The sequence below is a fragment of the Maribacter polysiphoniae genome, assembly GCF_003148665.1.
Lineage (GTDB): Bacteria > Bacteroidota > Bacteroidia > Flavobacteriales > Flavobacteriaceae > Maribacter_A > Maribacter_A polysiphoniae.
The window spans coordinates 975,475-1,033,145 of the sequence record NZ_QGGQ01000001.1; the positions used below are offsets into that span (position 1 = coordinate 975,475).

General features: G+C 39.2%; 47 protein-coding genes and 1 tRNA gene (2 of these 48 only partly in view). 30 read left to right on the forward strand and 18 right to left on the reverse strand.

What is annotated here, in order from left to right:
* The 7 genes from LX92_RS04045 to LX92_RS04075 form a co-directional block, all read right to left on the reverse strand.
* Positions 1–350: the 5' portion of an RnfABCDGE type electron transport complex subunit G gene (locus tag LX92_RS04045; RefSeq protein ID WP_109648966.1), read on the reverse strand. Its footprint begins 247 nt before the window's first position; the window shows 350 of its 597 coding nt (coding positions 1–350); it begins with the start codon at positions 348–350; its stop codon lies beyond the left edge, outside the window.
* A gap of 2 nt (positions 351–352) precedes the next feature.
* Positions 353–1,363 (reverse strand): RnfABCDGE type electron transport complex subunit D, encoded by a 1,011-nt coding sequence (locus LX92_RS04050; protein ID WP_109648967.1) that lies wholly within the window; start codon positions 1,361–1,363, stop codon positions 353–355.
* Between the two features lie 7 nt (positions 1,364–1,370).
* Complete coding sequence (gene rsxC / locus LX92_RS04055; protein ID WP_109648968.1) at positions 1,371–2,699, reverse strand: electron transport complex subunit RsxC; 1,329 nt, start codon at positions 2,697–2,699, stop codon at positions 1,371–1,373.
* Entirely contained in the window at positions 2,692–3,597 is a 906-nt protein-coding gene (locus tag LX92_RS04060; RefSeq protein ID WP_109648969.1) for a Fe-S cluster domain-containing protein, read from the reverse strand. The genes rsxC and LX92_RS04060 overlap by 8 nt, the downstream gene beginning before the upstream one ends.
* Positions 3,598–3,603: 6 nt before the next feature.
* On the reverse strand, positions 3,604–4,032 hold the full coding sequence (locus tag LX92_RS04065) for a SoxR reducing system RseC family protein (RefSeq protein ID WP_109648970.1): 429 nt from the start codon (positions 4,030–4,032) through the stop codon (positions 3,604–3,606).
* Between the two features lie 205 nt (positions 4,033–4,237).
* Positions 4,238–4,963 carry a ribonuclease activity regulator RraA gene (locus LX92_RS04070; protein ID WP_109648971.1) on the reverse strand — a complete coding sequence of 242 codons (726 nt, stop codon included), beginning with the start codon at positions 4,961–4,963 and terminating at the stop codon, positions 4,238–4,240.
* A gap of 24 nt (positions 4,964–4,987) precedes the next feature.
* A complete protein-coding gene (locus LX92_RS04075; protein WP_109648972.1) occupies positions 4,988–5,941 on the reverse strand; it encodes a sugar phosphate isomerase/epimerase family protein in 954 nt (317 codons plus the stop codon).
* A gap of 316 nt (positions 5,942–6,257) precedes the next feature.
* Here LX92_RS04075 and LX92_RS04080 point away from each other — a divergent pair, with 316 nt between their 5' ends.
* The 20 genes from LX92_RS04080 (at position 6,258) to LX92_RS04175 (ending at position 32,190) form a co-directional block, all read left to right on the forward strand.
* Positions 6,258–8,591, forward strand: coding sequence for a polysaccharide lyase 6 family protein (locus LX92_RS04080; RefSeq protein ID WP_109648973.1), 2,334 nt, complete (start codon positions 6,258–6,260; stop codon positions 8,589–8,591).
* Positions 8,592–8,595: 4 nt separating this feature from the next.
* A complete protein-coding gene (locus LX92_RS04085) occupies positions 8,596–10,848 on the forward strand; it encodes an alginate lyase family protein (RefSeq protein ID WP_109649072.1) in 2,253 nt (750 codons plus the stop codon).
* Positions 10,849–10,949: 101 nt separating this feature from the next.
* Complete coding sequence (locus LX92_RS04090; RefSeq protein WP_109648974.1) at positions 10,950–11,327, forward strand: cupin domain-containing protein; 378 nt, start codon at positions 10,950–10,952, stop codon at positions 11,325–11,327.
* 513 nt (positions 11,328–11,840) lie between these two features.
* Positions 11,841–14,960, forward strand: coding sequence for a SusC/RagA family TonB-linked outer membrane protein (locus LX92_RS04095; RefSeq protein WP_109648975.1), 3,120 nt, complete (start codon positions 11,841–11,843; stop codon positions 14,958–14,960).
* Positions 14,961–14,989: 29 nt separating this feature from the next.
* Complete coding sequence (locus LX92_RS04100) at positions 14,990–16,411, forward strand: RagB/SusD family nutrient uptake outer membrane protein (RefSeq protein ID WP_109649073.1); 1,422 nt, start codon at positions 14,990–14,992, stop codon at positions 16,409–16,411.
* Positions 16,412–16,440: 29 nt separating this feature from the next.
* A complete protein-coding gene (locus tag LX92_RS04105) occupies positions 16,441–17,394 on the forward strand; it encodes a PKD domain-containing protein (protein ID WP_170117786.1) in 954 nt (317 codons plus the stop codon).
* 29 nt (positions 17,395–17,423) lie between these two features.
* Positions 17,424–18,350, forward strand: coding sequence for a polysaccharide lyase family 7 protein (locus tag LX92_RS04110; RefSeq protein WP_394340340.1), 927 nt, complete (start codon positions 17,424–17,426; stop codon positions 18,348–18,350).
* Positions 18,351–18,580: 230 nt separating this feature from the next.
* Positions 18,581–19,285 carry a FadR/GntR family transcriptional regulator gene (locus tag LX92_RS04115; RefSeq protein ID WP_109648977.1) on the forward strand — a complete coding sequence of 235 codons (705 nt, stop codon included), beginning with the start codon at positions 18,581–18,583 and terminating at the stop codon, positions 19,283–19,285.
* Between the two features lie 252 nt (positions 19,286–19,537).
* Positions 19,538–20,824, forward strand: coding sequence for an MFS transporter (locus LX92_RS04120; RefSeq protein WP_109648978.1), 1,287 nt, complete (start codon positions 19,538–19,540; stop codon positions 20,822–20,824).
* A 31-nt stretch (positions 20,825–20,855) separates the two neighbouring features.
* Positions 20,856–21,620, forward strand: coding sequence for an SDR family NAD(P)-dependent oxidoreductase (locus LX92_RS04125; protein ID WP_109648979.1), 765 nt, complete (start codon positions 20,856–20,858; stop codon positions 21,618–21,620).
* 176 nt (positions 21,621–21,796) lie between these two features.
* Positions 21,797–22,549, forward strand: coding sequence for an SDR family NAD(P)-dependent oxidoreductase (locus LX92_RS04130; protein WP_109648980.1), 753 nt, complete (start codon positions 21,797–21,799; stop codon positions 22,547–22,549).
* 26 nt (positions 22,550–22,575) lie between these two features.
* Positions 22,576–23,616, forward strand: coding sequence for a sugar kinase (locus tag LX92_RS04135; protein ID WP_109648981.1), 1,041 nt, complete (start codon positions 22,576–22,578; stop codon positions 23,614–23,616).
* A gap of 40 nt (positions 23,617–23,656) precedes the next feature.
* Complete coding sequence (locus LX92_RS04140) at positions 23,657–24,880, forward strand: 6-phosphofructokinase (RefSeq protein ID WP_109648982.1); 1,224 nt, start codon at positions 23,657–23,659, stop codon at positions 24,878–24,880.
* Between the two features lie 9 nt (positions 24,881–24,889).
* Positions 24,890–25,558, forward strand: a complete 669-nt coding sequence (locus tag LX92_RS04145) for a bifunctional 4-hydroxy-2-oxoglutarate aldolase/2-dehydro-3-deoxy-phosphogluconate aldolase (RefSeq protein ID WP_109648983.1) — start codon at positions 24,890–24,892, stop codon at positions 25,556–25,558.
* Positions 25,559–25,565: 7 nt separating this feature from the next.
* On the forward strand, positions 25,566–26,840 hold the full coding sequence (locus tag LX92_RS04150; RefSeq protein WP_109648984.1) for an Nramp family divalent metal transporter: 1,275 nt from the start codon (positions 25,566–25,568) through the stop codon (positions 26,838–26,840).
* Between the two features lie 417 nt (positions 26,841–27,257).
* A complete protein-coding gene (locus LX92_RS04155; protein ID WP_244915919.1) occupies positions 27,258–28,088 on the forward strand; it encodes an SDR family oxidoreductase in 831 nt (276 codons plus the stop codon).
* A 21-nt stretch (positions 28,089–28,109) separates the two neighbouring features.
* Positions 28,110–29,300, forward strand: coding sequence for a mannonate dehydratase (gene uxuA / locus LX92_RS04160; RefSeq protein ID WP_109648986.1), 1,191 nt, complete (start codon positions 28,110–28,112; stop codon positions 29,298–29,300).
* A gap of 60 nt (positions 29,301–29,360) precedes the next feature.
* Positions 29,361–30,200 (forward strand): 5-dehydro-4-deoxy-D-glucuronate isomerase, encoded by an 840-nt coding sequence (gene kduI / locus LX92_RS04165; RefSeq protein ID WP_109648987.1) that lies wholly within the window; start codon positions 29,361–29,363, stop codon positions 30,198–30,200.
* 4 nt (positions 30,201–30,204) lie between these two features.
* Entirely contained in the window at positions 30,205–30,999 is a 795-nt protein-coding gene (locus LX92_RS04170; protein ID WP_109648988.1) for a gluconate 5-dehydrogenase, read from the forward strand.
* A gap of 12 nt (positions 31,000–31,011) precedes the next feature.
* The gene (locus LX92_RS04175) at positions 31,012–32,190 is read left to right on the forward strand and encodes a DUF4861 domain-containing protein (RefSeq protein WP_109648989.1); all 1,179 of its coding nucleotides are present in this window, start codon (positions 31,012–31,014) and stop codon (positions 32,188–32,190) included.
* A 59-nt stretch (positions 32,191–32,249) separates the two neighbouring features.
* Here the strand turns inward: LX92_RS04175 and LX92_RS04180 are convergent, their stop codons facing one another.
* Positions 32,250–33,071 (reverse strand): endo alpha-1,4 polygalactosaminidase, encoded by an 822-nt coding sequence (locus LX92_RS04180; RefSeq protein WP_109648990.1) that lies wholly within the window; start codon positions 33,069–33,071, stop codon positions 32,250–32,252.
* A gap of 556 nt (positions 33,072–33,627) precedes the next feature.
* On the opposite strand from LX92_RS04180, the gene LX92_RS04185 reads away from it, so the two are divergent.
* Positions 33,628–34,818, forward strand: coding sequence for a hypothetical protein (locus tag LX92_RS04185; protein ID WP_109648991.1), 1,191 nt, complete (start codon positions 33,628–33,630; stop codon positions 34,816–34,818).
* Between the two features lie 185 nt (positions 34,819–35,003).
* Here the strand turns inward: LX92_RS04185 and LX92_RS04190 are convergent.
* From LX92_RS04190 to LX92_RS04205, 4 genes are all read right to left on the reverse strand, one after another.
* Positions 35,004–35,080, reverse strand: a tRNA-Arg gene (locus LX92_RS04190).
* A 503-nt stretch (positions 35,081–35,583) separates the two neighbouring features.
* Complete coding sequence (locus LX92_RS04195) at positions 35,584–36,609, reverse strand: adenosine deaminase (protein WP_109649075.1); 1,026 nt, start codon at positions 36,607–36,609, stop codon at positions 35,584–35,586.
* Positions 36,610–36,820: 211 nt separating this feature from the next.
* Positions 36,821–37,240: a response regulator gene (locus LX92_RS04200; RefSeq protein ID WP_109648992.1), complete on the reverse strand. Its 420-nt coding sequence runs from the start codon at positions 37,238–37,240 to the stop codon at positions 36,821–36,823.
* A 3-nt stretch (positions 37,241–37,243) separates the two neighbouring features.
* Complete coding sequence (locus LX92_RS04205) at positions 37,244–39,109, reverse strand: PAS domain-containing sensor histidine kinase (RefSeq protein ID WP_109648993.1); 1,866 nt, start codon at positions 39,107–39,109, stop codon at positions 37,244–37,246.
* 669 nt (positions 39,110–39,778) lie between these two features.
* Between LX92_RS04205 and LX92_RS04210 the strand changes: the two genes are divergently transcribed.
* Complete coding sequence (locus tag LX92_RS04210; protein ID WP_109648994.1) at positions 39,779–41,575, forward strand: AMP-dependent synthetase/ligase; 1,797 nt, start codon at positions 39,779–39,781, stop codon at positions 41,573–41,575.
* Positions 41,576–41,889: 314 nt separating this feature from the next.
* Here LX92_RS04210 and LX92_RS04215 read toward each other — a convergent pair whose 3' ends face one another.
* Together LX92_RS04215 and LX92_RS04220 are read right to left on the reverse strand one after the other, a co-directional pair.
* Entirely contained in the window at positions 41,890–42,423 is a 534-nt protein-coding gene (locus tag LX92_RS04215) for an NADPH-dependent FMN reductase (RefSeq protein WP_109648995.1), read from the reverse strand.
* A 53-nt stretch (positions 42,424–42,476) separates the two neighbouring features.
* On the reverse strand, positions 42,477–44,552 hold the full coding sequence (locus LX92_RS04220) for a helix-turn-helix domain-containing protein (RefSeq protein WP_109648996.1): 2,076 nt from the start codon (positions 44,550–44,552) through the stop codon (positions 42,477–42,479).
* 235 nt (positions 44,553–44,787) lie between these two features.
* Between LX92_RS04220 and LX92_RS04225 the strand changes: the two genes are divergently transcribed.
* From LX92_RS04225 to LX92_RS04255, 7 genes are all read left to right on the forward strand, one after another.
* The gene (locus tag LX92_RS04225; protein ID WP_223308413.1) at positions 44,788–45,438 is read left to right on the forward strand and encodes an ankyrin repeat domain-containing protein; all 651 of its coding nucleotides are present in this window, start codon (positions 44,788–44,790) and stop codon (positions 45,436–45,438) included.
* Positions 45,439–45,460: 22 nt separating this feature from the next.
* Positions 45,461–46,564: an acyltransferase family protein gene (locus tag LX92_RS04230; protein WP_109648997.1), complete on the forward strand. Its 1,104-nt coding sequence runs from the start codon at positions 45,461–45,463 to the stop codon at positions 46,562–46,564.
* A gap of 26 nt (positions 46,565–46,590) precedes the next feature.
* On the forward strand, positions 46,591–47,637 hold the full coding sequence (locus LX92_RS04235) for a serine hydrolase domain-containing protein (protein ID WP_109648998.1): 1,047 nt from the start codon (positions 46,591–46,593) through the stop codon (positions 47,635–47,637).
* Positions 47,638–47,645: 8 nt separating this feature from the next.
* Positions 47,646–48,692 (forward strand): serine hydrolase domain-containing protein, encoded by a 1,047-nt coding sequence (locus tag LX92_RS04240; protein ID WP_109648999.1) that lies wholly within the window; start codon positions 47,646–47,648, stop codon positions 48,690–48,692.
* A gap of 429 nt (positions 48,693–49,121) precedes the next feature.
* The gene (locus LX92_RS04245; protein WP_109649000.1) at positions 49,122–50,555 is read left to right on the forward strand and encodes an amidohydrolase family protein; all 1,434 of its coding nucleotides are present in this window, start codon (positions 49,122–49,124) and stop codon (positions 50,553–50,555) included.
* A gap of 114 nt (positions 50,556–50,669) precedes the next feature.
* Positions 50,670–51,137, forward strand: a complete 468-nt coding sequence (locus tag LX92_RS04250; RefSeq protein ID WP_109649001.1) for a hypothetical protein — start codon at positions 50,670–50,672, stop codon at positions 51,135–51,137.
* A 201-nt stretch (positions 51,138–51,338) separates the two neighbouring features.
* The gene (locus tag LX92_RS04255; RefSeq protein WP_109649002.1) at positions 51,339–52,271 is read left to right on the forward strand and encodes an alpha/beta hydrolase family protein; all 933 of its coding nucleotides are present in this window, start codon (positions 51,339–51,341) and stop codon (positions 52,269–52,271) included.
* 83 nt (positions 52,272–52,354) lie between these two features.
* Here the strand turns inward: LX92_RS04255 and LX92_RS04260 are convergent, their stop codons facing one another.
* The 4 genes from LX92_RS04260 to LX92_RS04275 all read right to left on the reverse strand — a co-directional run bounded on the left by LX92_RS04260 (position 52,355) and on the right by LX92_RS04275 (position 57,269).
* A complete protein-coding gene (locus tag LX92_RS04260) occupies positions 52,355–52,807 on the reverse strand; it encodes a pyridoxamine 5'-phosphate oxidase family protein (protein WP_109649003.1) in 453 nt (150 codons plus the stop codon).
* 388 nt (positions 52,808–53,195) lie between these two features.
* Entirely contained in the window at positions 53,196–54,956 is a 1,761-nt protein-coding gene (locus tag LX92_RS04265) for a CocE/NonD family hydrolase (RefSeq protein WP_109649004.1), read from the reverse strand.
* 162 nt (positions 54,957–55,118) lie between these two features.
* Entirely contained in the window at positions 55,119–56,333 is a 1,215-nt protein-coding gene (locus LX92_RS04270) for a hypothetical protein (RefSeq protein WP_109649005.1), read from the reverse strand.
* Between the two features lie 102 nt (positions 56,334–56,435).
* Entirely contained in the window at positions 56,436–57,269 is an 834-nt protein-coding gene (locus LX92_RS04275; protein ID WP_109649006.1) for a LytTR family DNA-binding domain-containing protein, read from the reverse strand.
* 301 nt (positions 57,270–57,570) lie between these two features.
* On the opposite strand from LX92_RS04275, the gene LX92_RS04280 reads away from it, so the two are divergent.
* Positions 57,571–57,671, forward strand: part of the annotated coding region (locus tag LX92_RS04280; protein ID WP_211315828.1) for a transposase (this coding region is incomplete at its 3' end). Its footprint extends 152 nt past the window's final position; 101 of its 253 annotated nt are in view.

The window sequence follows — 57,671 nt, forward strand, 5'->3', positions numbered from 1 at the left end:
TGAATACTTCCGTCGGGTTTAAAACCGACCATGATTTTCACCAAGCCACTAAAGCCTTTTTCCGAAGCACCGATAACGGCGGCACCTACGAATTTCCCACTTTTAAAAGCGGGGTAAACTTCCACACTATCCTTTGCTACAGTGGTTTTTATCCGAACTACTTCGGATACGAGGTCGTTATCGAATTCCGGTAGTACAGCCTTAAGGGCATTGACTTTTTTGGCCAATTTGGCTTCGGCTTTAGGGGCCAAGGTTAGGTTATTGACAAAACCTAATGAGAATCCAGCCACTAGGGTGATCACGATAAGTGATAGGGCCATGTTCAAAAATGTTGATTCCTTCTTGCTCATAACTACATTATTTTGGCTTTGATCTTAGAACCGAACCTGCGTGGTTTAAAATAACTGTTGATTAGGGGTACAAAAGCATTCATAATCAATATGGCAAAAGAGATGCCTTCAGGATAGGCGCCGTATAATCGAATGATGACGGTTATTGCTCCAATACCTATGGCGAAAATCACCATGCCCTTTTTGGTCATGGGACTCGTAACCATATCCGTGGCCATAAAGAACGCCCCTAAAATGGCCCCGCCCGATAATAGATGTATTAATGGGTTGGCATAATGCTCGGGGTCTATAGACCAGAAAATACCGGTCATAATGGCCATTGTCAGTAATACCGTTACTGGAATATGCCATGAGATGACTTTGCGAATCATAAGATATAAACCTCCAAGTAGAAGGGCGATTGCCGACATCTCACCAAGGGAACCTCCTGTGATACCTAAAAGCATATCAACGCTCGATGGAAGCTTGGCACTTAACTCGGTCATGGTTCCTCCAAACTGTAAGCCTTCTTTAATAATGCCCAGTGTTGTAGCACCGGAAACGGCATCTGCGATGGTGGTATTATTTACTACCGCCATTGGCCAAAGCGTCATCTGTACGGGAAAGCATACCAAAAGGAAAACCCTACCGACCAAAGCTGGATTGAAAACGTTGAACCCAAGTCCACCGAATGAGAGTTTCGCTATACCGATAGCGACCAAACTACCTACGATTATCATCCAAATGGGTAGCCCGGCAGGTACGTTGAAAGCCAACAGTAATCCGGTTAATAAGGCTGAACCATCCGTTATGGTCACCTCGGTTTTCATGAGGTATTTTTGAATGAGATATTCAAACAACAAACATGAAATAATGGCAATGGAGGTGGTTATTAATGCGTTAAAGCCAAATACGTACAACGATACCAAAAATGCGGGTACCAATGCAATGACTACATCGTACATTATTTTTTTGGAAGTTCTTTCAGAATGAACGTGTGGGGAGGCCGAAATAACAATTGGGGGGCTATCCATTATGTATTTAATTTTTAGAAGATGCTAAATTTTTAGTGATATTTTTTCCAAACCTGATATAGTCTAACAAAGGACGGTTCGAAGGACATACATAACTACACGAACCACATTCGATACAGGTCATTATGTCTTCTTGGGCTGCTTTTTCATACATGCCTTTCTCTGATAGATTCATTAAGAGGTGGGGTTCCAATCCCATAGGGCAGACATTGACACATTCGCCACAACGAATACAATTTTTGACCTCGCCCCTACAGGCCTCATCCTCATCGACGATCAGGATACCCGAAGTACCTTTGGTAACAGGCACATCGGTATTTTTTATGGCTTTGCCCATCATGGGGCCGCCGTTTATTATTTTTCGGGTTCCTTCTGGCATACCACCTACTTCCTCGATCAGGTCCTTGATGGGGGTTCCTATCTTAACCCAGAAGTTAGAGGGGTTGTCCAGTTTTTTACCGGTTACGGTAACGACCCTTTCAATCAATGGTTTGTTATGCTGGATGGCTTCGTAAATGGCAAAAATCGTCCCAACGTTATTGACAACGACACCAACATCCATAGGTAGGCCATTTTTGGGAACCTCTCGACCCAAAATGGCACTTATCAATTGCTTTTCGCCACCTTGGGGATATTTCACCTGTAAGGCAGCTACTTGTATCTCTTTTTCGTCGGCGGTCAATCGTTTGAATAATTCAACGGCATCGTGTTTGTTGTCCTCTATGCCGATGACCGCTTTGTGCACGTGTAGTGCTTTCATTAGGATTTTTATACCCACAATGATTTCCTCCCCTTTCTCGAGCATCAATCTATGGTCTGCCGTTAAATAGGGCTCGCATTCGACACCATTGATGATAAGGCAATCCATCTTTTTATCTTCCTTGATGTTCAGCTTTACATGGGAAGGGAAAGTAGCACCACCCAAACCTACGATTCCGAAATCGGAAATGCGTTTTACGATTTCCGCGGGCTCAAGATCTATTTCTTTTTTTAGGGGGTAATCGACTTCCTGGAAATTGGTCTCGTTCTTAACGTCTGTACGAATAACGATACATTGTTTTTTATATCCGCTGGAGTCGATGACCATATCCAATTTGGTAACGGTACCGGCAACGGGGGAATGGATGTTCGAAGAAACGAATCCTCCGGATTTGGCGATGACCTGGCCGATTTCTACCTTATCCTTTCGATCAACAATGATTTCAGCAGGTATTCCAATATGCTGTGCTATAGGCACGTAAACCACCTTGGGTGGTGCCAGTCGCTTAATCTTCTTTGTTGATGTAAGTTTATTTTCTGGGGGATGTATACCTCCTTTTGAGAATGTTTTAAGCATCTTTTACAAGGTTTACCGATTTAACTTCGCCCGAGGGGTCAGCTTCTACCTTTTTTTCCACTACCTTTTTTACTTTTGGTGGTGGGAAGTTTGTTTCAATAATGGAGTGTGTAGGACATACAGGGACACATTTTCTACATAATGTGCAATATTCAGGGTCTATATAGGCCAAGTTGTTCACCATGGTAATAGCGTCTTTTGGACAAACATCCTCGCATTTGGAACATCCTATACAAGCCACGGAACAGGCTTTTTTGGCAATACCACCTTTTTCCTCGTTTAAGCAACCCACATAGACCTTTAAGTCCCTCTTGTTTTTGGGACGCATCTCGATAATGTCACGGGGGCATGCTTCAACACACATACCACACGATGTACATTTATCGGTTATAACAATGGGTAGTCCAGTGGTTTCATCCATGAACATGGCATCGAACTTACAGGCGGTAACGCAATCCCCATCGCCAAGACAACCGTATTGGCAATCGGTTTCACCACTATAGATCATGGCCGATATGGCGCAGGATTTTGGTCCTTGGTATTCAGTGGTCTTTGGTCGAACTTCACAGGAACCTTGACATCGGACCACGGCAACCGTTGGGTCTTTTTCGGCAACTTCCTTGCCTAAGGTTTCGGCAACCAATTTCATGACATCATTTCCCCCAACAGGACAAAACAAATCCGAAATATCCTCGGTGGCCACTAATTTTTCAGCGAATGATTTACATCCGGGAGAACCACAGCCGGCACAATTGGCCCCTGGCAATATATCTTCCACTTCAGCAATCAACGGGTCCTCATATACATAGAACTTTTTAGAGACCACAAACAGCACCAAGGCCGTTACAGCTCCTAAGGAAACGAGTAAAAGGACACTATTTAATATGGATTCATTCATCGTTAGCTAAATTTTTACAACGGAAATTTTAAATGTTTTTTTAAAGACATTCCTTAAAACATAGAGTAACAGGTAATAAGGTACCAAGATCAAAAGGGATAAAATACCCGCCATCCATTCTTTTAAGAATAAGGAAGAGACCATTAATGTCAATACCATAAGTAGAAAAGGGAAAATATATGCCCAGAAAACGGCTTTTAGTCCCAGTCCTTTCTTTAAAATCACATTAACCTGTTCATTCAAGGCAAAAGATTCATCTGTGCTGGAGATCTCCACTTCCTTGGAACCGGATTCGGAAATACCGCAAGTGCTTTTGGCACGGCACGATTCACAATGAACATTTTCATCTAAGGAAATAATCAGCGAACCATTGTCCTTTTTTGAAATAACACCAGAGTGTACGTATGCATCTTTTTCTGATAACCTTGATTCCATTTATAATGGGTGTTTGTCTCTTTTTTAGAGGCAATAAAGTTAAGTTGATTGGTTAGGTCAGAACATGACATATGTCAGGATTTGGCGCATGGGTAGGTGGTTTATAGCTCTTTAGAATCATTCTAAAGAGTGTTTCTTTAAAAAACAAGGGGCGAAATACATCATTTCGCCCCTTGTTAAATTGTAAATTATTGATGGTAATATGTTATCGATTAGTCGTTTTGTTTTTCTTCCACGACTCAAACGCTTTTTTAATATTTTCATCAACAAGGGGGTAGAGGCCTATGACCGCATGTCCATTTTCAACTTGTTGTATGACATAATCCTCATATAAGGTCATCTGAACACATTCATCCGCTACTTCATCGGCTATATGGGCCGGTATTACCATGACACCATCATCGTCACCCACTAAAATATCACCGGGAAATACGGCAACATCGCCACAACCTATAGGTTCATTGATTGCAATGGCTTGGTGAAGGGTTAAATTGGTAGGAGCGGATGGTCGATTATGATAGGAAGGAAATTCCAATTCGGCAATCTCGGCGGAATCACGGAATCCGCCATCGGTGACGATTCCGGCGACACCCCTCACCATTAACCGTGTCGCTAAGATGGAACCTGCCGATGCTGCCCGGGCATCTTTCCTGCTGTCGATAACCAAAACCGCACCCTTAGGACATTCTTCTACGGCAACCCTTTGAAGATGGTTTGGGTCTCGGAACACTTCTATTGGGTTGAGGTCTTCCCTTGCAGGAATGTATCTTAACGTATAAGCTTCGCCAACCATGTTTGGTTTGTTCGGCTTTAAGGGTTTTACATCTTGAATGAATTGATTCTTCAAGCCTCTTTTAAAAAGACAGGTGGCTATGGTCGCTGTACTGACTTTTCGTAACTTCTCCTTGGTGGTAGGTAAGGTTGTACCCATAGTATCGATATTTTGATCGTTGTTTTATTTAGCTTTTTGCCATGCCTCTTTTAGGAAGGTCAAGTCTTTTTTCATCTGTTGGAAAACCTCCTTCTGGGGAATGGATATTTCCGAAGCTCCCTTTTCGGCGCCACCAAGGTCATATTCTAAATGAAGGGAAATCGGAACATTGATTTTATATTTCTTAAGTAACGAAAAGTACAGGTCAAAATTGACCATTCCCTCTCCCAAAGGGGTGTTTATCGGTTTCCATTTTCCGTTCACATTGCCCCATTTAAAATCCTTGATCACGATTGTTTTTATATAAGGACGTATGTGTCTTAAGCCTAACTCCCAACAGGAACCTCCTTCGACCACTGCATGTCTAATATCGTATTGACAGCCCATATATTCATTTTGGGTATGTGAGAGAATCGGTGGTAAATCCCAAATTGGGGCACCGACATGGTTGCCGGCATGATTTTGATAGCATCCTATTAGTCCATACTTTTTATTAAGGATTTCCAATTCCTTGAATTGTTGACCGAAAATGGCCTGACTCTCCGTAATGGTACGGTCTTCTGGATAGGTAAGCCATCCTGTGCGGTAATGGGTCAACCCCAAGGAACCGGCTGTTTTCAAAACGGATAAGGTCTCCTTTTTTTCGGCATCGAGAATGTTGGTCGTCATCATTTGAGGAAGCAAATCGTTTTTTTGCATCGCCTCAACAGCTTTTGGCAATTCATCGACGACTTTCTCAGGGGATACATGGCCTTTGGGTCTCACCGTTAAGTCAAGTCCATTAAAACCCATTTCAGCAGTAGCTTCCGACATGGCATTATAGTCCAAGAATTGAAGATGCTTCGAAAACAAGAACACTTTGGGTAATTCGGAAGTGTTTTCTTTAAATAAATTACCTGCAATACCCGATAAAGGAAGGATCATGGCGGAACCGGCAAGGGTTGATTGTTTTAGGAAGTGTCTTCTAGTGTGTTTCATTCGTTCCGGTTTTAAGGTTGTTCTTTGTTTATACAATCGAATATACAAGCTCGGTATAATTTTTAGGATTACCTACTGAATAGGATGACTTCATGATTTTCGTTAAACTCCTAAATCCTCAAAGTTTCATTTTGCCAACCTATAGTCCATAATGGATAAAACAGGAGGCAACTAAAGGTGTTTCTAAATCACCTTTTTGCCGTTTACATATTAAGTGGCTTATAGGATTATCAGTTTAGGATTTTAATGTTAAAAATTTGTCAGCTCCACAAATATACATATATTTGGTAAACCAAACTGGTTAACCAATTATAGTATGAAACGTGTTATTCTATTTGCTTCCATAATATTTTTATCGATTTTAGCATCCTGTAACCCCAAAACCGAGGGAAATACGGTAAAGAGTGTCCAGGAATTCAATGATGCTGTTAAAAATGCAAATCCAGGGGATGTCATTACATTGGCCAATGGGGTTTGGAAAGATGCTGAACTGGTTTTTGAAGGCCATGGAACGGAAAAAGAACCGATTACCCTTACCGTGGAGGAAAAAGGGAAGGTTACGCTAGAGGGAGCCTCGAACCTTCAGATAGCAGGGGAATATTTAATTGTCGACGGACTCGTTTTCAAAAATGGATATACACCAACAAATGCAGTTATTTCATTTAGGAAAAACAAAAAGGAAATCGCAAATAATTGTCGTTTAACAGAATGTGTTATCGATAATTATAACAATCCAGAGCGTCATGTCCAGGATTATTGGATTACCATATATGGGAAAAACAATCGTATTGACCATAACCATATTGTTGGTAAAAAGAATTTGGGTGTTACCATGATTGTTGGTTTGGATACTGAGGACAGCTGGCAGAACAATCATAAAATAGATCATAATTATTTTGGTCCCCGACCTACCTTTGGGAATAATGGGGGAGAGACCCTACGCATCGGTACAAGTCATCATGCCATGGAAAATTCAAGTACCTTGGTTGAGTCCAATTATTTTGATAGATGTAATGGCGAGCATGAGATCATTTCGAACAAATCCTGTAATAACACCTTTAAGTATAATACATTTTACGAATGTACAGGTACATTGACCATGCGACATGGTAATGAGACATTGGTTGATGGTAATGTCTTTATAGGGAACAACAAACCAAGTACTGGGGGGGTTCGGGTAATCAACGAATCGCAAACGGTCATAAATAATTACCATATCGGATTAACAGGGTACCGTTTTAGGGGTGCATTCGTAATGATGAATGGTGTGCCTAATTCACCACCTAACCGTTATGTGCCGGTTATTGATTCCAAAGTAAGGAATAACACGTTTATCAATTGTGACAATATACAGTTATGTGCAGGAAGTGATGCCGAAAGAAGTCAGGCACCCAGCACTTCAGAGATTTCAGAAAACATTTTTTATCACGAAAACAAAAAGAATCTCTTCACGGTGTATGATGATATCAGTGGTATAACATTTAAGGATAATATTCTAGGTAAAAACCTGGAAGTTGATATCCCTAGTGGATTCACCCATGCGGATATGCAATTGGTAAAAAACGAACAGGGATTTCTGATACCTACTTCGGATAAGATAAAAAATGAGGTTACGATTAGTCCAAATATTGCAACCAAGGAGAATACGGGAATAGCATGGTATTCGAAAAAAGATAAGGGTGTAGCGTTAAATTCTGGGGAAACCATTCAAGTTGAGCCGGGAATCAATACCTTGTTTGAAGCAACAAGGAACTCCAATCCTGGGGATGTTATTGAGTTGGTTTCTGGTGAAACCTATTTATTGACCAAAGCGGTTAAGGTTAATCATCCCTTGACCTTCAAGTCTTCTGGAAAAGAAAAGGCGGTTATCTTATTTGAGCGTATGATGGCCTTTGAGATACAGAATGGTGGTAGTCTGTCATTGGAGAATGTGAAATTCGATGGTGCCAGTTCGCCCGATTATGCTGGAAATGCCGTGATTAGTACAAGTAAAAAGTCCATGATCGAAAACTATAGGTTGTTTATAGATAATTGTGATTTTGAAAATTTTACCGTGAATCATTCTTTTGATGTGTTGAGGGTCTCTAAGGGAACATTTGCGGATACCATTAGTATCCAAAATTCAAAATTCAGGAATATTACGGGCCATATCGCTGCATTGGATAAAGAGACTGATGATATCGGGGCATACAACGTTGAATATCTTATAATGAAAAACAACGTACTTAAGGATGTGCAAGGTGCTGCATTACGATTGTACAGGGGAGGAAAAGATGAAAGTACCTTTGGTCCTTTCTTGGAATTGGAACATAATACATTGGATAATGTAGGTTTTGGTTCCAAAAACAAATACAAAACAGCCTTGTCGTTATATGGTGTTCAGGTTATCGACATCAAGGATAACCTTTTCAACAAGACCAAAGGGATCGAAATGCATTTGGTGGTAGGGGAACCTGTTGTGAATGTAAAGAACAATGACTTTTATAAATCGGATCTGCTTAAGGTTACCGGGGACCAAAAATACAATGTGGAGAATCTTTGGACCTTACCTATTGAGTTTGCCAACGAATCCGATTATATCCTAAAGGGGAATTCCCCATTGGTAAATAAGGCAACAGATGGTTTAAGCCTGGGTGTTGTTAAAAATTAAAACTATGAGGTTCATTGCATATTTATTACGTCGAGTTCTTGTCTTATGCTGTTTGATAACTTTTTTGGTTGGAGCGGAAGGGTTTTCCCAAGAACATCCAAATTTGATTCTTACCAAAGCCGGGGTTGAAAAAATAAGGGCGGAATTAGGGGGTATTCCCATTTTTGACGCAACCTTAAAACAAGTGAAGGAAGAGGTTGATGCCGAAATAGCAATGGGCATCCATACCCCGATTCCGAAAGATTATTCAGGGGGGTATACCCACGAGCGTCACAAAAGGAATTTCATTATCCTTCAAAAGGCAGGGGTGTTGTTCCAGATTCTTGAAGATGAAAAATATGCTGTTTATGTGCGGGATATGCTGTTTCAATATGAGGCCATGTATAAAGATTTACCGGTGCACCCCAAAGAACGATCATATGCCCGTGGAAAATTGTTTTGGCAATGTCTCAATGATTCAAACTGGTTGGTGTATGTGAGTCAGGCCTATGATTGCGTATATGATTGGTTTTCTAAAAAAGAACGAAAAAAATTGGAGAAAAACCTGTTTAGGCCCTTTGCCGATTTTATTTCGGTAGGTAATCCACAGTTCTACAATAGGGTTCATAACCATAGTACCTGGGGCAATGCGGCCGTAGGAATGATTGGGTTGGTCATGAATGATGATGAACTTATAGAACGGGCATTATACGGTATAAAGGATGTGAAATTGGATGTGAATGCCAAGGATAATGACGGTGGATTTATACAGTCAAAAGATAAGAAGGCCGGATTTTTGGCCAATTTGGACGAGCCTTTCTCCCCGGATGGTTATTATACCGAAGGACCGTACTATCAGAGGTACGCCATGTACCCATTCTTGATTTTTGCGGAAGGGTTGCAGAATGTGAGGCCAGAACTCAATATTTTTGCCCATAAGGATAGCGTTCTTTTAAAGTCGGTCAATGCCTTATTGAATCTTTCCGATAAGGATGGGGAGTTTTTTCCATTGAACGATGGTCAAAAAGGAATGTCCTATTATTCCAGGGAATTGGTAACGGCGGTTGATATTGCTTATCATTTTGGAGGATATAATGCGGAATTATTGAGTGTAGCTGAAAAACAGGACCGTGTGGTTTTGGATGATTCAGGGCTGTCTGTTGCTTTGGGGCTAAAGGAAAACAAGGCAAAGCCATTTCCTAAAAAATCAATTTTGCTTAGTGATGGTCCAGAAGGAAACGAAGGTGGTGTGGGTATTATTCGATATGGCAATGAAGAGCTTTCATTGGTTTTTAAATATGCGGCCCAAGGACTAAGCCATGGCCATTATGACAAACTATCGTTTTCATTGTATGATGAAGGGGATGAGGTGCTTCAAGATTATGGTTTGGCCCGGTTTGTCAATATAGAACAAAAGGGTGGTGGTAATTATTTAAAGGAAAATAAAACATGGGCAAAACAGACCGTAGCCCATAACACAGTGGTCCAGAATATGACTTCCCATTTTAAGGGCAAATATGAAATAGGGAGTGAACATCATTCGGAGTTGTTCTTTTCGGATATCAGTGATCCCGACTTCCAGGTTATCAGCGCCAAGGAAGTAAACGCCTATCCGGGTACGTCGATGCACAGGACAATGGCGATGATAAAGGATACTGATTTTGAGCGACCCTTTGTTTTGGATGTCTTTAAAATAACATCCGATAGCGAAAACCAGTATGACCTTCCCTTTTATTTTATGGGCCAGGTGATGAAGACTAATTTTGAATACGATACGCCGACTAGCTTACAGGCAATGGGTGGCGATAATGGCTATCAACACCTTTGGTTGGAAGGGAAGGGGAAACCTTCTGGGGACAATACCAAGTTATCGTGGTTGAACCAAGGGCATTTTTACACTTTGACCACGACGGCGGATAGTTCCGATGAACTGCTTTTTACAAGATTAGGGGCCAGTGACCCCGAATTCAATCTACGAAGGGATGCCGCTTTTATGGTACGGAGAAAAGCACGGAACACAGTGTTTGTCTCAGTGGTTGAACCCCATGGCCATTATAGTGCCGTATCTGAGTTTGCCGTAAATTCAAATAGCAGTATTGCGCATTTGGGGCTGATATATGATGATGAAAATTATACAGGTGTGGCTATCGAGGATAAGGAAGGCAATACTCTGATTTTTATTCAGTCAAATACAAACGGATCCTCGAAAGCGCAGCATAGGTTAAAAATCAAGGATAAGGAATATCAATGGACAGGTCCTTATTATTTTAAACAATAAATAAATTAAAATTATGAACCTTCCGTAAGGAGAACCTGATACTACGGGAATTAATTAATGGAAGCAACATATGACCTTTAAAAAACAATAAATATAAACATATGAAACGATTTAGTGAAAAGTACATTATCTCAAAAGAAATACAATGGGAAGAACTTGGAGGAGGGGTATCAAGAAAGTTCTTGGGTTACGATAACCAAATCATGATGGTAAAAGTGAAGTTTGAGAAAGGGGCATTGGGTGCGCCACATCAACATTTTCACACACAAGCTACCTATTGTGTCTCAGGTAAATTTGAGTTTGATATTGATGGGGAAAAGAAAATCATAGAAGGAGGGGATGGAGTGTATATTGAGCCAAATTTATTGCACAGTGCAGTTTGTTTGGAAGAAGGGATGCTAATAGACACATTCAGTCCTGTAAGGGAAGATTTCTTGAGTGGTGGTGAGGTATCTTATTTTGGGGATAAAGAGGCCTAATATAAAAACCACTAGTCCTATTCATGAGGATTTTATGGAATAGCCCCTCACTATGAGGTGTTTTGCGTATTTCATAAAAATAAGGGTGTTAAAATCCAAAACAAATTAAAATTTAACATTTAATTCTGTTTTGGATTTTTTTTTAACACATATATAACATATATTTGGTTATCCAAATTGGTCAACCAGTTTGGGTAACCAAAAAAAACTAGATAAATGAATGCTAACTCAAACAAAATAAATATTCAATGAAACTAGATGGATAGTACAAAAAAAAGGATAGGTGCCAGCCTATCCCTTTCAAAATGATCACTTCTTCTTAGACGGAAGTAATACTCTAAAACATGTAATGCTTTACAAAACATGCTTTCTGCAAAAGTAACAATAAATTCATTGACTTCTTCAGAAACATTGTGCTTAGGTAAAGTAGGGGGTTGGGATTTTGACATCTCATTTATCAATACTTCTCAATGGTATTGAATTGTAAAAATTATGAACATAATAAGATCACAAATGAATTTAAAATCGAGATTAATATTAATGGTAATATTGTTATTCAATATTTCATTATTCGCACAAGACGGATATGTACTCTCTGGTACGGTAACTGACGGGGACAATGTTCCCATTCCAGGGGTTAACGTTGTTATTTTAAAGACAACCAGGGGTACGGCCACAGACTTTGATGGGTTGTATCAGTTAGAGGTAAGTAGTGGGGATGTATTACAGTTTTCATATTTAGGATATGTTACCCAGACTTTCATTATTTCCAATCAAAAGGAATTGAACGTAACCATGAAAGAAGATGCCAGTCAACTTGAAGAGGTTGTTGTCATTGGTTATGGTACACAAAAGAAGAGTCATACCACAGGGTCTATATCCAAAGTGGTTAACGATGATTTGGATCAGATTGCCTTGGCCAGGGTCGATGATGCCCTTGTAGGTCAGGTATCAGGTGTTAATATCCAGGCTACAGACGGTGAAGCTGGTTCTGCTCCAACGATCAGTATTAGGGGTGTTGGTTCCATGGCCGGTGATTCTACGCCATTGGTAGTAGTCGATGGGGTTATTGTGGATGCCGATTTCTTAGGTTCATTGAATATGAACGACGTTCAGTCTTTTGAGATTCTTAAAGATGCTGCTTCTTCTGCAATATATGGTTCTAAAGGTGCCAATGGTATTATTATGATTTCTACAAAATCAGGTTTGGAAGGTAAGACCAAAATCAACTATAGTACTTTTACAGGTTACAAAGAAGCAAGACATAGTGAACCTTATACGTTCTCAATTGCCGAAACCGCTGCCGCTGAGTTGGCTGCTACAGGAACCCTTTCCGATAGGACTAGGTATAAGCAATTGATCGGGATAGACCGTTCTTGGCAAGATGTTATTTTCGATGGTGGTACCATTACAAGTCATTCATTGACCGCTAGGGGAGGTAACGACAAAACAAAATTCAGTACCGGTCTTAACTATAGCCACGATGAGGGTGTTTTGTTGACCGATGATTTTAAAAAGTACGGACTTCGACTTAAAGTGGATACCAAAATAAGTGATAAGGTTTCCATAGGGGCCAATTTCTCGCCTTCCTATACCAACAGAAGACGTTTTGATGGTTCAACCCATGATATTTTGAGACAGACCAACTGGTTGCCTGTGTATCATGATGCCAATTCGATTCAATTTTTGAACAGAGTTAGGGATGGGGGCGTATATGCGGATGTCCAGATTGGGGATTATGCTTTGCAACGTCATTTTGATGATTATGATTTGGAAACAGGTACACCTGTGGTAAGTGGAACCGATATCAGTAACACTTCAAACACAAACCCTGCGGCTAAAGTCCTTGAACGGGATAGAAGGGATAAGAAATTCAAACTTTTCGGAAGTGTTTATGGCGATATTGAAATAGCTGATGGATTGAACTTCAGGACTACACTTTCAGGTTCGTACCAAGATACCAAAAGAACAAGATGGCAAGGTGTGGAGTCAAATAGGAATGGTGCTTCTGCGGCTTCAATGAATGAAATTGGACAAAGGGAGATTTATCTGATTTCCGATAATTTCTTTTCCTATAACAGGTCTTTCGGTAAGCATGACTTTAGTGCTATCTTAGGGGTATCTGCTGAATCCCGAAAATGGTCTTTCTCAACGATTACGGGAACGGGCTACACTTCTGATGATGTAAAGCAAATCGTAAATGCGACGACTATTTCAGATGCAGATGCTTTTGAATGGGAGAAAAAAACAATAGGATATGTTTCTAGGTTCAATTATGCCTATGACAATAAATATTTAGCGTCATTGAGTATAAGGCGTGATGGTAGTTCGATCTTCGGATCTGATTTCAAATATGGTAATTTCCCAGCTGCATCTATTGGTTGGAACGTAGGCAATGAGGAATTTCTTGCGGATAGTGATGTTGTAAGTGCACTTAAATTCAGGGCTAGTTACGGTGTCACAGGTAACGATAGGTTGAATACAGGTAGTGTTGATCCAGACAGTAGCAGTAGTAGTAGTAACTTGAGTACAGGTAATGTACTTGTGGATTATTATCCTTCCCTTGCTTTGTTAGGTGCTACGACAGCTGTCGTGGACGGGAATTTAACAGGTGGTTTCAATGCTTTGAACATTGCCAATCCAGAATTGCAATGGGAACGCTTGGTAGAATTTAACCCTGGTGTTGATTTCGGTTTGTTTAAAAATGCAATTTCAGGTTCTCTTGATTATTATCGAAGAACCAGTGATCAATTGTTGTTGGACAACCCAGTTTCGGTAACAACAGGTTTTGATAGTGCTTTGGTAAACCTTGGAGAGGTTCGAAATGAAGGTGTTGAATTTGAATTACGTACACGAAATATTTCACAGGACAACTTTAGATGGTCGTCAACCTTAATCGCAACGACCAATAAGAATACATTGGTTGATTTCGCGGATTCAAATGGTCAAATTACAAATGTGGATAGTAAAAGGGCTGCTGAATGGATCAATTTGGAAGGCCAACCTATTTCGACCTTCTACGGTTGGGTAGTTGATAGGGATATCCCCTTGGAATATCTCAATGATCCGTATCACCCTATCGGTGGTGAGGCCCAAGACGTATACGTTAAGGATTTAAACGGTGATGGTATTATCGATGATGAGGATAAGGCTGCATTAGGTGATCCTTACCCAGAGTTGGTTTGGAGTTTTACCAATGATTTTAAAATTGGGGATTTCGATTTGAGCTTTATGTTCCAAGGATCTCACGGAGCGGAAGTTCGAAATATGGGAGATCAATATATCTTCAACCATTTCAATAGCTCACAAGATTTTAATCCAGATATAACTCCAGATCAGGAATTTATCAAACAAAAGATCTTTACCGATGACATTATTCAAGATGCTTCATATATCGCACTTCGTAATGTTAATGTCGGGTATACTTTCCCAAGCGATTTTGTTTCGAAGTACGGAATTTCCAAACTTAGGATATACGCTGCAGGTCAGAACCTTATGTATAAGACTGCTGATAATTATACCGGTTTTAATCCAGAATCAATTGATAAGACAAGTCCTACGACCTATGGTTACCAAAGGGCTGGTTCGCCAATTTACCGAACTATTTCGATAGGTCTAAACCTTGATTTCTAATTAAAACAATAATGAATAATACAAATATTATGAAACAAATAAAGATTATAGTATTGCTTTTGTTAGGAGTGGTTGTTTCATCCTGTGAAAGTGATTATTTAGAGCCAGTACCATCTTCGGGCACCACTGCCGATAGTTATTTTTCCGATGCGGATGAGGTATATACCGCAGTAATTAATATGTATGATGGTATTCAAGGGACAAATTCAACGGACACAGATGATAATCACAGTGTAATGTATGAGTTTTATCTTACTGAAATGCGAAGTGATAACACACGTACAAAAAGTAGCGAAGGGGAATCAGCCCAATTTGAGAGCTATAATGTGGAAGCTACCAATGGTATTGTAAAAGATTATTATTCAAGTTTTTATAATATCATCTATAGGGCCAATGTGGTTTTAGACAATTTGGATGCCATTGATGAGGCTAGTGTTTCTGCTGCTTATGAAGGGGAGGCTAAATTTGTTAGGGCCTATGCTTATTTTAATTTGGTTAGGTTGTATGGGGATATTCCATTGGTCGATAGAGTGATTTCCCCCTTAGAGACTGACATCCAGTTTGCAAGGGTTGCATCGGCCACCGTCTACGAATTAATCGTTAGCGACTTGTTAACGGCCATTGAGACATTGGATAATTCATATAGAACACGGGCATCAAGAGCCGCTGCCCAAGGTTTGTTGGCAAAAGTTTACCTAACATTGGGTAAGTATCCTGAAGCACGTTCACTTTGTGAGGATGTAATAGGAAGCGGATATGAATTGGAAGATAACTTTAAGGATGTTTTCTATAATGAAACGAATTCAGAGGTCATATTTTCCGTTGGTTATGTGTCTGATTTAGATAGCGATAGCCAAAATTTTTCCGCAGAATGGTTGAATGCCGTGGGTAGAACCAGTGGTGTGAATTATGTTACTGATGAGGCTGTAGCTGCCTTGGATTTATTGGGGGGCAACAGAACGGCATATTCTTATAGGCCGGATCCCAGTCAGGCCGGACAATACCAAGTGGTGAAATATTTACCCAATGGAGACGCAGACTTAGGTATTGATCCAGTGTCTTCAGATCCTACATTGGCAGGTAACGACTGGATTGTTCTTCGTCTTGCAGACGTATTGTTAATGCATGTAGAAGCGATTATGGCCGGTGCACAGGAAACTAATGATCCAGATGCTTTGGCTTCCTTCCAGAAAGTTAGGAACCGTGCGGGATTAACCGATGTTGTGGGTCTTATCACAAAGCAAGATTTGTTGGATGAAAGAAGGGTTGAACTTGCTTTTGAAAATCAGAGACTTTTCGATTTAATGCGCTTTGGACAAGCTGAATCTGTATTGTCTGCTTTCTCGACAGCAAATAATTATGGGTATTCTTCTTCTGATTTATTATTGCCATTACCTCAGAACGAGATTAACTTGAGCAATGGTATGCTTACTCAAAATCCTGGATACTAAAAGCATTCAATTAACATAAAACAATGATTATGAAATATAATAAACTTATAAAAAGACCATTCAATACTTCGGTATTGATGGTCTTCACAGCCATAGTTTCACTTTCTGTGATATCGTGCGACCCTACTATTTCCTCTTTGGAATATGATTTGGCGGAAGCGAACTCCAAAACAGATGAAACACCGCCAAGTGCTAGTTTTTCAGCTACTGTAACCGATGATTATTTGACGTATACTTTTGCAAATTCATCTTCCAGTGCAACGGACTATTTTTGGGATTTTGGTGATGGTAATACTTCAACTGATGTTGACGGTTTGAATACATATCCTGCCGAGGGTACATATACCGTCACTTTAACCGCAACGGATAAACTGAATGCAACCAGTACGTATTCCCAAACTATCGAGGTCGTAGAACCTGAAGAGCCTGCTGCCATAGATCCTGAAATTCTAAACGGTGATTTCACCGCGGGTCAGGATGATTGGAAAATAGCGGCATTTACCGGAGGAACTACAAGTCCTTTCAATAGTAGTAGTGATGGGGATCCCCTGAATTATGATGGCTCTGAATCCGGGGCTACCAAAACACCTGGGGCAAAATGGACGAGTTCTACATCTGCAGGTCCTTTAGTAAGTGAAGCGACAAGATATGCATACCAAGCTATTACGGTTACACCCAATACCAATTATGTGGTAGAATTCAGCCATGCGATTAAAACGGATAAAGATGATATAGATGGTGGTGATCGGGTAATTGTTGAGATTTTGGATGGACAGTTTAGTGATGGTGTCGATGCCGTAGCTAGTTCTGAGGCAGGTCCTTTGGTACAAGTTGTTGGTGATGTTGCCAATGGTAAAGGTAATTTTAAGATTCTAACCGGCCAATTCACATCAAATGCCACTGGGCAAATTTCAATTTGGATTTATGCGATAACAAACGATGAGCTATATATTGATAACGTCAAAGTATATCCATCCGAATAATTTAAGTTTCGAATAGCAAAAGAAAAATGATTTCATTGTCAGTCAAATACATATCGGCCATTTTGTTTGTTGGTCTACTTTCATTGAACGCCAATTGTCAAAATACTATGGCACACGGTCCTTCAGTGGGGGAAGAGGGCAATGGGAAAACAGCTGTTGGTCATGGTGATGTTTTGGAAGGTGAAGATGGTCAGGTAGCTAAACTGCCTAATATAGACCTGAGTCATTGGAAGGTGACATTGCCTGTGGGTAATCCTACGGAAGTGGAACCACCAGAGATTTTGGATTATGCAAATAATGAGGTCTTGAAAGATTTCATGTATAATGACCCTAAAGATGCTTCTTTGGTGTTTATGACATATCCGAATTCATCGACAGCCAATTCCTCTTACTCCAGAACAGAGTTGCGGGAACAAATGGTTCCAGGTAGGAATGATGTTAATTGGACTTTTGTCCAAGGAGGAAGAATGAAAGGCACATTATCCGTTCCTGTTATATCGAGGGCAAAGGATGGCAAATACCATAGGACCATTATTATGCAGATTCATGGTAGGTTGTCCAATGCCCAGAAAGAATTGATAGGGCAAGATGATAATAATGCCCCGCCGATTCTTAAGATTTACTGGCATAATGGCAAGATCAGGGTTAAGACGAAAGTCTTAAAAAAACTTAAAGCCTCTGAAGAGGAGATTTTACATACCAGTGCTTGGGGCGATGATGAAGGATATACATTTCCTGAGGCCGTTGGGGCAAAAAAGTTTACCCTAGAGGTAATAGCATCCGAGGGTAGGTTGGAGGTAATTTTAAATGAAAAGGATTCCGTGGTGTATGAAAATATCCATATGGAAAAATGGGGTGTTTTTGAAAATTATTTCAAGGCTGGAAACTATTTTCAGAGCAAGGACAAGGGATCATATGCAATGGTGAAATACTATGCATTGACCGTTGATCATTGATAATCGAGAACAAAGAACAGAAATGGTATTTGTTTTAAAATATAAGTTTTGATTAGTAAGTTGAGTTAGTTTGAGTTTTGGTGGTACTGGTCCTATTTGGACCAGTACTCCAAATTTTAAGGAGCAATGTGGATAATTGTTTTTTGAACATTTTGAACTCATTTTATGTTGAATTAATTGTTTAATTTTAACAGACCAATCTGGTTAACCAATTTTGTTAAAATGTTAATATGAAGTTAGAAGTCCTTACAAAATCTGAGAATAAAGAAGTTCAAAAAGAAATTATCTCAAAAATCCGAGACCTGATCGATTTTAAAAATTTAGAACCAGGGGATAAACTGCCGTCAGAGCGTATGTTGTCAGAAAAGTTCGGGGTTAGTAGAAGCAGTTTAAGGGAAGCCATTCAAAGATTGGAATTCTATGGTTTATTGAAATCAAGACCACAGAGCGGTACTTTCATTGCCGATATTGGTCCTATTGCCATGAAGGGAATGCTTAAGGATATATTGGAGCTGGAGTCCCCGGATTTTAAATCCCTCGTAGAGACACGGATTTTACTGGAGTTAAAAACATGTAGATTGGCGGCTTTACGACGAACCGAAGAGGATTTGGAGCATATGAAAGAGGCCTTGGATGCTTTTAGTGCTAAGGTTAATAACGGGGAAGATGCCGTTCAGGAAGATTTGTTGTTTCATTTGTCTATAGCGAAAGCCAGTGGAAATAGTAGTATGAATACATTCATGTTGATCATTACCCCTGAGATCATAACGAATTTTGAAAAGTATCATGTATGTAATGTGAATAGGGCGGCTTTAGGTATACAAGAACATAATGACATCTATGAAGCGATAAAAAATCAAGATCCCACTTTGGCCAAGGAAAAAATGAAAGTTCATTTCAAGATGCTTTATGAGTATTGTTATAATATAGAATAGAATCATATATAAGAACGGAAAAGATAGAACTACGCACATTTTTAATTACAAACAACCGAGAGAGGATTATTTACTTGTACAGGTATTAGTTGCGGATTCTGGTTCGCGAGACATCGAATGGCTGTCTTCAAGGACGGTTAGGTGTTCTTTGGTTTAATCGAAACAATTTGAGGTTTCATCACAGCCAATTTTCGTGGGTAGTATTAAAGTGGTTTCAGTTAAGTTAATTCTCAATAAATAAAATAATTGAATATGAAAGTTAAGGGATTAAGATGGGTGATTATTGGCCTGATATTTTTAGCCACAGTAATAAATTATATCGATAGAAGTGCACTTTCAATAATGTGGGGGAATGAAAATGTGGAAGGGTCTATCGCCCAATCACTAGGGCTTACGAAAAATGATTATAGTTTAATATTGAATATTTTCATGGTAGCCTATGCATTAGGTCAGCTTTTTTCTGGAAAATTATTCGATAAGGTAGGAACTCGAATAGGTTATGTAATCAGTATTGGTATTTGGGGACTTTCTTCCTTCTTGCATTCCACGGTTCGGGGATTGTTCTCCATAGCGTTTTTTAGAAGTACCTTAGGTTTGTCAGAAGCCGGTAACTGGCCTGGAGCGGTTAAAAGTAATGCCGAATGGTTTCCTATCAAGGAAAGGGCAATCGCCCAAGGTTTGTTCAATGCCGGTGCATCCATTGGGTCGGTAATCGCACCTCCCTTTATAGCCATGCTATTTGTAGCCTATGGCTGGAGGATTACGTTTATGGTCGTTGGTTCCTTTGGTATTTTATGGATCATACCATGGTTGTTGGTCAATAAGGCGGGTCCGAAAAAACACCCTTGGATTACCAAAGAAGAGCAAAAGTTTATTTTGGAAGGACAAAGTGAAGCTGATCAAAATGCAACGGAGGGCACCAAAGGATTGAGTCTAAAGGAAATACTTTCCCATAAGGAATCATGGGCAATCGTTGTCAGTAGATTTTTCCTTGAACCCATATGGTGGCTTTTTGTGGGTTGGATGCCAATCTACCTATTCGATGTATACGGTTTTAATGTTAAAGAGGTCGGTATGTTCGCATGGGTGCCTTACGTAGGGGCGGCCATTGGTAGTATTGCTGGTGGGTATGTGTCTGGTAAAATCATTGCAAGAACAAATTCAATCGATAAAGGTAGAAAAACCACCATTCTGATCGGTGGGGTAATAATGTTGATCGGATTGGTCTCAACGGTATTGTTCGGGACTACGCCAGAACGATTTGTTTCCATTGTATTCGTGGTCCTATTTGGATTTCAGTTTGCCATTGGTAACGTACAAACACTACCGAGTGATTTATTCAGTGGAAAATCCGTTGGGTCTTTGGCAGGTTTGGGAGGTATGATCGGTGTCTTCTCCGTTATTATTATGAACTTTTTGGTGCCCATTGTGGCAGAAGTTTCATATACCCCAATATTTATAGTTATAGCAGTGTTTGTGCCACTAGGTGTCGGCGCCATTTATTACTTCGCAAGGGATATTAAATCAGTAGAAAAATAACAGAATTATAAAATAATAAAATTTTTAAAAAATGAGCAATTTAAAAGGAAAAGTAGCTGTAATAACAGGAGCTACCGGAGGTATTGGTTTTCAAGTGGCCAAAAGATTGGGAAAAGATGGGTATACCGTGGTTTTGAACGGTATCGAAGATGAGGAAGGAGCGAAAAGGGTTGAAGAGCTTAAGGCCGAGGGAATTACCGCAGAGTATTACGGGTTTGACGTTACCAAAGAAGAAGAGGTAACTTCCAATATCAATAAAATTGGGGAAAAATATGGTAAAATCGACGTATTGGTTAACAATGCCGGTGGTTTAGGGGGAAGATCCCGGTTTGAGGAAATGACCACCGAATTTTACAGATTCGTTATGGCTCTAAACCTTGATTCCACATTTTTTGCTTCAAGGGCTGCCATTCCTTTCCTTAAGAAAGGGGAGAATGCATCCATAATCAATTACACTTCGATTGCGGGGTGGAATGCCGGAGGCCCAGGGGCAGGTATATACGGGACATCCAAAGCGGGTGTTCATGCAATAACCAGAGCCTTGGCAAAAGATCTTGCAGAATATGGAATTAGGGTAAATGCCGTATCTCCGGGTACAATTGACACACCTTTCCACGCCCAGATTAAATCGACCAAACCGGAAGTATTCGCTTCATGGAAAAACAATATTTTGTTGGGAAGATTAGGGCAACCTGAGGAAGTAGCGTCTGTAATTTCATTTTTGGTAAGCGATGATGCTTCCTTTATTACAGCGGAAACTATCCAAATTGGTGGAGGACAAGGTTTAGGTATCTAAATTCATCATGTTTTTTATGGCGTGAGGGATTTTTTCATGCCATAAAGGATTAAAATATAGTAAACTGGTTTTGTTTGATTTGTATAAAATCATTACTAAGGTTGATCTTTTACTGATGTGGTTTTTATAAAAGGTTGCATCAGTAAAAGCAATCAACTTGAAAAAGGATAAAACAAATGGATTTAAAAGGAAAAGTTGCCGTTGTAACTGGCGGTGGTAGGGATATTGGCCGTGCAGTATGTGTAAAATTGGCTAAGGAAGGAGCTAAGGTTGTAGTCAATTATTTTGATAGTGAAGCTGATGGGGATAAAACCAAGGCAGCCATTGAGGCTGTTGGAGGAGAAGCTATAACTGTTTATGGTGATGTGACCAAACAAAAAGACATAGACAACATGGTGGCCAAGACCAAGGAAGCTTTTGGGGATAAGGTTGACATTCTGGTCAATGTTGCCGGTGGTTTATTTGCTCGAAAGACTGTTGAGGAAATAGACGAAAAGTTCTACGATTTGGTTATGAACGTAAACTTTAAAGGAACCGTTTTTGTGACACAGGCCTTTAAACCATTAATGGGTAAAGGGTCATCAATCGTAAACTTTGCTTCCCAAGCGGGTCGTGATGGTGGTGGTGCGGGGTCATCCCTTTATGCGTCCTCCAAAGGGGCGATTATGACTTTGACAAGATCTTGGGCAAAAGAACTGGGTCCACAAGGAATTAGGATCAATTCGGTTTGTCCTGGAATGATCGCCACTAAATTCCATGATGATTTTACCAAAGATGAAATACGGGTCAAAGTGGCTGCCGGAACCCCATTAAGAAGGGAAGGTAAAGCAGGCGAGGTTGCTGACCTAGTGGCCTATCTGGCTTCTGATGAGGCTTCTTTCATCACGGGAAACAATGTTGATATCAATGGAGGTTTGGCCTTCAGTTAATTTAGGAATACTTCAAAAAGAATAGAATGAAAAAAGTAGTTACTTTCGGAGAGATAATGCTGAGATTGGCACCTCCTGGATTTTTAAGATTTTCTCAAACAAATAGTTTTGATGTTGTCTATGGGGGCGGTGAATCCAATGTTGCCGTTTCTCTGGCGAACTATGGGGTTCCCGTGGATTTCGTTACAAGACTTCCAAAGAATGACATCGGCGAATGCGCCCTTATGGAAATGCGTAAGCGTGGCGTTGGGGTCGATAAGATTGTTTATGGAGGTGACCGTTTGGGGATTTATTTCTTGGAAACGGGAGCTGTAAGTAGAGGGAGTAAGGTCGTTTATGACCGTGCCCATTCCGCTATTAGCGAAATAGAATCGGGTATGATCGATTGGGATTCCGTATTCGATGGGGTTGAATGGTTTCATTGGACCGGGATTACACCTGCAATTTCACAAGGGGCTGCGGATGTATGTCTTGAAGCGGTCAAAGCCGCAAGTGAAAAAGGTATTACCATTTCCACCGATTTAAATTATCGTGCGAAGTTATGGAATTATGGGGGAGATCGTGAGGCCATCATGACCGAACTAACCTCCTATTGCGATATCATCCTCGGTAATGAGGAGGATGCAGAGATGCATTTTGGGATTAAACCAGAGGGTATTTCGGTACAAACCCAAGGGCATGATGTAAAAGCAGAAGCCTTTTTGTCGGTATGTAAGCAAATGATGGAGAAATTCCCACGTGCCAAAAAAGTGATTACCACGCTTCGTGGATCCATTTCCGCTTCCCACAATACATGGGCAGGTGTCTTGTACGATGGTAAAAAGATGTATGAGACCCGTCAATACCAGATTACCGATATCGTAGACCGTGTTGGTGGTGGCGATTCATTCATGGGTGGTTTGATCTATGGATTGTTGAAATATCCTGAGGATGATCAGAATGCCTTGGATTTTGCCGTGGCGGCATCCTGTTTAAAACATACTATAAAAGGTGATGCGAATTTGGTCACCGTTGCCGAAGTTGAAAAACTTATGGGTGGTGATGCATCAGGTAGGGTTGCGAGATAACCCAAGTAGAATAACTATGGTCTAAATAATGATTTTTTAAATGGATAAGGGCAAATCTATATTGATTATTTGTGGAGGGGGACCTGCACCTGGAATTAATTCAGTTATCAGTACGGTTGCCAAGGTTTTTTTAAAGGATGGTTACAGGGTCTTAGGTTTACATGAAGGTTTTAAAGGTATTTTCAGTGAAAACCCGGAAATTAAGGAGTTTGATTTTGATCATGCCGATAGAATCTTTAGCCGAGGTGGCTCCACCTTGGTTATGAGTAGGTTCAAACCAGGAAATGAAAAGCTAAACACTAACCTTTTTTTGGAGAACAATGTAAAACTATTGGTCAGTATTGGTGGTGATGACACTGCCTCTACTGCCAATAGGATTACCTCCTACCTAGAAAGGGAAAATATATTGATTTCCAATATCCATGTTCCCAAAACCATTGATAATGATTTGCCTTTGCCCGATCGGAATCCCACTTTTGGGTTTCATTCCGCAAAGGATGAGGGTGTGCGAATAGGCAACACGACCTATGAGGATGCCCGTACCAGTCAAAATTGGTTTGTAATGTGCGCCATGGGACGATCGGCAGGTCATCTGGCATTTGGTATTGCCACAAGCTGCCACTTTCCGATGATGGTCATCCCGGAAATGTTCAATAATACAGACCTTACCCTCGATAAGGTAATCCGATTGATTATTTCATCAATAGTCAAAAGAAAAGTAAAGGGTATCAAGTATGGTGTGGCAATGGTGAGCGAAGGTGTTTTTCATTCCATGCCAAAATCAGAGCTGGATAAAATTGGTATAAATTTCACCTATGATGACCATGGCCATCCCGAACTAGGGAATGTGAGTAAATCCCATATTCTCAATGTGCTTCTCCAAAAAGAATTGGAAAAACTTGGGTTGAATGTTAAAAGTAGACCGGTAGAATTGGGGTATGAACTACGATGTTGCCGCCCAATTGGGTTTGATCTTACGTTGTGTACCCTGCTGGGAATCGGGGTAAAGAAACTATATGACCAAGGGCTTAGTGGCTGTATGGTAAGCGCGAACTCCCGGGGGGAAATAACACCACTCTTTTTATCGGATATGCAGGATGCGAATGGTAAAATACCGCCGCGTTTGGTAGATATCGAATCTGAATTTGCAAATCTGTGTTTTCAAAACTTGGATTATTTAAAGCCAAGTGATTATGAGGCTGCAAGGAAGTTTGTAGAGAATCCTTCAGCCTATGATTTTAAAAAAATATTAAACGAAAAATAAAATAAAAATATGGCACAATATTCAAGAATTGAAGTGGCATCGGTGATGAAGGAAACAGGCATGGTCCCTTTGTTTTATCATCCGGATATTGAACTTGGTAAAAAAGTACTTAAGGCGTGTTATGACGGTGGCGCGCGATTGATGGAGTTCACCAGTAGGGGCGATTTTGCCTTTGAGATATTTGGTGAACTGAACAAATATGCCATCGCAGAGCTTCCTGGAATGATTATGGGGGTCGGTTCCATTACCGATGCAGGGGCGGCTTCCCTATACATGCAATTAGGTGCGAATTTTATTGTTACACCATCACTACGTGAAGATATAGCGATAGCCTGTAACCGTAGAAAAGTACTTTGGTCACCTGGTTGCGGTTCTTTGACCGAAATCAACAGGGCAGAGGAATTAGGATGTGAGATTGTTAAGTTGTTCCCAGGTTCAACCTATGGACCAGGGTTCGTAAAGGCCATTAAAGGTCCGCAACCATGGACTAGTGTGATGCCTACAGGGGGTGTTTCGACCGAAACCGCAAATCTTAAAGGTTGGTTCGATGCGGGTGTTACCTGTGTTGGTATGGGATCCCAATTGATCAGTAAGGATGTGTTGGCCAATCGGGATTATAAAGGTTTGGAAAATTCAGTAAAGGAAGCCTTGAAAACCATTAACGAAGTTAGAAAATAATAATAGTATGGAGAAGTCAAATGCCAGTAGTTCGTGGATTAAACAATTGCTTGCTTTGGTATTGGCTTTCGGTCCAGGTATTTTTGCCATAGGGTATACCATAGGTACAGGTAGTGTTACTTCGATGATCGTAGCGGGGAGTACCTATGGTATGCAACTATTGTGGGTGTTGCTGATCAGTTGTGTTTTCTCTGGACTCCTAATGTACGTTTATGGGAATTATGCCTTGCTGACCGGTGAGACGGCGCTCTATGCTTTTAAAAAGCATATTAAAGGGGGTAAACTATTGGCTATTTTGATCATTATCGGCATTTCTTTTGGTCAATGGAATTCGTTAATGGGGATTCTTGGCATTTCCGCCAATATCATCTACGAGATTTTCTTGATCTATTTTCCTCAACTGGCCGGTTTTAAATACGAGACGGTGTTGATTGTGGCTATTGCTGTCATTGCAATCATGTATGCCCTTCTTTTGGTAGGTAAATACACGTTTTTCGAAAAGATTCTAGTGATTTTTGTTACCATAATGGGGTTGTCCTTCATCGTATCCCTTTTCTTGGTGTATCCGCTCCCAATTGAGGTAGTACAAGGATTGGTTCCTTCGGTGCCAGAGGTGGAAGGGGGCAAAATGATGGTGGCGGCATTTGTGGGTACGACCATGGCAGCGGCAACCTTTTTGTCAAGACCACTTTTCGTTAAAGGTAAAGGTTGGACAATCAAGAATCTCAAGCAGCAAAAAAGGGATGCCATAACCGCTGCTATTCTGGTGTTTATCATTAGCGGGTCGGTCATGGCGGTCGCAAGTGGGGCACTTTTTCATCAAGGGCAACCCGTGACCGAAGTTTTGGATATGGTGAATACACTGGAGCCCGTTGCCGGTAAATTTGCATTGACCTTGTTCTTTTTTGGTACATTGAGTGCAGGACTTTCTTCCATCTTCCCATGTTTATTGATTGCACCTATCTTAGTGGCGGATTATCAGTCAGGGGAATTGGATACGAATTCCCGTCAATTTAGGGTCATTACAGGAATAGCATGTCTCTTCGCGTTGATTGTTCCCGTATTTGGGGCGAATCCTATCGAAATGCAGATATTGTCGCAGGTTTTTAATGTCTTTGTACTGCCCATAGTGATATTGGGAATACTATTGCTTATCAATAATAAAAAAATCATGAAGGGATACCGGACGAACATAATGATCAATCTAGGTTTGTTCGCGGCCTTCTTTTTTTCATGTGTTATTTCCTATAATGGTGTCTTGGCATTGTTGTCTTATTTTTAAGAAAAACCCGCTACTTAACTGTTGTCATCATTATCTTATCCTAAGATATCTTCAATTCGTTGAAGACAATCCCTGTTCATTGAAATCATTGCTATTCTAGAAGGTAGTCTCGAGTGGGTGCTTTAGTCTACAAAACAGCAAATACTGCATTTGCTAATGTATGGTTCTTAGCAAAATGAAACATATTACATAAATTATGACCATTCTATTCTTTTCTAACAATAAACAAGATATTACAGGATGGATAGAATAAATGCATTCCGTAATTTTATAGGCGTAAAAATGGACTCAATTATCCCTTTTGTGTACAATTATCGAGGCAAATGATTAGTATGTTTGGTTTAAAACCAAGAAATTTGGGGGAAGCTTACGTTTTTATAGTTGATCTTTATAAGAATAAAATTAATGAATTTGAAAATGGAGAAAAAAGTAATTGTGTTAACGGGCGCCGGTGGGGTTCTAATAAGTGCATTGGCCAAGGCCTTTGCTAAAGAAGGTCATAAAATTGCGGTTTTGGACCTAAAAAAAGAGGCCGCTGATAAAGTAGCTGATGAGATCAATGGTCAAGGAGGTACCGCTATAAGTTTGGTTGCCAATGTATTGGAGAAAGAATCCCTCGAATTGGCAAAAAAAGAAGTCAATAGTCAATTGGGACCGTGTGATATTTTAGTCAATGGTGCCGGGGGCAACCATCCTTCGGGAACCACAAGCGAACCTTATTTGGAAGAAAAGGATTTACTCAAAACAACGGAAGGCTTTAAAACTTTTTTTGATTTGGATGTTAACGGTATCCAGTTCACTTTCAATTTAAATTTTATAGGAACGCTATTGCCCACTCAGGTATTTGCCAAGGACATGGTTGGAAGAAAGGATTGTAGTATCCTGAATATTTCCTCCATGAATGCCTTTACACCTTTAACGAAAATTCCAGCCTATAGTGGGGCAAAAGCTGCGGTCTCTAACTTCACCCAATGGTTGGCAGTGCATTTTTCCAAAGTTGGGATACGTGTAAATGCCTTGGCTCCAGGTTTTTTCCTAACGGATCAAAACAGGGCCTTATTGTTAGGGGCAGACGGGGCTTTGACCCCAAGGGGGAATACGATTATAGGCCAAACACCCATGGGACGTTTTGGAGAGCCCGAGGATTTGATAAGCACTGCTTTATGGCTGAGTGATAAAGGCGCCTCCTTTGTTACAGGTGTTGTTGTGCCCATAGATGGAGGTTTTAGTGCTTTTAGTGGTGTTTAATAATATAGAATAATAATACGAATGACTTTAGAACAGACTTGGAGATGGTATGGGCCAAACGACCCAGTATCCCTATCAGATATTAGACAGGCGGGTGCAACGGGAGTGGTTACTGCCTTGCATCATGTTCCGAACGGACAGGTATGGACGGTTTCGGAAATCACAAAAAGGAAAAAGGAAATAGAAGCTGCTGGACTCACATGGTCGGTCGTTGAGAGTGTGCCCATCCACGAGGCCATAAAGACCCAAACCGAAGGGTATATGCAATATGTCGATAATTATAAGCAAACCCTTTTGAATTTAGGGGAATGTGGGATAGACATTGTATGCTATAACTTTATGCCCGTGTTGGATTGGACAAGGACCGATCTTGACTATGAGGTAAAGGATGGTTCCAGGGCCTTGCGATTTGAAGCTGTCGCTTTTGCGGCTTTTGAATTGTTTTTGTTGAAACGGCCTGGTGCAAAGGAAACCTATACGGAACAGGAAGTAGTTGCCGCAAAGGATTATTTTGAAAATTTGACCGAAGAAGGAAAACAGCAACTTACGAATAATATTATTGCAGGACTTCCGGGTGCCGAAGAAGGATATTCCTTGGAAGAATTCAACACCATTTTAGCAACGTATGATGCTATTGATGAGGTAAGGTTGAAAAAGCATTTATTCGAATTTTTGGAACATATCATCCCAGCCGCCGAAAAAGCAGGGGTTTTAATGTGTATACATCCCGATGACCCTCCTCATCCTATTTTAGGCTTGCCACGTGTGGTGAGTACCGAACAGGATATTGTAGAGCTATATAAGGCTGTTGATAGTCCGAATAACGGACTCACATTCTGCACAGGGTCTTTTGGTGTCCGTAAGGATAATGACCTTCCCGGTATGGTGGAACGTTTAGGCAGTCGCATACATTTTATCCACCTTCGCAGTACCCAAAGGGATAGCAATGGTAATTTTCATGAAGCAAACCATTTGGAAGGCGATGTAGATATGTTCAATGTTATGAAAGCCTTGATTACCGAACACGAAAAACGTAAATCGGAAGGAAGAAAAGATCTTCGTATGCCAATGCGTCCCGATCATGGTCACAAAATGCTGGACGATTTACGTAAAAAGACCAATCCAGGGTATTCAGGTATTGGTCGTTTAAGGGGATTGGCAGAGCTTCGTGGTCTTGAATGGGGTATAAGAAAAGCTCTTTTCAACCAATAATGGTAATTGTTTATTCCTGTATAAAATTTGTAAAAGAAAACACTGAAAAAATAGTTTGAAATGTCAACAGTAGTCGAAACCAGATATGCTTCAAGTCCCGAAGCCGTAAAAAAGTATGACACAACCGAGTTGCGTAATGAATTCCTTATTTCCAATTTGATGCAAAAGGGAAAGGTCAATCTGACCTACTCGCATTATGATCGGTATATTGCGGGATCAGCGGTTCCTGAAGAGCCATTGAAATTGGAAACCATCGATCCATTGAAAGCGGAGTATTTTTTAGAACGGCGCGAACTAGGTATTATTAATGTGGGAGCTCAAGGATCTGTTGAGGTTGATGGTACTATCTATGTTTTGCAGCATAAGGATGCGCTTTATATAGGAAAGGGGACCAAGGAAGTGATTTTCAAAAGTGATGAGGCCAAAAAACCTGCCCAATATTATTTAAATTCCGCTCCCGCCCATACGCATTATCCCACCAAGAAAGTTAGTCTGGCCGAAGCCAATAAGTTGGAATTGGGCTCTTTGGAGACAGCAAACCATAGAACCGTCAACCAAATGATTATCGGAGGTGTGGTGACCACGTGTCAATTACAAATGGGGATGACCGAGCTGAAAACCGGAAGTGTATGGAACACCATGCCTGCACATGTTCACGATCGTAGAATGGAAGTATATTTTTATTTGGATATACCTGAAGGGCAATCAGTCTGTCATTTTATGGGCCAGCCACAAGAGACACGTCACATTTGGATGCAAAATCATGAGGCCGTTATCTCCCCACCATGGTCTATCCATTGTGGTTCAGGAACTTCAAATTATACGTTCATTTGGGGAATGGCAGGGGAAAACTTGGATTATGGCGACATGGATGTGGCTAAAATAACAGATTTAAAATAAAAGAATGGCTCTGGATTTATTTGATATTAAGGGGAAAGTTGCTTTGGTTACCGGGAGCACGCACGGATTGGGAATGGCCATAGCCAAAGGACTGGGAAAAGCAGGGGCGACTTTGGTCGTCAATGGCAATTCATCACAACAAAAAATTGATGCCGCGGTAAAAGCGTATAAAAGCGAAGGTATGAAAGCCTTTGGTTATCGATTCAATGTGGCTGATGAAACAGAAGTGATGGAGGCTGTTGCCAAGATTCAACGGGAAGTGGGGCCCATAGACATCTTGGTGAATAATGCGGGAATCATAAAGCGAACTTCTTTGGAGGAAATGGAGGTGGCCGATTTCAGGCAGGTCATCGATATTGACTTAGTGAGTCCGTTTATAGTATCGAAACATGTGGTAAAATCGATGATTGCCCGTAAGCAAGGTAAGATCATCAATATCTGTTCCATGATGAGTGAACTAGGTAGGGATTCGGTGGGTGCTTATGCTGCGGCTAAAGGTGGACTCAAAATGCTGACAAAGAATATGGCGACGGAATGGGCCAAGCACAACATTCAGACCAATGGGATTGGACCTGGTTATTTCGCCACTTCACAAACAGCCCCTATTCGTGTAGAAGGCCATCCTTTCAATGATTTTATCATTAACCGCACCCCAGCGGCAAAATGGGGAGACCCCGATGATTTATCGGGCGCGGCAATCTTTTTGTCATCGAAAGCCAGCGATTTTGTCAACGGACACATTTTATATGTTGATGGGGGAATATTGGCGACTATCGGAAAACCATCAAATGAAAACTAAATAATAAAGGTTATGAATAAATTATATGCACTGTTTTGTGTGGCAACATTGCTTTTGTCCTGTGGTGAAGGGGCACAGTCCAATAAAAAAATCGTAGTGAAAAATACCATGGATTTTGACCGTGCCTTTGAAACGGTCAGTATTCCTATTTCAGCACTCGAACTGGATAGTTCGGAAAACAATATTGTAATAAAGGACGTTTCAACAGGCAAAAATCTAGTTTCCCAGAAGGTCGATTCCAATGGTGATGGTGTTCTGGATGAAGTATTGTTTCAGCCCGAAATCAAAGCCAATGCGGAAAAAACCTTCGAAGTGGTTGTCTCTGATGAATTGGATACGGTTAAAACCGATGCTGATCCTGCCTGCTATTCGAGATTTGTGCCAGAAAGAACCGATGATTATGCTTGGGAGAACAATAGGGTCGCTTTTCGAACTTATGGTCCAACAGCACAACAATTGGCAGAGGAAGGAGACAATGGGGGAACCTTATCCAGCGGAATAGATGCTTGGCTAAAACGCGTGGATTATCCCATCATCAATAAATGGTATGAGAAAGATCTTTCCGGCAGTGGTAGTTATCATAAAGATACCGGTGAAGGTTTGGATAATTTTCATGTTGGTGTTAGTCGGGGAGTAGGGGGAATAGCCAAAAAGGTAGATTCCACATATTATATTTCAAAGAATTTCACCACCTGGAAAACGCTTAGTACCGGGCCCATTAGAACAAGTTTTGTTTTAGCCTATGCCGATTGGGACGCAGCAGGGAATAAAATATCCGAAGAGAAGAGGATTTCATTGGATTATGGCAGTAATCTATCCAGGTTTGAGGTCACCTTGAAAGGAACGGATACCATCTCTGCCGGACTTACCTTGCATGAAAAAACAGGGGAAACTGAAGTGAATACCAACAATGGATGGATCAGTTATTGGGAACCCCTTCAAGATTCTGAATTGGGAATGGGGATTGTGGTTCCGGAAGGTAAAATGGTGGGTTATGAGAAATACCTGACCGAAAGGAATGATGAAAGTAACCTTTTTGTCCATATAAAAACAGAAAACAATAAAGCTGTCTATTACACAGGTTTTGGATGGAAAAAGAGTGGTCAGTTCAATACCAAGGCTGATTGGGATGCCTATTTAAACCGATTTTCCCAATGCTTAAAGAATCCTTTGGTTTTTGAAGTTCAATAAATCCTAAAGGATGTTTTTTTATTTGGATCTACGATTTAGAACCCTAGGGATACGCTACGCTATTCATTAAAATGTACATATTCCTTACGGTTGGCATCCTCGCAGATAAAAGAGAGGTCGTCGTTGTATAGCCCTTTATAATCCGAATAGACCTGCCCACAATTGGTTTCGTTATAATGGTTGATTATAACTAATTTTCCGGCATCCAAAAAGCTTTGGGCGCCGGATTGATCCCACCAGTTTTTATCGTCACTATACGATTCGTACAATACCCCATCAAATTCGGAGGCACGCTCTACGAGATTTTTTGCCATGCATTTCATTCCTTTGGAATGCACATAGTCACAGAGCTTTTGATAATAGTCGACTCCTTCACTCAGAGTGACCTGAAATCCATAGGTAGCCCTTAATTCATCATCGTATATCCAGTCCATATTATCAAACTCCACCCAATCAAAACCCCAGTCGGCGATCTTGTCAATCCTGCTTTTCATGATTTCAAGGATACCGGTAGTGGTCGAGTTTACAAAATACTCGTCTGGCCATTGTCCCCAAGAAGTAGAGACAAGGTAGGGTTGTAATTGTTCAAAATCATCCCGGTAGGTTTCTCCGGTGCCGATACTGATATACGCTCCCACTTGATTGTTGTTTGCTTTTATCCCACTAACATGTTCTACTACATTATCTTGGAAGGGGTCTAATAATACATAGGCATTCTTCGCTTTGATTTTGATATCGCTGATTTTGTCTTTATCAAAATTTTCTTGGTATGCTTGGTTATAGACGGGAATGGCCTTGCTTGTATCGGTGTCGGTTGATTTGTCGTTATTGGAGCATGAGGACAAGGAGAATACATACAATAGGAGTAAATAGAATTTCATTGTTCATTTATTTAAGATGATCGGAAATGAATTTAAAAATACGTATTCCCATTCGGTTAACCCATTGAAATCGGACGCTATATTATTTTGGGATAAAACCAATTATACAATGTTGTGAAATAAGTATGGAGGCCTAACATTACGTTCGTATGGGATATGGTTCCGGTTGTTGCAAACTGATGTTGGTCATCTACAGAAAATATTCCTTTACTTGATTGATTAATTTCGTGCCATCGGGGTCGGTCTGGGTTTTGAATTTAGACATGTTATCAGCCTATTGCGAAGTTCTGATTCTAAAGGAAGGGTTTTCTGATTGGAATGAATATTCCAAATAGGTGACGGATTTTTATTTATTCCAGGGAGAATACGACGGGGAACATCGGTTGATTAAGTACTCTGCTAACATTGAGAATAGGATTTGAAACTATTGACCTCGATGTGATTATTCGATATATTTGGTTGTGATGACTGTGATTCAGGGTATTTGGCTATAGATAACCTTTCTTTTAATTGTCTCCCAAGTTTAAAAGATTATTTTCGTTTACAAATTTATAACATGAAGAAACTAAAAGGCACTTTGCTTCTTTTTTCGCCCCTTTTCTGTCTATTGCTTGGCGGATATGAAGCGTTTTCACAAGATACCAATACACCCGAACTTTATTTAGAGCCTATCTTTAAAGTGAATTATGGAGACGCGACGGCCGATAAACCCCAATCAAAATCGTGGACAAACGAGCATGGACAATGGCTTGTGGTAGGTGATGAAGACGGACCTAAGCTATTGAAAAAGGATGCCCTTGGCTGGACGGGTCAATCTGCGGTCAATCGTGCCTGGCAAACCTTACCGAGTAGGGCCGATGTATGGAGCAAGGGCGATGAGGTGCAAATTGTCTTTGTTGGGGAATGTGCCTTGAATGTCGTTCAAATGAGGTATTCCAAACATCGCAAAGGTTACAAACAACGGAGAAGCGGGTATCTTCCTATACCTAAGGACTGTAACGATATTGAGACTGCTACCATTACCCAAGATTCAAAAAATCAATTTTGGGTTTGTGCGGACATGAATGGAAAAATCATGGTTTGGCATTCTTCCAATGGCAAGGATTGGTCTGAACCATTTACGCTTGCAGATGACATCAATAATGACGATATATCCCTAATAGTAACACTAAAAGGCCAAGTATCGGTTATCTGGTCCAATCAAAACACACAATCCATCAATGAACGAATTCATATTGATGGGGATGATCCCGATCAATGGTCAGAACCTATAGTTGTTCAAGAAGGGGATAACAATGCGGACGATCACTTGAATGCTACGGTTTTTGAAAATGGCGAAATGGCTATGGCCACCAAGAACAGTGTCGATGTCATCAATCAACCTCAGTTTGTATTGCGGTTTAGGGATACGAAGGGACAATGGACCAACATTCCGTACGAGAATCTCAGAACAGCAAGGAGTCCTAGCCGTCCTATAATCAATCATATTCGACAAGGAAGGATATTTGAGGTTCATACCGTAAGGAACCGGGTAAATAATCGATATTTTATTTCTGTCAATGAAATAATAAGAAAGGGAGATGGCTGGGAGTTTAAAGAACTCATCCAACTAAAAACCGAGATAAATGGAAAAAACGGTGATGTTACTTCGAGTAAGGCTGGTTTTTTACCGGATGAACCTAAGCTTATATTCTTCTCCGATGATTTAGGCCATATTTATTCGTTTGATCTCGATACGATATTATAGGTCTGTTTTGGATGTCTTTTATTCGGCGCCCTTCGATTAAATAAGATTCTGATGCTTCTCGGGTTCTATACGGTTCGTTAAGCCACAAGCTTTACAATTTGCCCAGTTCCTCTTCAAGGCTTCAAACTTCGTTCGGCCATTCCGTAAAACAAAGAACCACGCCGATGGGCGTGGTTTTGAGTGAGTGGTGATCGCGGAAGGATTCGAACCTTCGACCGTCTGCTTAGAAGGCAGATGCTCTATCCAGCTGAGCTACGCGACCATTATTTTAATTACGGCTTCCGACGGTCAATTTCGAAAGCTATTGCTCTATTTCTGACGATTGCCTTTAGCAATGTCAGAATCCTGACAGGTTATCCTCGTCAGGACCAGCTGAGCTACGCGACCATTATTTACTATAATAAAATATTTAAAACCATGTACGGTAAAGCGTACTCCGTTTTGTCAATATTTCGGCAAATTTAAATCTTTTAAACTAACTGGAAAGAAAAATTCAAAGAATTAATGGATATGTCCGAATTATAACCTTTGTAATCCGTTGTGTTGTGGCGGTCCAAGGGGGTATTAGGCCAAAGATGCAAACCTTATGATGTGTCTGGGCGTTCTATAACGGTACAATGGACATTTAATGTATTGTCTTCAAAAAAACAGTAGCCCTATTATCGGTTCTATGGTAACCATTGCGATGGGCTAGGCTACATTTATTTTAATACCCTAGGTTAAATCAATCGTATCCAAACGTCTAAAATTCAATTTGGGTTTTGTTTATGGATTGAGCGTATTGAAATAATGTCTTACCTGTGAGATGTGTTTTTCCTTGGTTTCATGACTTAACCAACTCGCCTTGAAAGCATTGATGGCCAATTGCATCAATTGATTCTTATTCAGGTTCAAGGCTTTGGCCGTTTCATAATAATTCTCATTCATATACCCACCAAAATAGGCTGGATCGTCGGAGTGGATGGTTGCTAAGATTCCTTTGTCGAGCATTTTTGCAACGGGATGATCTTCCATTTTCTGAATGACCTTAAGTTCTACATTACTCAATGGGCATAAGGTTAGGGGGATGTTCTCCTCTCGTAATCTTTGAACTAAAGCATCGTCGCCCAAACAACGATTTCCATGGTCTATTCGTACAACTTTCAGAAGATCGAGTGCTTCCCAAATATAATCTTCAGGACCTTCCTCACCGGCATGGGCCACTAATTTGTACCCGTGGTTCGCTGATGCCTCAAACACATTGACAAACTTGCTGGGAGGATTACCCATCTCGGATGAGTCCAACCCCACGCCATCGATCCAATGTTTGTATGGTAGGGATGATTGCAGTGTTTTGAATGCTTCTTCTTCGCTTAAATGCCGCAAATAGGACATGATGAGTTTAAACGAAATGTTCAACTCCTGTTTGGCCTTTTCCAGCGCTTTGTAGATGCCGTTAATAACAACATCAAATCCGACACCTCGGTCCGTATGGGTTTGTGGGTCGAAGAATACCTCTACGTGGACTACATTCTGACTGTGTACTTTACGGAGGTAGGCCCATGTCAGGTCGAAAAAATCCCGCTCATGGATCAGTACCTGTGCACCTATATAGTATAGGTCCAAAAATTCTTGGAGGTTATTGAAATTGTATGCTTTCCTTAATGATGTTATGGAATCATGATCCAGGGCAATATTGTTTCTTCTGGCTATTTCGAACATAAGTTCGGGTTCAAAACTACCTTCAATGTGTAAGTGAAGTTCTGCTTTGGGGATGCCATGGATAATATTTTTTAGATGTGATGGTTCCATAGAATGAATAACAGTTGAATTTTGGTTGGGAAGTATAATGGTTTGGAAATTGATTATAGGTTCTGTCGGCTTACAAATTTTTCTATTCCCGGAATATCGGTTTGTCATCCGATATGCGATATTGGTAATCAGAAGGTAATGGTCTCGTATTTGTCTAGGGTATAAAGCGAAGGTTAAAAGTGCCACAGATAATGGTTGTGGTGTTTTTGCCTTATTCCATGTTTTCTACATTATGCAATTTTTCGATAATTGATTTTAATTGGGTCTCTTGAATAGGTTTGACGATATACTCGGAAATTTCACTGATCCTTTTTGTTTTTTCAATATCGGCGTCATCGATAGAGGACGAAACCATATATATTGTTATGTTCTTTCCCAATTTAGGTTTGATCTTTGTGTATTCTTCCATAAACTGAAAGCCATCCATTATGGGCATATTGATATCCAGTAAAATAACATCGGGGAGCTCTTTGTCTTCGTTGAGGTTCTCGAGTATAAAATTCAAAGCCTCTTCACCATCATTGAAAGAAACTATATTCTCTGCAAGATCAAAATGTTTTATGGTCTTCTTTATGGTAAATTGATAGATGTCATCATCATCAACAATGCAAAAATTATATTTTTTATTCATTTTTCACGCATTAAAATTAATGTTGAAAGTAGAACCTACATTGACTTCACTTTCAACGGATATTTCCCCTCCCATGGATTCAATTTGTACTTTTGTTATAAATAAACCTACTCCCTTGGCATCAGGGTGCCTGTGAAAGACCTTGTTTAAGCCGAATATTTTATGACCATGTCTTTCTAAATTAATACCTAGGCCATTGTCTTTAAACCAAATCTTTTGGACCCCATCCTCTATTGCGGATTGAATAAGAATTTCCGGAGTCCTATCTTCGGATTTATATTTCATGGCATTGCTTAATAAGTTAAGGAAAATACTTTCCAAATAAACCCGATTATAATTAATTTTCGGATTTTTTGAGAAATCACTGGTTATAATCGTATCGGTTTTTAAGATTTGACCAGAAAGGATCTCTTTTGTTTTGTTTAGGATTTCATCAAATGGAATGGTTTCCAATTCTTTAGAGCCTTCATTTTTAGTCTTTAAAGCTTCGATCAACGTGTTCAGTGTTTCTGTAAGATGGTTGATGACAATTTCAAATTTTTCAAAAAGAAGTGTTTTTTCCTCTTCCGTTTCCGCAGTTTTATAAAATTCCAATAAAGAGTTTAAATTGCTTACCGGAGCACGTAAATTATGGGAAGTGATATGGGCAAAATCCGCCAGTTGGGTGTTTTTCGCCTTAAGCCTATTGGCCAATATCTCTAGGTTTTCTTTGGTCTTTATTAGTTTTTTTTCTGCTTTTTTCTGAATGGTTATGTCTCTAATTGCTGCGGAAACCAATAGGCCTTCCTCTGTTTTAAATGGACTTAGACTTATTTGTATCGGTATTTCCTTCCCTTGTTTGTTAATACCGTAAAGTTCTTTTCCTTCACCCATTTTCCTTGCTTTGGGCGTGTTGAAAAACTTTTCACGATGTGTGGTGTGCTTCGTATTATATCTTTTGGGGATTAAAAATTCTACGGGTTTACCCAGTAGTTCTTTGGATGGGTAACCAAATAAAATTTCTGTTTGCTTATTTGTTAACTGAATTTTACCATGTTCATTTACAATTACCATTGCATCTGGGGCAGATTCTAGTAGTCCTCTAAATTTGTTTTCTGCCATTCTTTGTTCCGTTACATCTTGGCAGGTTCCAATGATCTCAATGACATTGCCTTCATTGTCCGTAATTACTTCACCAAGTAATTGTATCGTTTTTGTTTTACCACTGGTCGATATAATGCGATGTAACAAGTCATAAAAATTCTTGTCTTTTATGGATTCCGCAATGGATAAGGTAACGACTTCCTTATCGTCGGGATGTACAAAACTGAAATAGGTATCAAAATACAACTCTTGGTTAGGGTCTACCTCAAAAATATTGTATAGGTTACTAGACCATGTAACAGCATTGGTAATGGTGTCCCACTGCCAGTTTCCCATCATGGTTATTTTTTCAGCATAATGTAAAACCTGGTTTTTTCGTAAAAGTTCGGTTTCTATTGTTTTTTGATTCGTTATGTCCCTTATTATTCTGATATAACCCATACTTTCCCCACTTTCACTTTTTAAGGGGCTTAGTGTTGAATGGGCAATAAAAGTTGTACGATCTTTTTTAACGATAGTCCATTCACGGGCATCATAACCGTCGTTTAAGGTTAACAATCGATAAGGGTCAACATTTGGGTTTTTATCTTGATATCGAGATAGAATATCACTCTTGAAGTTTTTAAACTCTTCTTTCTTAAGAAAAGAAGCAACTTTTTTTAGACCGATCATTTCAGCGGCGGAATACCCTAATAAGGTTTCGGCCCCTTGGTTAAATCGGCATATAACACCGTCATTATCCGTAGCTATAATAGCTATGATCTCAGGATTTGTAATTGATTCCATTAATGTCGGGTTAGTGAAGCAAGTTTGCTTTTAGTTTGGTCAATAATAACTTTTTTTATTGAGAAATAGTTGTTTTTTGTTCAATTCCGTTATTGAATATCCTTGATTACATGGGGTATTCACGATAGCAATGAATCTTAGTAACGTCTTTTGGTCTATCGGATTTTGGATTCTGTGAAATACAAAGTCCCTTTTTTTATGGTGTTGGATTGGGTGAATATATTTAGAAATCTTAATCCGGGATTTTTTTTGGAATGCCGAGTAAGTGCTGTTTGGATTATTTTTAGGGAAATTTTGTATGGATTGATTTAGAGGTCAGTTCTTATGCTGAATGGTTATTTCCTTACCATATACGTTCGCGAGGTCAATTTTGGACGTTTGGGTTTGGAAACCGGATAAATATTTGGCAAAACCAGGACGGGAGGTGGTGAATAAGGTATCAAAAAGGACGAGTCCCCTTTCACTTTTTCCAAGCCATATTCACCCTCGATAGGATTCAGGATATCCTTTTTTTAATACAGCCCGAAATGAAGGATCGCTAATTTGAAAAAAAAGTTAATTAGGAAAATGCTAAGACTTTCAAAGTGGGCAATACCGTATAATTATTTGTAACTTTATAGGCTTGAATCATCGTAAGGTTTTATGCTAATTTAGAACCAACAATAGTGTATGGATTATAAACACTTAGTAGAGGATATAAAACGTAATGCCGAACGTTTTAAAACAAAAAATGCCATTTATTATAAGAATAATGAGCTGGATAAATGGGAGGGCGTTTCTTGGACCGAATTTGAAAACCGAATAGAAAGACTGTCAAAAGCCCTCTTGAATTTTGGGGTACCGGTGCAACAGAATGTTGCTATTTTCGCCGAGAATATGCCTAATTGGATAATTGCAGATCTGGCAATTATGGGCATTAAGGCAGTAACAATACCGATTTATGCAACAAGTTCCAAAAAAGAAGTAGCATATATTATTAATGATGCCGAAGTGAGTGTGCTTTTTGTTGGCAATCAGAATGAGTATGATAAGGCTTACGAACTTTTGGAAACTTCCAGTTATTTAAAATTAATTGTAGCATTAACAAAAACAATTAAGCTTCAGCCTTCAAAACAGAGTGTGTTTTTAGAGGATTTTGTAGCCTTTGAACCCACTGGGCAAATCGAGACAGAGCTTCAGAAAAGATATTACGAGCGCGACATCAATGATTTGGCAAGTATCATCTATACATCCGGTACGACGGGTGAACCAAAAGGGGTTATGTTGGATTATACGAATTTTGGGTCTTCGTTGGATGCCCATGATTTTGAATTGAACGTTTCTGAAAAAGATGTTTCCTTAAGTTTTTTACCGCTTAGCCATGTTTACGAGCGTAGTTGGTTGTTCTTTTGTTTGCATCGGGGGATTGAGGTTTATTTTAACCAAGATCCAAAAAAGATAGCAGAGGTTTTAAAAGAGGTAAAACCGACTGTAATGTGTACGGTTCCGCGTATTTTCGAGAAAATATTTGCGGCAATCCAGGATAAACGAAAAGAGGCCTCACCTACTAAAATGAAATTGGCGAGTTGGGCCCTTGGTATTGGTAACGATTATTACAACAAGCACAGACGACTTGCTAAAAAAGTACCATTTGGGCTAAAATTAAAATATAAGATAGCTGATAAATTGGTGCTTAGTAAATTACGGGACGTTTTTGGGGGCCGCATTAGGTTTATGCCCTGTGGAGGCGCCCCTTTGGCAGCGGATATGGTTTCGTTTTTCCATTCATTTGGACTCAATATCAAATGTGGATATGGGTTGACCGAAACCACGGCAACAGTTACTTTATTTGGAGATACGGATTTTGAATTCAATTCTGCTGGAAAGACCATTGAAGGGACTCAAGTTAAAATTGGCGATAATAATGAGATTTTGGTGAAGGGGCCCGGAGTAATGAAAGGCTATTACAAAAAGCCCGAGGCTACCGCACAGGTCTTTAAAGATGGCTGGTTTTGTACAGGCGATGCCGGTAAATTGGATGAAAAAGGCAACCTGGTAATTACCGATAGGATCAAGGATCTAATGAAAACTTCGGGGGGGAAATATATTGCACCCCAAAAATTGGAAACTGCCCTGATCAATGATTCGTTTATCGAGCAAATCGCTGTAATTGGGGATCAACAAAAATATGTTACCGCATTGGCGGTCCCAAGCTTTGAGAATTTGAAAAAATACGCCTTGGAACACAAAATCACCTTTAAGGACGTTGAAGAATTAATCACGCATAATCAGATTATCGATCTTTTTGAAAAACGGTTTGAGGAACTTCAAAAAGAGTTTTCCAAATTTGAAAAAATCAAGAAATTCACCTTGCTTCCTAAGGAATTTAGTATAGAGGCAGGGGAAATCACAGCGACCTTAAAACTAAAGCGAAAGGTGATTTTAAAGAAATACAAGGAACTTATCGATAAAATGTATAAGGAATAGGACTTTTAATATACTTGTCCCCAGGAAATAAAGGCATGATCAAAAGGGGGCTGTTTTAAAACCGGACTATTCTTGAAATGGGAAAAACGTTTCACCAATGACCGTGTTATTAAGAGTGGGTGGGATTTACGGTAACGCTGCGTTAATGGACTTGTCAGGTATTGGTTTTCGGGGATTGATCCCATCCTGATTTTGTATTGGTCATCACATGGAAATCAAGGTTTAATCTTATATGCGTTTAGCATGTCTTAAGTAAGGTTGGCTTTAATGCAATATCCTCCAACAGGTTGAAAGTATCTTCTTGCCCATCAATACTATGATGTTAATTTGTTAAAGGACTGGACAAACATTTTCAATTCAGTTGCTGTTTTCTTGTCCAAAAGCCCACCTTGTTTATTTACTTTTCCTTTTACACCTTGAATTAAAAGGGTGGTTTCTTCCGTAAATTTTGTTTGAAGGGTTTCCATGATCAATTTCAGTTCCTCGTGACCTTTTTCCCCACTTGCCGAAGCGGTTATCAGTCCAATTGGTTTATCAGAGAAGATAGTTGTCGATACACACCATTCAATCATATTTTTCAAACCACTCGGAATACTGAAAACATATTCTGGCGTACAAATGATAATACCGTCTGCATTCGCAATTTTATTTCGAAAGGCAACGATTTGTTGAGGTACATTCCAGTCGGTCAGTTCCGTTTTAAAAGGTGGTAATTCGGTCAAATCCGCTATGATTTCCAAATTGAAATTGGATTTTTCCCATGCAGCTATCCATTTCAGAATGGACAGATTTGCGGAATTTCGACTGGCACTACCACAAATCCCAATTATATTTTTCTTTTCGATCATTTGTATTCGTGTGGTTTTGGATAATAAAAAATTCAAAGGCTTAGGATGGGCTTTTATTTGAATGATTGAATCAAGCCTTTTTCTTCCAGTGATTCTCTCAATTCCTTCTGATTATCCCAAAATCTATCTTCGATTTTTTGCATGGTTCTGTCATACGCTGGGTGGTTTTTCAAGGGTTTCATTATGGGGTCTAACCGCATAAATATCAAAATCCAATATTGGTAATTATCTTGGGATGCGAAAATGTTGAGCTGTTTAATTGCTTGGTCAAATTTACCCTCATGTGTCAACTTTACGGCCATACTTGCGCTCTTGTATATGGATTGGTCCGTTTCGCAATAGTCGGTATAAGCATTGAAAAAGTCTTCGGCTTTTTCTTCCAATCCCATTTTTTCATAGACCAACCCGATCTTAATATCTTCCTGGGGATAAATAGCTATCTCGAATTTTTCTTTTGCATTGACGAATTTATTGAAGTAAAAAAAGGCATTGTCATAATCCTCTTGGTAGTAATGAAAGTTCGCAACCTCCTGTAAAATGTCCAATCGGGTGGTATCCTTTTGCCACGCTCGCTCCAATCGTTTTGTGGCGCGCCCAATATCGCCGTCCTTGGCAAATAAGATCATTGTTTTCAAATAGGGCGCATAATAGTTGTCTGGATCATAGTCTAACGACTTATTTATATAGGTTAAAGCCTCTTGGACAAAACCAGTTTGGATAAGTGCATTGCTTAGGTTCAAATAGGTATAACTTTTGGCAATGGAATCATTGGCGGCGATATCAAGCTGTACACCCATTAGTGCGTATTTAAGGTGTTTGGCTGTATTGGGAATATTATTGGCGTATAAAAGGGCAAGAACTTTGACAACTGCCGATGAATTCGGATTGTACTCCAATGCTTTTTCCAAATGGGGCAGTGCCAATCGATATTCCTCATTATACATATAATATAGCGCCTTTGCAATTAGGCTAATGTCAGATTTGGAATCATACAGTAACGCTTTGTCCGCAAAATTATTTATTTGCTCCTTGTATTGTTTCTGGTTTTGGATAATGTCCAAATAGTAATACGATATTGAAATATTGGCATAGGCCAGTGCGAATTTTGGGTCATTTTCGATGGCCTTCCCAAATAACGGAATGGCTTTTTTATAACCTTCTATTGTTCTCGAGTAGTAGAATGAAAGGGCTTTGAGGTAGTAATCATACGCCACAAGGTTTTCAGTGGGTTTTTTTTCGATTTGTTCCAATTCGGCTGGTGTTACGACAGCCTCTATGGCCGCTGCGATTTTTTGGGCCACTTCATTCTGTAAAGCGAATATATCACCGACCTTACGGCTATATTGTTCGCCCCAAATGCGTTTATCACTTGTAGCATCTATCAATTGGATATTCAGCAAAACCTGGTTGCCAACCCGTTGTCCGCTACCCTCCACTAGGTAATTCACATTCAGTTCTTGGGCGATTTCCCCAGCCCCCTTCTTTGTATCCCTGTATTTCTCAACCGAGGTTCTACTGATGACCCGAAGGTCCTCTATTTTTTGAAGGTTGCCCAAGGCAGATTCCATAAGTCCGTTAACAAAATAAAGGTTGGTCGAATCGCTACTTTCATTCTTGAAGGGTAAAACCGCTATGGATTTTTCAGGTTTAAATTCTGAATTTTCATTTGATTTGTTTAAAAACAGGAAGAATACAGCAAGTATGATTAGGGTTGCCGCCCCAATAAACCACCATGGATTCCGCTTCAACAAATGGGGTTTGACTTCTTCCTGTTCCATATTTTCTTCAAACGAACCCTTTCCCACCTCACCTGGCGGATAGCCGTAGTGTTCCCGAAAGCATTTAATGAAATAGGAAGTACTGCCAAAACCTACCTGATAGGAGATCTCAGAAACAGTCAATGAATTTTGCCTGAGCAACTCCATTCCTTTTTGCAAGCGAACCTGTCGAATGAATTGGCTTGCTGAGCGTAAGGTGTTTTTTTTGATTTTTCGGAGCAGGTTTGAACGGCTCATGTCCATGGCCTCGGCTAGTTCGGAAACACCGAATTGCTCGTTGGAAAGATTCTCCAAAACGATTCCTTCCGCCCGCTTAATAAATTCCGGCTCAATGTTCGGTGTGTTCGACATGCTTTTACTTGCTATGAACGAATGTATTGAATTATATAAATACTTCCCACTTGACGTTAGGCCTATTTATTGTAAAAATGCTCATTTGCGTCATAATTTATACTGTTGCGCCATATTTTTCATGCCTTGAAAGAAACTTTATATAATCTAGCGCATGGCTTATAACCCTTGCTGTATAGGTCGTCCCATCTTTGTGGAAGTGAAATTTAAGTTCAATTTTTTAAAATCAATAATCATGAAATCAAAGATTTATGAATACCTATTAAAATTAAATAACAAAGCCATGGGTAAAAAATCAAAATTCAATTCTTTAAAAAGCCTAATGTACATTTCCATTGCCCTTATGGTACTGACATCCGCATGCGCCCAGACGGGTAACAAGTCCAAAGCCCAAGCCGATAATACGGTCAAAGCCAAAACAATTATCGGGAAACCCGAAATGAATATTCAAATGGCAGTTATATCGGGTAACCTAGAGGTTGTTAAACAACATATTGAAGCAGGAACCGATCTTAATGAAAAAGACGCTATGAGTGGTTCCACACCTTTGATCACTGCGGCCAGTTTTGGAAAAATCGATATCAGTAAAGCACTTATCGATGCAGGGGCTGATCTAAGCCTTACAAATAATGATGGGTCTGATGCATTACATGTAGCTGCCTTTTTTTGCCATATAGAAATTGTGCAGATGTTAATTGACGCCAATGCGGATAAAACCACGAAAAACAACTTTGGTGCAACGGCCCGGGAGACCGTTATGGGTCCTTTTGGGGAAGTAAAACCCATTTATGAAATGCTACAACAACAATTAGGGCCACTAGGTCTACAGATTGATCTGGCAGAAATCGAAAAAACCCGTCCGGTTATTGCCATGATGCTGCAATAATTTGGCCTCAAACCCTATTCAAATGAAAACAGAAAGAAGACATGATATCGATTGGTTAAGGGTAATAGCCATTGGTTTGTTGCTCATCTATCATATAGCGATACTATTTCAGCCTTGGGCCTTGTTCGTAGGTTTCATAAAGAGTGACGAATCGTTTGAGGCATTATGGAAACCCATGACCATGCTCAACGTATGGAGAATTCCCTTTTTATTCTTCGTATCAGGAATGGGGCTCTATTTCGCCATGCGAACACGAAACTGGAAGCAATTGCTTAAGGAAAGGAGCAAGCGTATTCTTGTGCCGTTTCTCTTCGGCATGGTTGCCATAACCCCATTACATATGTATATTTTTCAAAAATACTATCATATGCCTTTGGGCTATTATCCCCATCAAGGCCATTTATGGTTCTTGGGCAACATCTTGGTGTACGTGGTTCTGCTTATGCCGGTGTTTTACTGTCTGAAGAAAAATGAAAAGGGTAGGGTCCAAAGAGTGTTGTCCACGCTAATGGGTCATCCCGGCGGGCCATTGTTGGTAACCCTTTTCTTTGTCGTCGAGGTTTTGTTGGTGAACCCTCAACCGTTTGCGTTGTATGCCCAGACTTGGCATGGTTTTTTTAACGGGCTTCTCGCTTTCTTTTTCGGTTTCCTTTTAGTGTACAGTGGTAAAATGTTTTGGCAAACGGTTTTGAAATGGAGATGGTTGTATGTTGGACTAGCAGCTGTTCTTTACGGTGTTAGATTCGCTCTATTTGGAACAGAGTCACCTGGGTACCTCATGGCGATTGAATCGAATTGCTGGATTTTTGGAGTCTTCGGTTTGGGGTATAAGTACTTGAACAAACCAAGTGCCTTATTGGGCTATTTAAGTCAAGCGGCCTATCCCGTATATATTATACATATGTTTGTCCTATATGCCGCTGCCATGTTCATATTGCCATTGGAAGTACCCGTCGTATTAAAGTTCATGGGCATTATAGGTTTTACCGGTTTGGCCTGCTACCTTATTTATGAATTCATCATTAGGAGGATAGGTTTCTTAAGACCTTTGTTTGGACTGAAATGGGAATTGAACAAAGTGGCCAAAGCCAAAAATCCCAAAGAGCACCCGATATCAACTAATTAGCTCAGATTAAAAAGATGAACTACAGCATGAAAAAAAAACAAATATTCAGAATCATATTTATTATGGCAAGCATAAGCTCACTATTCTTCGTACCATGGATTTTGCTAAGAGTACTATTGACACCATTACCTGATACCGTGCAAGAACAAGTCAATGACGCCATTGGATATAAATTGGATGGAATCATTGTTTATGTGGACCAAGCTGGGAAGTCACCCCAATTTTATGCCGCAGGCTGGCAGGATCGGAATAGTAAAATTCCCGCCAACCCGAAAGCTTTGTTCAGGATTGCAAGTATCACCAAATTATATGTTGCTGTCGCCGTTGCTAAATTGGTTAATGGCAATCAGTTGTCTTTGGATAAAACGCTCGCCGATTACATGCCCCAACTTGTGGGACGAATTGAGAATGCCGATAAAATCACTTTGAGGATGATGGTACAACATCGAAGCGGCATTCCCAACTACACCGACTATCCGGGTTTTTGGGAAAACGATTATTCGAAAGGCAGTGAAGAATCGCTCGGTCTGATACTGGATACCCCCGCTGACTTTGAACCGGATAAAAAATATAGGTATTCAAATACGAATTATCTATTGATCGGCGAAATTTTGGATAAAACATTGGGATATAGCCACCATGAATATATCAAACAGGAAATTTTGATGCCATTAGGACTGAACAATACATACAGTTTGCTAAGCGAAGTGAATTTAGACGATGTTATGAGCGGGTATGATGTAGGTTCTGATTACGATCTGAAGAATAATGATTTTATAAGTCCTGCCGGCTCAATGGTTGCTACTGCACAGGATGTGGGCATATTCTTGAGGGCCTTGAACGATGGTTCTTTGCTAAAGGATAATGAACAAGCTATTTATTCATCTATCTATGTCTATGAACATACAGGATTATTGCCAGGATATTCAAGTATCGCCAGGTATCATAAGGATATTGATGCGGTCGTTATCCAGTTTGTAAATACAAGTGGTGGATACTCTTGGAATATATCGGAAACCATATATGGTCGTATTGTGAAAATTCTAAGAAATACAAAAGCAGACCATTTATAAAATACGACATGAAGAAAAAGAAACAAACAAAACGAATACTCCGGATAGCATTTGTTCTTGCGAGTATAGGCTCTTTGTATTTCGTGCCATGGATACTGGTAAAGGCTTGGATTTTGCCACTACCGGATACGGTTCAAGAACAATTAAATGAAGGAATCAATCATGGGTTTGATGGCATGATCGTTTATGTGGACCAAGGCGGGAAACCACCGGAGTTGTATGCCGCTGGCTGGCATGACCGAAAAAATAAAATACCTGCCTATCCGCAAGCCTTATTCAAGATTGCCAGTATCACCAAATTATATGTTGCCGTTGCTACGACGAAATTGGTAAAAGACGGACGATTGTCGTTGGATAAAACACTCGCTGATTACTTTCCTGAACTAGTGGGGCGAATTGAAAATGCCGAAAGAATCACCTTAAGGATGATGGTTCAGCATCGAAGCGGCATTCCCAATTTTGTGGACCACCCTGATTATTGGACAAATCCACCGAAAAATAAACAAGAAACACTTGATTATGCGTTGGATCTACCGGCTGATTTTGAACCTGGTGAAGATTATGGCTATTCAAATACGAATTATATGTTGATCTCTGACCTTATTGATAAAACACTAGGTTATGGCCATCAACAATATATCAAAGAGGAAATTTTGATTCCCCTGGGACTCAACCATACCTTCGGTTCACTAAGTGAGGTAGATATAGACGATGTCATGAGTGGCTATTATGTTGGCGTTGCGGAAGATTTTAAGACTGAAGATACCGGGTTAATGCTAGCTACCGCTGAAGACGTGGGTAAATTCTTGCGGGCATTAAACGATGGTTCGGTATTTGATGAAGGGGAAGAGGAAATTTATTCATCCATTTACGTGTATGAACATACAGGTCTGCTTGTTGGCTATCAAAGTATTGCCGAATACCACAAAGACATTGATACGGTTGTTGTTCAATTTAATAATACAACCAACTTTAATGGATATGACTGGAATTTAGCTGAAATCATATATAACCGTATCGTTAAAATAGTGAACAGGAAAAAAGAACAAAATTGAATAAAGGATGCAAGATCGAATGCAGTTTTAGTGCCTTGATTATTAATGCGATTTGCTTAAAGAGGGAAGTCAAATACTTGATTTTCCAGACTCTTATTCCCTACTGATAATAGGCTTGAATTATAGGGATTTTACCAGATACGACAGAACCTCGAAATTTAAAATAACTCTCTAGGGTTATTTGTGATTATAATTCCTTGCACTTTTGGGTGTTCCTTAAAAGTAAATAAAAAGTATTTAAGGAGTAATGTAGCCTTCCCATTTTCTTGCAGAGTTCAAAACCCAAAATCATTATTTTTATAAAAGTTCAAATAAAGGATGGCAAAACCATTTAAAATAAATAGTATTCGAATATTCATTAAAAAAACAAGCATATAAAAGGATATAGGCCATATGATCTGTATCCAATTGTTAGCGATAACTAAAAACATGAAAATACTTAAACGACTATTAAAAATTGTATTTGCGCTCATTGGAGTACTTGTCATAACTGGAATCATTACACTTTGGGTTGATTCAAAAAGAACTAATTACTTAAAGGTTAACAAAAATGACCCTACATCTAATAATTCTTATCTAATTACTAATGTCAATATAATTCCAATGAATCAAGACACCGTTTTAGTAAATAAAATGGTTTATATTAAGGAGGGAATTATTGAAAAGATTGCAGATAATATTGAGGTAAGTGAAATTCAAATTATTGATGCAAAGAACAAGTATCTAACACCAGGTCTTATTGATATGCATGTTCATGTTTGGGATAAGTATGAGCTTGGTCTTTATTTGTCAAATGGTGTTACTGCGGTAAGAAATTTATGGGGTATGCCTATGCATTTAAGAATTAAAGAAGATGTAATTAAGGGCGGTATCATTTCACCTACGTTTTTTACTACAGGACCAAAACTAACTGGTCGAGAATTCATAGGTGACGATAATTTGAATCTAACTAATCCTGGTGAGGCCAAAGAAAAGGTGATTGCATATAAAAATAGAGGTTACGACTTCATCAAAACTTATTACGGATTGGAAAAAGAAATCTTTGATGCCGTGATTGAACAAGCTAAAATTTCTGAAATCGATATCGTTGCTCATCCCTCTCAAAAAGTACCATTTTCATATCATTTAAATCCCCAAATCAAATCTATTGAGCATGCCGAAGAAATCGTACAGCAACCTTTGCAGTTTGATTTAGACACCATTAAACTGCAACCAATTATTGATTCAATAGCGGAATCAAAACACACAAGTTATTGTCCAACAATTGTGGTATTTAATAATATCTACCAAATGATGATTGATGATTCGATTTTAGATTCAGAATCATTGGGGTACATGAATCCACTCATCAAAAGGGTAGATAGCAAAAATCAATTTGACCGTTGGTTTAATGCCAAACAAGAAGATCCAACCGCAGTCAGTAGAATAAAAAATCAACATGATTTTCATATTACAATTGTACAAAAACTGCATGAAGCTGGTGTAAGTATAGTTTGCGGAACGGATGCTGGTATTGGTGTTACCATACCGGGATTTTCAATGCATAAAGAGCTTAAATTTTACAAAGAAGCAGGTCTTTCTAATTACGAAGTATTGAAAACAGCTACTGTAAATGCTTCCAAAACGCATTCCTTTATGAATTCTATGGGAACTATTGAGGCGGGTAAAATTGCTAATTTATTATTAGTTGACGAAAATCCTCTTTTAGTGTTGTCGTCACTTGAAAACCCGACCAACGTTTTTGTAAATGGACGGAAATTAGATAGAAAGACTTTAGAATCTTATAATGAAAAGGCAAAGAATCGGAAGAATCTAATGGCTTCTGCTCTTAGGTATTTAGAAAACTTAATATTTGAAAAATAAACTAATGCCAACAAAGCCTCCTATGAAAAGCCCTAGTCCAGTTCTCTAAAGTTCAAATAAAGGATCACAAAATATACGCGCCGAACCGTTACCACACATTTTTTAAACGAGATTATGAAAAAATGGAATTTCAAAGTAAAAAGTAATCCTAAAGAGATAGGTCAGAATTTAGAATCCGAACTTAAATCTGTAGACGGATTAGTGTTTAATTTAAAACGAGATAGAAAAAATGCTATAAAATTCAAAATGCGTAAACGGATTCAATATGCTTGGTACCTAATTTATCTTAACAATGTAATTGTTGATGGAAAATTATCAAAAACAGATATTGAAAATGAGACCGATGTAGAAATTTTATTTAGTCAGCACTTTTTATGGAAATCAGTAATATTCACATATGCATTTTTGATTTTGGGCCTTCTGATTGGTCTCATTCTAGGTAAAATCAGTGGTGTTTCAACGTATTTGTTTGGCGCATTAATTATAGCAATGGGCATTTTATTATGGAATACCGTCCAAAAGAAATATCAGAGGAATGTTCAAGAATATAAAACATTGATTTCTGAAATATTAGGGATTTAAAAGGATACAAGTCTGTAGTTGGAATTTACTCTTACGGATAATTTTTTTTATTAGCTTAAGTAGCCTTCCCATTTTCGCCCACAGTTCAAAATATAAATCAGTATCTTTAAAATAGTTCAAATAAGGGTAGGGATAGAACACATTCTCGGCAAACCAATACAGAATTGAAAGTTCAAATAAGGAATTTGATAAAAACAGATTATGGCCCAGGGAAATTGTATTTCGATTGACATTAAAACAGCTAAAAAATTGAAAGGTTTTTCCATTTTTTTGGGAATATTCTTTTTCTTTTCTACACAGAATCAAGTAAAATCCCAATCATTGGACTCCATAAAATCCGAGAAAGTAACATTCAAGAGTAAAGGAGTGATTCTCGAAGGAACAATCTATAAACCGGAACATTCCCATGCCGCACTAGTCATTGTACATGGTTCAGGTCAGGAGCCTCGAATGACTGGGTTTGCAGAACTTTTGGCAAAAAATGGCATCTCGGTGTTAACCTATGATAAGCGAGGGGTTGGGGAATCGGGCGGAGTTTATGCCGGTCCGGAAGTAGGGACAAACAACATTGATTCGGTCAACCTCGATCTATTGGCGAAAGATGCAAGTGCTGCTGTGGACATACTTCATCACAAGAACAAAAAAATACCTATAGGTCTTGTGGGTTTCAGCCAAGCAGGATGGATAATCCCAATTGCAGCAAATAGGAACCCGTTAGTGGAATACATGATTTTATTTAGTTGCCCTACAGTTACAACTCTGGAACAACTTAGATTTCAGTTTTACACAGATGGGAGAACTGATTTTTGGGAAAATCACACGGAGGCAGAAGTGCGCGAACATATCAAGAACGATCCTGATCGCTATCAATTTAAAAGTACTGACCCTAAAGATGCTCTGAGTACGCTTTCAATTCCAGGTCTTTGGCTTTTTGGAGAGAAAGATATACAGATTCCAGTAAAGTTGGGTATCGAGCATCTTAATGCATTTAAAGTTACGGGAAAACCTTTCGAATACTGTTTATTCCCAACACTAGGTCATAATACGGCATTTTCAGATGCTACTGAACCCGTTGATATTGTAATTCAATGGATAAATAGAAAATATAATACGAATAGCGGTGCTAAAGATTAGGGCAACAATAAATTCCAATTCTCATTAACCATATTGAGTTTTGATTTGAGGTTACCTTTGTTTATTTCCATTTATAGTTTGATTTAGAATCCATAAGCTTTTTTTGCACTTTCAATTTGTTCTTTTTCCGTTGTTTCAGGATAGAGAATATATTTAGGTGCAATAATTGGTTTAGTTTGTTCTATGGTAATTTCTGTTATGGATGAAAAGGGAAATTTTCCATGAGTCATCTTGGACAATGTTTTTTCCATTTCCAGAAAATCAGAATTGGTTTTTTCAATAATTCGTGCTTTTCCTTTTAATTGAAATCCTTTCTGTACCAAAATATCGATGAAGCTTATGCAAACATTTTCGTTCTGTTTGATGTTTTTAATCGTTTGGGGTGAAGCAATATTCGCAATAATGATCTTGTCTGCTCCGTAATAGTTGAAAATTTCTTTTGGTGAAACGTTCGGGATATTTTCAGCTGATACGGTTGCAAGCCAGCAAAGAACACTTCTATTTATATATTCCGTAATGTCCGTTGTTAGTTTCATTTTTTTTAGCTTGTGTACAATGTCCACTGTGTATGGCGTAGTGGGGCGCGCCCACGGATAACCATACTTGCCCCTTATTCGCTTTACACGCTGATGTGTGTAGTTTCGTGTGGAGTTCCCGTGGACTCGAATAAATATACAATAATATGGCGAGGAGCAATTAACAGTGGACGATGGTATGTAATTAGTAGAAGGGAAGCGTTTACAAAACGCGATTCTACGTGCTGCAGGCAATTACATACCATTGTGATTGCATATGGTTTGTTGCGTGGTTTAGTGGTTAATTTAGCAAGTACACGCCGAACTGAAAATCCGAGAGCCCGGACGCTTCAGGTTCGGAAGTAGGCGGGAACAAGCTATTACTTATGGCCATAGTTATACACATGTTTTATTCTACTATTGGTAATTCCAAAAAAGATTTGTTTGTTTTATTCCTGTATATGCTGAAAGTTGGTGTTCCTTCGGTCGGGACTTTGTCAAATGTGTCCTTATCCGCTCCAGAAATCGCAATTCTGATAGAATGTCCTTTCTTGATGAGAATGGATGTTGGGTGTAATTTAAAGCTGACTTCTTCAATTTTATCAATGGACATAGGTGATGCATCTGATTTTCTAAATGAATGATACGGTATCTTATCAAACATATCATTCTTAGATAATTTTCGATGTTCGAGCAAAAGCCCTCCTTCTGTTATATATCTGCTTCTTCCGCTTGGATCAACATCTTCTAAGTAGACAAAAATCCCCCCTTCTTTGTGTGTTGAAGACAGATTGAGGGAAATTACAGGTGTTCCTGTGATTTGAAGAGGTTCTGCAAGAGGTGCGGTAGTATATGTCAACATTAAAGAATCGGCAGCATTGCGATTATCGAGGTTAAGAATATGTTTTCCCATTTGGGTTGTCCATCTATTATTTGTACCAGTACTTACCGAAAAGTCAACCAGATATTCATCCATACCTAGATGTTCATCAGATGATGAAGTATTTAATTCCCCGTTGGCATCTAAAAAGTATTGGATTCTTTGTTGCCCTTTAGGCGGCCAAATATCAGATTGTTTAAACGATTCCTCTCCAAAATTATAGTACTTAATGGTTGGCCAAGCCTCAACTCCTTTGTCTTTTTCTTTTAGGTAATGGTCAAAGAAGTCCAATCGCAGTTTAAGCTGTTCAGTAACCGATGGAACAGGGGCCACCATTTTATCAGAAACAAGAAAAGGGCTGGCATGAGAACCTCCGCCATGAGAAGTTGGCATCATGACTACTTTCTGCGGATTATCAAAATGTTGCAACCGTAATAAAGTACCTTCTGCCGTACCTGCATCCAGCCAACTTGTAAGCACAAGCATGGGTATATTTGATTCCGAAATTTCCTTTTTCCAGTGCAGGGGGTCGAGTTCTTCGAATTTGAAATCCCCAAATTTGGAATCCTTATATGGTGCTTTAGTAAGAGCTTCCAATACGATTGTGTTGTTTTCATGTTCTTTGATTGCATCCATTGGAAAATCTTCACCGACACGCCTCACACTTGCACCCAGATTCTCCACGGAATTTTGGTCTAACCAATCAACATATTGACTCCATGGCGCTATAAAACTTGTTGCAAGCATTCCATAGGGACGACTAGGGCTTTCATATACGTCAAAATCTGACCACCCAGGAATGACTGCTTTAATGGCTGGGTGTTGCGTTGCACATAAAAGCTCCGCTGTTGTCCCAGCGTAAGAAGTGCCATAGGCTCCCACGTTGCCATCAGACCATGTTTGATTGACAACCCAATCAACAATGTACCAAGCATCTTTCACCTCCGTAGGCGTGTATTCGGCTTTACGAACTCCATATGAAGCACCCGTTCCTCTAACATCAACTTTGGCAAGGATGTAATCATGATCAAGAAAATACTTGTCTAATTGGTTGAGGGAAGCAATTGGCTTCCCTGATTTCGGGTCTTCTTTACCTCTCCAGTATCGAGTCAATTCGAAGAGCACAGGAAGTTTTTTATTTTTATAATCTTCTGGGAAGTAAACGTCCATAGCCAACTTGGTTCCATTGACAGCAGGGATGTAATAAGACTCAACCGTATTAGTTTGTGAAAAACCGAATTGATAAGTTGAAACAAAAAAGAGTATAAATAAAAATCTTTTAGCTGTCATTTTCTAGGTGTGTTAAATTGTGCACAATGGTTCGGCTATGGGTAGTTGCTTGGTTTAGTGGTTAATTTAGCAAATAAAAATCGAATAGAAAATCCCCGGACGCTTCGGGGTTCGTAAGTAGGCTAGAACTAGCAATTGATTATTCTCGTTGATGTACTTTCGTTATTTTTCATCAGGTTGAATCCAGTCTGCATTTCGAACAAGTAGTATGTATTGCGCATAATCAGTAGTAGATGTGCCATCTATAATATCATAAGCATCCCAAATAGTTATCAGTTTTTTAACTTTAGTTCCTCTAGTCGAATTTAAATAAGGTGAATCTTTAGCATCTAATTTAAGCAAACTTATGGTGTTTGGTTCTGTTACCTTTTTATAGTCTGCTATACCTTCTATGTACATAAAAAGTCTATTGTCTTGTGAGTAGTGAAATCTTGTAAACGCTTTGTCTTTGTCTTGCATAAACTTTGGTAGTGCTCTGCTATCTACAGTTAATTTAGAGTCTATATACAAGGTGTTTAGACTAACCATTTTGTTAGTGTATGGTAAAGTACTGTCTTTTTTTATTCGTCCAGCAAAAGTATAGCTATAGGCTTGTAGTGTATGAGAAAAGCCAAAGCCACCATAAATGTTCTTGCTTTCCCATTGATTTTGTTTGTATAATCTTTTAAAATTTAGATACATAAATGTATCTCTATTTATTGTTCTTCCATAATTAGAAATATTGTATTCTATATTTCTTAATAAATTCAGCGTGTTTTTATCCAGTTGCGATTTCTCTTTTTCTAGAATGTTATTGAGTTTATTTTTAGACCAAGAAATTAAAGAATCATTCTCACTATGAATCTCATTATGATATTTCTGCGGAAGTTTTTCTTTTAATAATTTTCGAATTAGTTCAAAGTCTGCAATTCTATCAATACCAACAAGTTTAAACTTTGAATTTTCAGGTAGTTGATCATAAAATGTTCTCATTTTCACCCATTTATTTCTGTATTGCTCAGAAATACTTCCTATATAAACTGGCCATTCCTTTAATATGTTTTTGAGTTCCAATTCATTAGACCCTTTTAAGTACTCTTGTAAATAATAAGCTTGAGCTATATCCATTTCGGACAAATAAACATCAATCTTTATTCTTTCGTTAAGTTGTGTAAATAGTGCAAAATCAATTCTTGGAGATGTTTCCACTTCGTGTACTTCACCTACTAAAAAGAGTTTGTTTTGATAGAATATTTCGTCTAGTGAATTAAACTGCAATGAATCTGTCATTTTTACTACTTCCGTATGTTCTTTTAAATAGTTTACATACTTACTAGAAGAGCAACTAAATAAAAGTACTATTGAAATTACTAAGATAAAAAGTGTACGCGTTTTCATTTGTTTGTTTTTAAGTTCTAAACAAAAAGAAGAAATAAAAACAAAAGCAAAAAAAGAGTGTGACTAACTTGAAATGTTTGGGTTGAAATTGAGGTGTTTGGGCTAGTTCTGAAGCTCTTGGGATGAAATTGAAAGCCTTTTATTTAAGGCCTTATAGTACAGTTGAGAAATAGGAATCGTTTCTTCAGTTTCTGAGATTCTTATAAAACGCTTCCTTGCATTACCTTCTACAGTTTTAAGATAATCGAGATTTACCAAGTAAGAACGATGTACTTGCCAGGCCTCTGGTAATTGTTTCATAGTATTGGATAATGTATTACGAAATGTTTGTTGTTGTATTCCATTTTTACTTTTAAAATAAACATCTACATAATTTTGTTGAGCTTTTGCGAAAATAAAGTCTGATTCAAAAATTGTTAATGTTTCAGCTTTATTGTTCCCAACAATAGTAACCGTTTTTGTGATATTTCCTTTAGAGTACAACGGAACCTCTATCAAGCCATATTTAGAGCGTAAATAAAGCCATAATGGCACTACGATGGGTATAAATGGTACTACAAAGGATTTTATAAAACCCCATATGGCTTCAGCGGTAAATGAAGTTAGTCCGCTTATCGCATAAAAATGGTAAAAAAAAGAGAAAAGACATATTAGAAAGAGTGTTACTGTGATATACAGCGTCTCATTTATTACAAACCAGCGGTTTGTTTGAATTTTATAAACGTAATTTTCAATAGGGTGAATAAGCACTAGGGGAATTATTATGCAAAGTGCATAACCCGAAAGAATTAAATATTTAAAAGAGAAAGTATTACTATTATCAAAAGGCTCTAAGGTAATTAACAAAACTGGAATTAATACGCCTAACAATAACGCAATCAAAAAAGTATGTTTCCACTTTTTGGTGTATGCGATCGTTCTATTTAGTGAAATCATTGTTTTTTTACAATTGTTTTTTGTGTCTAAAAATCTAATTTAAGTTATTCCAGTTTAAACAGCTCGTTAATTATGCCTAACGTCCATTGTGTATGGCGTAGTGGGGTGCACCTCATGGATAGCCATAATTGCGCCGCATTCGCGATACACGCTGATGTGTGTAGTTCCCGTGGACTCGAATAAATATACAATATATGGCGAGGTGCAATTAACGGTATTGTGTATGCGGTGTTACCAGTGAGGGTGTAAACTGAACTCTGTCTGAAATAAATTTAAGTATTAATTTTATTCAGACAGAATCATGAGAAAAGAAGAACAAACAGAATTCGAAAAGAAGGTGCTTGACCAGTTCATGTCCGGCAAGAACCTTTTCGGTAAAGGAGGTGCTTTCGCCCCAATGCT

Bases quoted from the DNA above. Each gene is read 5' to 3' on its own strand.
- LX92_RS04050 (WP_109648967.1), bottom strand. From the start codon at position 1,363: ATGGATAGCCCCCCAATTGTTATTTCGGCCTCCCCACACGTTCATTCT.
- rsxC (WP_109648968.1), bottom strand. From the start codon at position 2,699: ATGCTTAAAACATTCTCAAAAGGAGGTATACATCCCCCAGAAAATAAA.
- LX92_RS04060 (WP_109648969.1), bottom strand. From the start codon at position 3,597: ATGAATGAATCCATATTAAATAGTGTCCTTTTACTCGTTTCCTTAGGA.
- LX92_RS04065 (WP_109648970.1), bottom strand. From the start codon at position 4,032: ATGGAATCAAGGTTATCAGAAAAAGATGCATACGTACACTCTGGTGTT.
- LX92_RS04070 (WP_109648971.1), bottom strand. From the start codon at position 4,963: ATGGGTACAACCTTACCTACCACCAAGGAGAAGTTACGAAAAGTCAGT.
- LX92_RS04075 (WP_109648972.1), bottom strand. From the start codon at position 5,941: ATGAAACACACTAGAAGACACTTCCTAAAACAATCAACCCTTGCCGGT.
- LX92_RS04080 (WP_109648973.1), top strand. From the start codon at position 6,258: ATGAAACGTGTTATTCTATTTGCTTCCATAATATTTTTATCGATTTTA.
- LX92_RS04085 (WP_109649072.1), top strand. From the start codon at position 8,596: ATGAGGTTCATTGCATATTTATTACGTCGAGTTCTTGTCTTATGCTGT.
- LX92_RS04090 (WP_109648974.1), top strand. From the start codon at position 10,950: ATGAAACGATTTAGTGAAAAGTACATTATCTCAAAAGAAATACAATGG.
- LX92_RS04095 (WP_109648975.1), top strand. From the start codon at position 11,841: ATGAATTTAAAATCGAGATTAATATTAATGGTAATATTGTTATTCAAT.
- LX92_RS04100 (WP_109649073.1), top strand. From the start codon at position 14,990: ATGAAACAAATAAAGATTATAGTATTGCTTTTGTTAGGAGTGGTTGTT.
- LX92_RS04105 (WP_170117786.1), top strand. From the start codon at position 16,441: ATGAAATATAATAAACTTATAAAAAGACCATTCAATACTTCGGTATTG.
- LX92_RS04115 (WP_109648977.1), top strand. From the start codon at position 18,581: ATGAAGTTAGAAGTCCTTACAAAATCTGAGAATAAAGAAGTTCAAAAA.
- LX92_RS04120 (WP_109648978.1), top strand. From the start codon at position 19,538: ATGAAAGTTAAGGGATTAAGATGGGTGATTATTGGCCTGATATTTTTA.
- LX92_RS04125 (WP_109648979.1), top strand. From the start codon at position 20,856: ATGAGCAATTTAAAAGGAAAAGTAGCTGTAATAACAGGAGCTACCGGA.
- LX92_RS04130 (WP_109648980.1), top strand. From the start codon at position 21,797: ATGGATTTAAAAGGAAAAGTTGCCGTTGTAACTGGCGGTGGTAGGGAT.
- LX92_RS04135 (WP_109648981.1), top strand. From the start codon at position 22,576: ATGAAAAAAGTAGTTACTTTCGGAGAGATAATGCTGAGATTGGCACCT.
- LX92_RS04140 (WP_109648982.1), top strand. From the start codon at position 23,657: ATGGATAAGGGCAAATCTATATTGATTATTTGTGGAGGGGGACCTGCA.
- LX92_RS04145 (WP_109648983.1), top strand. From the start codon at position 24,890: ATGGCACAATATTCAAGAATTGAAGTGGCATCGGTGATGAAGGAAACA.
- LX92_RS04150 (WP_109648984.1), top strand. From the start codon at position 25,566: ATGGAGAAGTCAAATGCCAGTAGTTCGTGGATTAAACAATTGCTTGCT.
- LX92_RS04155 (WP_244915919.1), top strand. From the start codon at position 27,258: ATGGAGAAAAAAGTAATTGTGTTAACGGGCGCCGGTGGGGTTCTAATA.
- uxuA (WP_109648986.1), top strand. From the start codon at position 28,110: ATGACTTTAGAACAGACTTGGAGATGGTATGGGCCAAACGACCCAGTA.
- kduI (WP_109648987.1), top strand. From the start codon at position 29,361: ATGTCAACAGTAGTCGAAACCAGATATGCTTCAAGTCCCGAAGCCGTA.
- LX92_RS04170 (WP_109648988.1), top strand. From the start codon at position 30,205: ATGGCTCTGGATTTATTTGATATTAAGGGGAAAGTTGCTTTGGTTACC.
- LX92_RS04175 (WP_109648989.1), top strand. From the start codon at position 31,012: ATGAATAAATTATATGCACTGTTTTGTGTGGCAACATTGCTTTTGTCC.
- LX92_RS04180 (WP_109648990.1), bottom strand. From the start codon at position 33,071: ATGAAATTCTATTTACTCCTATTGTATGTATTCTCCTTGTCCTCATGC.
- LX92_RS04185 (WP_109648991.1), top strand. From the start codon at position 33,628: ATGAAGAAACTAAAAGGCACTTTGCTTCTTTTTTCGCCCCTTTTCTGT.
- LX92_RS04195 (WP_109649075.1), bottom strand. From the start codon at position 36,609: ATGGAACCATCACATCTAAAAAATATTATCCATGGCATCCCCAAAGCA.
- LX92_RS04200 (WP_109648992.1), bottom strand. From the start codon at position 37,240: ATGAATAAAAAATATAATTTTTGCATTGTTGATGATGATGACATCTAT.
- LX92_RS04205 (WP_109648993.1), bottom strand. From the start codon at position 39,109: ATGGAATCAATTACAAATCCTGAGATCATAGCTATTATAGCTACGGAT.
- LX92_RS04210 (WP_109648994.1), top strand. From the start codon at position 39,779: ATGGATTATAAACACTTAGTAGAGGATATAAAACGTAATGCCGAACGT.
- LX92_RS04215 (WP_109648995.1), bottom strand. From the start codon at position 42,423: ATGATCGAAAAGAAAAATATAATTGGGATTTGTGGTAGTGCCAGTCGA.
- LX92_RS04220 (WP_109648996.1), bottom strand. From the start codon at position 44,552: ATGTCGAACACACCGAACATTGAGCCGGAATTTATTAAGCGGGCGGAA.
- LX92_RS04225 (WP_223308413.1), top strand. From the start codon at position 44,788: ATGAAATCAAAGATTTATGAATACCTATTAAAATTAAATAACAAAGCC.
- LX92_RS04230 (WP_109648997.1), top strand. From the start codon at position 45,461: ATGAAAACAGAAAGAAGACATGATATCGATTGGTTAAGGGTAATAGCC.
- LX92_RS04235 (WP_109648998.1), top strand. From the start codon at position 46,591: ATGAAAAAAAAACAAATATTCAGAATCATATTTATTATGGCAAGCATA.
- LX92_RS04240 (WP_109648999.1), top strand. From the start codon at position 47,646: ATGAAGAAAAAGAAACAAACAAAACGAATACTCCGGATAGCATTTGTT.
- LX92_RS04245 (WP_109649000.1), top strand. From the start codon at position 49,122: ATGAAAATACTTAAACGACTATTAAAAATTGTATTTGCGCTCATTGGA.
- LX92_RS04250 (WP_109649001.1), top strand. From the start codon at position 50,670: ATGAAAAAATGGAATTTCAAAGTAAAAAGTAATCCTAAAGAGATAGGT.
- LX92_RS04255 (WP_109649002.1), top strand. From the start codon at position 51,339: ATGGCCCAGGGAAATTGTATTTCGATTGACATTAAAACAGCTAAAAAA.
- LX92_RS04260 (WP_109649003.1), bottom strand. From the start codon at position 52,807: ATGAAACTAACAACGGACATTACGGAATATATAAATAGAAGTGTTCTT.
- LX92_RS04265 (WP_109649004.1), bottom strand. From the start codon at position 54,956: ATGACAGCTAAAAGATTTTTATTTATACTCTTTTTTGTTTCAACTTAT.
- LX92_RS04270 (WP_109649005.1), bottom strand. From the start codon at position 56,333: ATGAAAACGCGTACACTTTTTATCTTAGTAATTTCAATAGTACTTTTA.
- LX92_RS04275 (WP_109649006.1), bottom strand. From the start codon at position 57,269: ATGATTTCACTAAATAGAACGATCGCATACACCAAAAAGTGGAAACAT.